At 66.3% G+C, this 56825-nt stretch carries 49 protein-coding genes and 5 tRNA genes (1 of these 54 running past the window's edge); 36 read left to right on the forward strand and 18 right to left on the reverse strand.

Features of this window, described 5'->3' with window-relative positions; genetic code table 11:
* A partial coding sequence (gene earP, locus ABY44_RS24115; RefSeq protein WP_431642453.1) for an elongation factor P maturation arginine rhamnosyltransferase EarP occupies positions 1 to 543 on the reverse strand: 543 nt, incomplete at its 3' end.
* Positions 544 to 619: 76 nt separating this feature from the next.
* Here earP and uvrC point away from each other — a divergent pair.
* The 7 genes from uvrC to ABY44_RS24150 all read left to right on the forward strand — a co-directional run bounded on the left by uvrC (position 620) and on the right by ABY44_RS24150 (position 5260).
* Positions 620 to 2665: an excinuclease ABC subunit UvrC gene (gene uvrC, locus ABY44_RS24120; RefSeq protein ID WP_060173761.1), complete on the forward strand. Its 2046-nt coding sequence runs from the start codon at positions 620 to 622 to the stop codon at positions 2663 to 2665.
* Between the two features lie 90 nt (positions 2666 to 2755).
* Positions 2756 to 3343, forward strand: a complete 588-nt coding sequence (pgsA, locus tag ABY44_RS24125; protein WP_021163085.1) for a CDP-diacylglycerol--glycerol-3-phosphate 3-phosphatidyltransferase — start codon at positions 2756 to 2758, stop codon at positions 3341 to 3343.
* A 145-nt stretch (positions 3344 to 3488) separates the two neighbouring features.
* A tRNA-Gly gene (locus tag ABY44_RS24130) sits at positions 3489 to 3564 on the forward strand.
* 53 nt (positions 3565 to 3617) lie between these two features.
* Positions 3618 to 3693 (forward strand) — tRNA-Gly (locus tag ABY44_RS24135).
* A gap of 51 nt (positions 3694 to 3744) precedes the next feature.
* Positions 3745 to 3820 (forward strand) — tRNA-Gly (locus ABY44_RS24140).
* 100 nt (positions 3821 to 3920) lie between these two features.
* Positions 3921 to 3994, forward strand: a tRNA-Cys gene (locus ABY44_RS24145).
* A 672-nt stretch (positions 3995 to 4666) separates the two neighbouring features.
* Complete coding sequence (locus ABY44_RS24150; RefSeq protein ID WP_081066128.1) at positions 4667 to 5260, forward strand: hypothetical protein; 594 nt, start codon at positions 4667 to 4669, stop codon at positions 5258 to 5260.
* Between the two features lie 239 nt (positions 5261 to 5499).
* Here the strand turns inward: ABY44_RS24150 and ABY44_RS24155 are convergent, their stop codons facing one another.
* Positions 5500 to 6657 carry a DUF4382 domain-containing protein gene (locus ABY44_RS24155; RefSeq protein WP_060086483.1) on the reverse strand — a complete coding sequence of 386 codons (1158 nt, stop codon included), beginning with the start codon at positions 6655 to 6657 and terminating at the stop codon, positions 5500 to 5502.
* Positions 6658 to 7295: 638 nt separating this feature from the next.
* On the reverse strand, positions 7296 to 8270 hold the full coding sequence (locus ABY44_RS24160; protein ID WP_431642456.1) for a hypothetical protein: 975 nt from the start codon (positions 8268 to 8270) through the stop codon (positions 7296 to 7298).
* A gap of 213 nt (positions 8271 to 8483) precedes the next feature.
* Between ABY44_RS24160 and ABY44_RS24165 the strand changes: the two genes are divergently transcribed.
* Both ABY44_RS24165 and ABY44_RS24170 read left to right on the forward strand, forming a co-directional pair.
* A tRNA-OTHER gene (locus ABY44_RS24165) sits at positions 8484 to 8600 on the forward strand.
* Between the two features lie 161 nt (positions 8601 to 8761).
* Positions 8762 to 9205: a GNAT family N-acetyltransferase gene (locus ABY44_RS24170; protein WP_060173762.1), complete on the forward strand. Its 444-nt coding sequence runs from the start codon at positions 8762 to 8764 to the stop codon at positions 9203 to 9205.
* Between the two features lie 115 nt (positions 9206 to 9320).
* Here the strand turns inward: ABY44_RS24170 and ABY44_RS24175 are convergent, their stop codons facing one another.
* A complete protein-coding gene (locus tag ABY44_RS24175) occupies positions 9321 to 9869 on the reverse strand; it encodes a GNAT family N-acetyltransferase (protein WP_060086485.1) in 549 nt (182 codons plus the stop codon).
* 58 nt (positions 9870 to 9927) lie between these two features.
* Entirely contained in the window at positions 9928 to 10548 is a 621-nt protein-coding gene (locus ABY44_RS24180) for a helix-turn-helix domain-containing protein (RefSeq protein ID WP_060173763.1), read from the reverse strand.
* 146 nt (positions 10549 to 10694) lie between these two features.
* On the opposite strand from ABY44_RS24180, the gene ABY44_RS24185 reads away from it, so the two are divergent.
* Positions 10695 to 10931 (forward strand): ParD-like family protein, encoded by a 237-nt coding sequence (locus ABY44_RS24185; protein WP_021163089.1) that lies wholly within the window; start codon positions 10695 to 10697, stop codon positions 10929 to 10931.
* A complete protein-coding gene (gene map / locus ABY44_RS24190) occupies positions 10931 to 11737 on the forward strand; it encodes a type I methionyl aminopeptidase (RefSeq protein WP_027787994.1) in 807 nt (268 codons plus the stop codon). The genes ABY44_RS24185 and map overlap by 1 nt, the downstream gene beginning before the upstream one ends.
* Before the next feature lie 147 nt (positions 11738 to 11884).
* Here map and ABY44_RS24195 read toward each other — a convergent pair whose 3' ends face one another.
* A complete protein-coding gene (locus tag ABY44_RS24195) occupies positions 11885 to 12388 on the reverse strand; it encodes a GAF domain-containing protein (protein WP_060173764.1) in 504 nt (167 codons plus the stop codon).
* Positions 12389 to 12490: 102 nt separating this feature from the next.
* Positions 12491 to 13408 carry a LysR family transcriptional regulator gene (locus tag ABY44_RS24200; RefSeq protein ID WP_021163092.1) on the reverse strand — a complete coding sequence of 306 codons (918 nt, stop codon included), beginning with the start codon at positions 13406 to 13408 and terminating at the stop codon, positions 12491 to 12493.
* 109 nt (positions 13409 to 13517) lie between these two features.
* On the opposite strand from ABY44_RS24200, the gene ABY44_RS24205 reads away from it, so the two are divergent.
* Positions 13518 to 14390 carry a pirin family protein gene (locus tag ABY44_RS24205; RefSeq protein WP_027787992.1) on the forward strand — a complete coding sequence of 291 codons (873 nt, stop codon included), beginning with the start codon at positions 13518 to 13520 and terminating at the stop codon, positions 14388 to 14390.
* Between the two features lie 127 nt (positions 14391 to 14517).
* Positions 14518 to 15003, forward strand: coding sequence for a GNAT family N-acetyltransferase (locus ABY44_RS24210; protein WP_027787991.1), 486 nt, complete (start codon positions 14518 to 14520; stop codon positions 15001 to 15003).
* A 22-nt stretch (positions 15004 to 15025) separates the two neighbouring features.
* Here ABY44_RS24210 and ABY44_RS24215 read toward each other — a convergent pair whose 3' ends face one another.
* Genes ABY44_RS24215 through ABY44_RS24225 form a run of 3 tightly spaced genes read right to left on the reverse strand, consistent with a single transcriptional unit; the run spans position 15026 to position 17002 of the window.
* The gene (locus ABY44_RS24215; RefSeq protein WP_021163095.1) at positions 15026 to 15895 is read right to left on the reverse strand and encodes a cytochrome c oxidase assembly protein; all 870 of its coding nucleotides are present in this window, start codon (positions 15893 to 15895) and stop codon (positions 15026 to 15028) included.
* A 10-nt stretch (positions 15896 to 15905) separates the two neighbouring features.
* A complete protein-coding gene (locus ABY44_RS24220) occupies positions 15906 to 16352 on the reverse strand; it encodes a copper chaperone PCu(A)C (protein ID WP_027787990.1) in 447 nt (148 codons plus the stop codon).
* Positions 16353 to 16366: 14 nt separating this feature from the next.
* The gene (locus ABY44_RS24225) at positions 16367 to 17002 is read right to left on the reverse strand and encodes an SCO family protein (RefSeq protein WP_027787989.1); all 636 of its coding nucleotides are present in this window, start codon (positions 17000 to 17002) and stop codon (positions 16367 to 16369) included.
* Between the two features lie 282 nt (positions 17003 to 17284).
* Between ABY44_RS24225 and otsB the strand changes: the two genes are divergently transcribed.
* Together otsB and otsA are read left to right on the forward strand one after the other, a co-directional pair.
* Positions 17285 to 18037, forward strand: coding sequence for a trehalose-phosphatase (otsB, locus tag ABY44_RS24230; protein WP_027787988.1), 753 nt, complete (start codon positions 17285 to 17287; stop codon positions 18035 to 18037).
* Positions 18034 to 19413: an alpha,alpha-trehalose-phosphate synthase (UDP-forming) gene (gene otsA / locus ABY44_RS24235; protein ID WP_021163099.1), complete on the forward strand. Its 1380-nt coding sequence runs from the start codon at positions 18034 to 18036 to the stop codon at positions 19411 to 19413. Before otsB ends, otsA begins: the two co-directional genes overlap by 4 nt.
* Positions 19414 to 19491: 78 nt before the next feature.
* On the opposite strand, the gene ABY44_RS24240 is transcribed toward otsA, so the two are convergent.
* Positions 19492 to 21324, reverse strand: a complete 1833-nt coding sequence (locus ABY44_RS24240) for an ABC transporter ATP-binding protein (protein ID WP_027787986.1) — start codon at positions 21322 to 21324, stop codon at positions 19492 to 19494.
* Positions 21325 to 21888: 564 nt separating this feature from the next.
* Here ABY44_RS24240 and ABY44_RS24245 point away from each other — a divergent pair.
* The gene (locus ABY44_RS24245; RefSeq protein WP_027787985.1) at positions 21889 to 22953 is read left to right on the forward strand and encodes a glycosyltransferase family 4 protein; all 1065 of its coding nucleotides are present in this window, start codon (positions 21889 to 21891) and stop codon (positions 22951 to 22953) included.
* Positions 22954 to 23187: 234 nt separating this feature from the next.
* Positions 23188 to 23994, forward strand: a complete 807-nt coding sequence (locus ABY44_RS24250) for a hypothetical protein (protein WP_060173765.1) — start codon at positions 23188 to 23190, stop codon at positions 23992 to 23994.
* 238 nt (positions 23995 to 24232) lie between these two features.
* Here the strand turns inward: ABY44_RS24250 and gudD are convergent, their stop codons facing one another.
* Positions 24233 to 25585: a glucarate dehydratase gene (gene gudD / locus ABY44_RS24255; protein WP_060173766.1), complete on the reverse strand. Its 1353-nt coding sequence runs from the start codon at positions 25583 to 25585 to the stop codon at positions 24233 to 24235.
* A 359-nt stretch (positions 25586 to 25944) separates the two neighbouring features.
* Here gudD and ABY44_RS24260 point away from each other — a divergent pair, with 359 nt between their 5' ends.
* Complete coding sequence (locus ABY44_RS24260) at positions 25945 to 26706, forward strand: FadR/GntR family transcriptional regulator (RefSeq protein ID WP_027787983.1); 762 nt, start codon at positions 25945 to 25947, stop codon at positions 26704 to 26706.
* 124 nt (positions 26707 to 26830) lie between these two features.
* Here the strand turns inward: ABY44_RS24260 and ABY44_RS24265 are convergent, their stop codons facing one another.
* From ABY44_RS24265 to pdxY, 3 genes are all read right to left on the reverse strand, one after another.
* Entirely contained in the window at positions 26831 to 27979 is a 1149-nt protein-coding gene (locus ABY44_RS24265) for a branched-chain amino acid ABC transporter substrate-binding protein (RefSeq protein WP_027787982.1), read from the reverse strand.
* Between the two features lie 366 nt (positions 27980 to 28345).
* Positions 28346 to 30490, reverse strand: a complete 2145-nt coding sequence (locus tag ABY44_RS24270) for a phosphocholine-specific phospholipase C (protein ID WP_027787981.1) — start codon at positions 30488 to 30490, stop codon at positions 28346 to 28348.
* A 367-nt stretch (positions 30491 to 30857) separates the two neighbouring features.
* Positions 30858 to 31718 carry a pyridoxal kinase PdxY gene (pdxY, locus tag ABY44_RS24275; RefSeq protein WP_027787980.1) on the reverse strand — a complete coding sequence of 287 codons (861 nt, stop codon included), beginning with the start codon at positions 31716 to 31718 and terminating at the stop codon, positions 30858 to 30860.
* A gap of 173 nt (positions 31719 to 31891) precedes the next feature.
* On the opposite strand from pdxY, the gene ABY44_RS24280 reads away from it, so the two are divergent.
* Positions 31892 to 32953 (forward strand): alpha/beta fold hydrolase, encoded by a 1062-nt coding sequence (locus tag ABY44_RS24280; protein ID WP_027787979.1) that lies wholly within the window; start codon positions 31892 to 31894, stop codon positions 32951 to 32953.
* Positions 32954 to 32980: 27 nt separating this feature from the next.
* Here ABY44_RS24280 and ABY44_RS24285 read toward each other — a convergent pair whose 3' ends face one another.
* Entirely contained in the window at positions 32981 to 33979 is a 999-nt protein-coding gene (locus ABY44_RS24285) for an LLM class flavin-dependent oxidoreductase (RefSeq protein ID WP_027787978.1), read from the reverse strand.
* A gap of 640 nt (positions 33980 to 34619) precedes the next feature.
* On the opposite strand from ABY44_RS24285, the gene hpnI reads away from it, so the two are divergent.
* The 16 genes from hpnI (at position 34620) to ABY44_RS24365 (ending at position 52929) form a co-directional block, all read left to right on the forward strand.
* Positions 34620 to 35795 (forward strand): bacteriohopanetetrol glucosamine biosynthesis glycosyltransferase HpnI, encoded by a 1176-nt coding sequence (gene hpnI, locus ABY44_RS24290; protein ID WP_060173767.1) that lies wholly within the window; start codon positions 34620 to 34622, stop codon positions 35793 to 35795.
* A gap of 136 nt (positions 35796 to 35931) precedes the next feature.
* The gene (gene hpnJ, locus ABY44_RS24295; RefSeq protein ID WP_311768753.1) at positions 35932 to 37374 is read left to right on the forward strand and encodes a hopanoid biosynthesis associated radical SAM protein HpnJ; all 1443 of its coding nucleotides are present in this window, start codon (positions 35932 to 35934) and stop codon (positions 37372 to 37374) included.
* A gap of 3 nt (positions 37375 to 37377) precedes the next feature.
* Positions 37378 to 38262, forward strand: coding sequence for a hopanoid biosynthesis-associated protein HpnK (gene hpnK, locus ABY44_RS24300; RefSeq protein ID WP_060173768.1), 885 nt, complete (start codon positions 37378 to 37380; stop codon positions 38260 to 38262).
* Positions 38259 to 39302: a lysylphosphatidylglycerol synthase domain-containing protein gene (locus ABY44_RS24305; RefSeq protein WP_060173769.1), complete on the forward strand. Its 1044-nt coding sequence runs from the start codon at positions 38259 to 38261 to the stop codon at positions 39300 to 39302. Before hpnK ends, ABY44_RS24305 begins: the two co-directional genes overlap by 4 nt.
* Positions 39303 to 39389: 87 nt before the next feature.
* Positions 39390 to 39947: a lipoprotein gene (locus tag ABY44_RS24310; RefSeq protein WP_021163189.1), complete on the forward strand. Its 558-nt coding sequence runs from the start codon at positions 39390 to 39392 to the stop codon at positions 39945 to 39947.
* Positions 39948 to 40220: 273 nt separating this feature from the next.
* Positions 40221 to 40910, forward strand: a complete 690-nt coding sequence (locus ABY44_RS24315; RefSeq protein WP_021163190.1) for an ABC transporter permease — start codon at positions 40221 to 40223, stop codon at positions 40908 to 40910.
* Positions 40907 to 41620 (forward strand): ABC transporter permease, encoded by a 714-nt coding sequence (locus ABY44_RS24320; RefSeq protein ID WP_059695473.1) that lies wholly within the window; start codon positions 40907 to 40909, stop codon positions 41618 to 41620. The genes ABY44_RS24315 and ABY44_RS24320 overlap by 4 nt, the downstream gene beginning before the upstream one ends.
* Positions 41621 to 41640: 20 nt before the next feature.
* Complete coding sequence (locus tag ABY44_RS24325; protein WP_021163192.1) at positions 41641 to 42441, forward strand: ABC transporter ATP-binding protein; 801 nt, start codon at positions 41641 to 41643, stop codon at positions 42439 to 42441.
* 22 nt (positions 42442 to 42463) lie between these two features.
* Positions 42464 to 43504 carry a GlxA family transcriptional regulator gene (locus tag ABY44_RS24330; protein WP_027787973.1) on the forward strand — a complete coding sequence of 347 codons (1041 nt, stop codon included), beginning with the start codon at positions 42464 to 42466 and terminating at the stop codon, positions 43502 to 43504.
* A 1039-nt stretch (positions 43505 to 44543) separates the two neighbouring features.
* Positions 44544 to 45776: an aspartate aminotransferase family protein gene (locus ABY44_RS24335; protein ID WP_027787970.1), complete on the forward strand. Its 1233-nt coding sequence runs from the start codon at positions 44544 to 44546 to the stop codon at positions 45774 to 45776.
* A gap of 30 nt (positions 45777 to 45806) precedes the next feature.
* Positions 45807 to 46859: an arginine/ornithine succinyltransferase subunit alpha gene (gene aruF, locus ABY44_RS24340; RefSeq protein WP_059498074.1), complete on the forward strand. Its 1053-nt coding sequence runs from the start codon at positions 45807 to 45809 to the stop codon at positions 46857 to 46859.
* Positions 46856 to 47890, forward strand: a complete 1035-nt coding sequence (astA, locus tag ABY44_RS24345; RefSeq protein WP_060173770.1) for an arginine N-succinyltransferase — start codon at positions 46856 to 46858, stop codon at positions 47888 to 47890. The genes aruF and astA overlap by 4 nt, the downstream gene beginning before the upstream one ends.
* A gap of 7 nt (positions 47891 to 47897) precedes the next feature.
* Entirely contained in the window at positions 47898 to 49361 is a 1464-nt protein-coding gene (gene astD, locus ABY44_RS24350; RefSeq protein WP_021163197.1) for a succinylglutamate-semialdehyde dehydrogenase, read from the forward strand.
* 14 nt (positions 49362 to 49375) lie between these two features.
* On the forward strand, positions 49376 to 50716 hold the full coding sequence (gene astB / locus ABY44_RS24355; protein WP_021163198.1) for an N-succinylarginine dihydrolase: 1341 nt from the start codon (positions 49376 to 49378) through the stop codon (positions 50714 to 50716).
* Positions 50717 to 50723: 7 nt separating this feature from the next.
* A complete protein-coding gene (gene astE / locus ABY44_RS24360) occupies positions 50724 to 51767 on the forward strand; it encodes a succinylglutamate desuccinylase (RefSeq protein WP_060173771.1) in 1044 nt (347 codons plus the stop codon).
* A gap of 367 nt (positions 51768 to 52134) precedes the next feature.
* Positions 52135 to 52929, forward strand: a complete 795-nt coding sequence (locus tag ABY44_RS24365) for an ABC transporter substrate-binding protein (RefSeq protein WP_048024404.1) — start codon at positions 52135 to 52137, stop codon at positions 52927 to 52929.
* A 140-nt stretch (positions 52930 to 53069) separates the two neighbouring features.
* Here ABY44_RS24365 and ABY44_RS24370 read toward each other — a convergent pair whose 3' ends face one another.
* Together ABY44_RS24370 and cdpA are read right to left on the reverse strand one after the other, a co-directional pair.
* The gene (locus ABY44_RS24370) at positions 53070 to 54569 is read right to left on the reverse strand and encodes an HDOD domain-containing protein (protein WP_027787963.1); all 1500 of its coding nucleotides are present in this window, start codon (positions 54567 to 54569) and stop codon (positions 53070 to 53072) included.
* 25 nt (positions 54570 to 54594) lie between these two features.
* The gene (gene cdpA / locus ABY44_RS24375) at positions 54595 to 56337 is read right to left on the reverse strand and encodes a cyclic di-GMP phosphodiesterase CdpA (protein ID WP_194290282.1); all 1743 of its coding nucleotides are present in this window, start codon (positions 56335 to 56337) and stop codon (positions 54595 to 54597) included.
* Positions 56338 to 56616: 279 nt separating this feature from the next.
* On the opposite strand from cdpA, the gene ABY44_RS24380 reads away from it, so the two are divergent.
* Positions 56617 to 56825, forward strand: the beginning of a protein-coding gene (locus tag ABY44_RS24380; protein ID WP_021161764.1) for a peroxiredoxin. The gene runs 343 nt beyond the window's last position; the window shows 209 of its 552 coding nt (coding positions 1–209); its start codon is at positions 56617 to 56619; its stop codon lies beyond the right edge, outside the window.

Raw genomic sequence — 56825 nt, forward strand, 5'->3', positions numbered from 1 at the left:
GGCTTCGAAGGCCGCGCGGCGCGAATCGAGGTCGTGCTCCTTCAGGACGCCGCCGGTGCCGGCCGACAGGCCGGGGAAGAAGAACGTCTTCAGCAGCGGGTAGCGCGGATGCGGCGACGGGCGCAGATGGAAGTCGGCGACCCAGTCCTCGGCGCTCAGGTATTCGAGGTTGATCCACACCGGGCGGCGCGTGCGGCGCGCCATCGCCGCGAGATACGCGCCGGGCAACTCGCACGCGAACGCTTCGATCACGACATCGGCGATCTCCAGCGCGTCGCCGACTTCCGCATGCCAGTGCTCGACCACGATCGTGTCGACCGTCTGCCGACCCGCGTCGGGATCGACCCCGGGCAGCAGGCGCGAGAACGTGCGCAGGTCGTCGATGAACAGGCGAACCTGCCAGCCGTGCTCGTGCGCGAGCTGGCGCGCGAGGCGCCAGCAGACGCCGATGTCGCCGAAATTGTCGATCACGGTACAGAAGAGGTCGCAGGCGATCGGTTCGCCCGGCGCGGCGGGCAGGGGGGCAGCGGTGGTGCGTGGCATCGAAGCGGGCCGGTGAATGCTCTAAACTGGCGATTCTAATAGACCCGTTCCGCGTTACAAGGCGCCCGGATCACGCATGACATCCCCTGAAGCTCCCGATACCCCGTTCGAACCGAAGAAGATCCTTGCGCAGTTGCCGCACATGCCGGGCGTCTATCGCTATTACGACACGACGGGCACCGTGCTCTATGTCGGCAAGGCACGCGACCTGAAGAAGCGCGTATCGAGCTATTTCACGAAGACGCAGCTGTCGCCGCGCATCGCGATGATGGTCACGCGCATCGCGCGCATCGAGACGACCGTCACGCGTTCGGAGGCCGAAGCGCTGCTGCTCGAGAACAACCTGATCAAGGCGCTCGCGCCGCGCTACAACATCCTGTTTCGCGACGACAAGTCGTATCCGTACCTGAAGCTCACCGCGCACCGCTTTCCGCGCATGGCCTATTACCGTGGCTCGGTCGACAAGCAGAACCAGTATTTCGGGCCGTTCCCGAGCGCCTGGGCCGTGCGCGAGAGCATCCAGATCCTGCAGCGCGTGTTCCAGTTGCGCACTTGCGAGGATTCGGTCTTCAACAACCGCACGCGGCCGTGCCTGCTGCATCAGATCGGGCGTTGCACGGCGCCGTGCGTCGGCGCGATCTCCGACGAGGATTACGCGATCGACGTGTCGAATGCCGCGCGTTTTCTGCTCGGCCGGCAGTCCGAAGTGATGAAGGAGCTCGAGCAGAAGATGCACGCGTTCGCGTCCGAGCTGAAATTCGAGCAGGCGGCGGCCGTGCGCAACCAGATGAGCTCGCTCGCGACGGTGCTGCACCAGCAGGCGATCGAGGTCGGCAGCGACAGCGACGTCGACATCCTGGCGGTGGTCGCGCAGGGCGGGCGCGTGTGCGTGAACCTTGCGATGGTGCGCGGCGGCCGGCATCTCGGCGACAAGGCGTATTTCCCGACGCACGTCGAAAGCGCGCTGACGCTCGCCGAAGGCGGTCTCGGCGACGAGTCTGAACTGGCGGAGGCGGCCACCGCGCCTGCCGACGCACCGGCCGACGCATTCCCCGACCTGCCCGCCGAAGAAACCGGCCGCGCGCGCGGCGACGCGGCGGCGTCGGTCGAGGCCGAGGTGCTCGACGCGTTCATCGCTCAGCACTATCTCGGCAATCGCGTGCCGCCCGTGCTGGTCGTGAGCCATGCGCCTGCGAGCCGCGACCTGCTCGAGTTGCTGTCCGAGCAGGCCGGCCACAAGGTGTCGCTGGTGCGGCAGCCGCAGGGGCAGCGGCGCGCGTGGCTGTCGATGGCCGAGCAGAATGCGCAGATCGCGCTCATGCGGCTGCTGTCCGAGCAGGGCTCGCAGCAGGCGCGCACGCGTGCGCTCGCGGAGACGCTCAGCTACGAATGCGACGATCTCGCGACGCTGCGGATCGAATGCTTCGACATCAGTCATACGATGGGCGAGGCGACGCAGGCGTCGTGCGTCGTCTACCACCATCACAAGATGCAGTCGGGCGAGTACCGCCGCTACAACATCACCGGGATTACGCCGGGCGACGACTACGCGGCGATGCGGCAGGTGCTCACGCGCCGCTACGAGAAGATGGTCGAGCAGGCGGCCCAGGCGGCGGCTGTCGACGAAGCGGCCGGCATCGACGGCGAGTCGACGCGCCAGGCCGAGGCGTCGAGCCTGCTGCCGAACATCGTGCTGATCGACGGCGGCAAGGGTCAGGTCGAAATCGCGCGCCAGGTGTTCACCGAGCTCGGCCTCGATACGTCGATGCTGGTCGGCGTCGCGAAGGGCGAGGGGCGCAAGGTCGGCCTCGAGACGCTCGTGTTCGCGGACGGCCGCACGCCGCTCGAGCTCGGCAAGGAGAGCGCCGCCCTGATGCTCGTCGCACAGATTCGCGACGAGGCGCACCGCTTCGCGATCACCGGCATGCGCGCGAAGCGGGCGAAAGCGCGCCAGACGTCGCGGCTCGAGGAGCTCGAGGGCGTGGGCGCGAAGCGCCGGCAGCGGCTGCTCGCGCGGTTCGGCGGGTTGCGCGGTGTCGTTGCCGCGAGCGTCGAGGAACTCGCGAGCGTCGAGGGCATCTCGCATGCGCTCGCCGAGCAGATCTACAAGCAGCTTCACTGACGCGGCCGTGCGGCCGGCTGCCTTGCCAGCGTTCTTGTGGCAGGCCGGTCGACACGGCACAATTGCGAATCCTTTACTGTCCCGCATGCCATGCCGTTCAATTTCCCGATTTTCCTGACGTGGGTACGGATCGTGCTGATTCCGCTCGTCGTCGGCGTGTTCTATCTGCCGGACACGGTGATGGGCGGCGCGCACCGCAATCTCGCGGCGGCGGCGATCTTCATTCTCGCTGCGCTGACCGACTGGTTCGACGGGTTTCTAGCCCGCAAGTGGAACCAGACGTCGTCGTTCGGCGCCTTTCTCGATCCGGTCGCGGACAAGCTGATGGTGACGGCGGCGCTGCTGATCCTCGTGCAGATTTCGCGCGTCGATGCGGCGATCGCGCTCGTGATCGTCGGCCGCGAGATCGCGATTTCGGCGCTGCGCGAATGGATGGCTCAGATCGGCGCGTCGAAGAGCGTGGCGGTGAACCAGCTCGGCAAGTTCAAGACCGCATGCCAGATGGTCGCGATTCCGATGCTGCTGTTCTACGGGCCGCTGCCGCTCGGCATCGCCACGATCGATACGCGCGTGTGGGGCGAGTGGCTGATGTATCTCGCGGCGGTGCTGACGATCTGGTCGATGCTGTACTACATGAAGCTCGCGTGGCCGCAAATTCGCGAGCGCGGCGGCGCGTGATGCGTGTCACGCGTTCGGTCGAGCAGGTTTTTTGGAAAAAGGGCTGGAAAAGCCCTTGACACACGAATGTGCCTTCGACATAATCTCGCTTCTCCGCTGCACGACGAAGTAAGTGTGTGACGGGGAAGCAGTAGCGCAGCAATATGCGGGAGTAGCTCAGTTGGTAGAGCGCAACCTTGCCAAGGTTGAGGTCGCGAGTTCGAGACTCGTCTCCCGCTCCAGATTTTTTCTGGCAGCGTGTAGTACGGCAAAGCGCTGCAGATGCAGGACACATGCGGGAGTAGCTCAGTTGGTAGAGCGCAACCTTGCCAAGGTTGAGGTCGCGAGTTCGAGACTCGTCTCCCGCTCCAGATTTTTCTGGCAGCGTGTGGTACGGCGAAGCGCTGCAGATGCAGGACAATGCGGGAGTAGCTCAGTTGGTAGAGCGCAACCTTGCCAAGGTTGAGGTCGCGAGTTCGAGACTCGTCTCCCGCTCCAAGTAATGGGGAAGCCACGCTTCCCTTTTTATTTGATGGACCTCCGGTCCTCGAATAAAAAATCTGTCTCTTGCCTCACGGCATCCGGACAGTCCGCTTTTGGCGCGATAGCAAAGCGGTTATGCAGCGGCCTGCAAAGCCGTTTAGGCCGGTTCGACTCCGGCTCGCGCCTCCAAGTAAGAAAAGAAAAAGCCCTGAGAAATCAGGGCTTTTTCTTTTGACTATCACGAACGGTTGCACAAGAAGAATGCGGAAGCTGCGCGCATGATGCTGCAGCTCTATCCGGCGGAACAGATGGCCGCAGAGCCAAAGTAACTTGAGCGGTGACATGCATGCAGCGCCGGTGTTGCATGTTCGAATCATTATTCGGTGACGTACTGGCACATTCGCCGAGTTCCAGTAAAGGCATTTGGCGAGCGCGGAACCGTTGTGAGGCGGCGCCTCTCACATCGTCCGTCTCGACACTTTTCGCCGATTTCGTCCCATTGACCACCCGCACGGTGTATCGACGCTGCAACGCATTTGCCAGGACTCGCCCGTACTTGATGCTCGGCATTGCCGAGCACTGTTCGGGCGGTGCAGTCGTGAGGCTGGCACGTTGTTCGCTTCATCAGTTGTGTTGGGAACGATAGTCGTTGCCCATTCACGATCGCCCGACGATTCAACTTGCATGCGTCTCGGGAGGGCGTCCGAAACGTGGTGCGTTCGCTCTCCACTGCCACGGAAAAGGGGGCGCGTCCGGACGAAATTGCGTCGTTGCGAGGCCAAACGCAGCATCGAAACTTGTGGTCTGGCAGGCGATCCCAATTAAAACATCAGACAAATAAGCGGCATCCAGGGGACGACCATGGCGAACATTCAACATACAATTCCTCGTCGTCTGAAAATGGCTGACCGTGCCCAGCAACTGCTGGATCTTCATTTTCCCGGCATACCTGAAATTTGGCTTTGGCACCCACATCGAAACGTTGGGTTCGTCACTATTCCTCGTACGCTACCGATTGCGATGCAAGCCGTCGACGCCCAGTCAAAGAGACAGCCAGCAGGTCAAACACTTTTCTGCCTGTGGGCAAGGGCGTGGAATTATCCAGTGCTGTCAATTGCCGATCCCTTGACCTTGGCGGCAGAGGTCGGATTCACCGGCGAGTGCGCTGTCGACACTTGGCGTCGCAGGATGAGTAGGCTACGCGACCTGAATTTCATCCGAACCAAGCCTGGGCCGTCTGGGCAGTTCCATCATGTCTTGCTACTGAACCCAAACGCAGCCATGGAATGGATGCGATCAAACGGCCTAGTACAGGACGAACTCTACGTCCGGTTCGTTGAGTGTCTTGCGGACATCGGTGCTCTTGACGAAACGGAGCCGATACGCCAGTTGGGGGCGCAGCAACCAGTTCCTATGGCCTGTAATTCGCAAACAAAGTCTGGACAGGCCCGCTGAATGCGGGCCCCTGTGCAATCAGCAATTGCCTTTCTTCGCCTGTCCCGGTGGGCAGAATCCGTTCCCCGGGCCACCCTGCGGTGCAACAACTACCGGTGCACCCGGAACGTATGCGACGCACCCACTGAGCGTGCCGACCATGCTCGCCGCTGCAAGCAACGCGATAACCCCTTTTTTCACTTCGTTCTCCCGTTATTGATGAAAGGGCCGAACGGCCCTTTCGGTGCGCTGCCGACGCGTCAGAAGCTGAAATTGACGTTCGACTGGCTGGTCGTTGCGTTGACGTTCGTCGATTGCGTTGCCCCCGACGCTGCGTCCGCTTCGATCGTATATTGTGCGGCGGCGGCCGGCGATGCGGCGAGCGCGACCGGTAGCGAACCCGAGTAAGTGCCGACGATCGGCGCGGCAGTGGGTACGTTGAGCGCATAGGCGCCCGTATCCAGGTTCGCGTTGATCGACGTGATCTCGTAGGCATTCGCGTCGATCGTCTGCAGCGCGCGCACGAATGCATTGGCGCTGGCAGTCACCGCACCGCTGACGGTGCTCATCGTCGACGCCGGCAGCGTGATCGGTGCGGTCGACGCCGACACCGCCGTGGTCGTGTTCACGACGACCGGGACGGAGCGCACGATACCCGACGCGAAGTTGTTCTGCACGATCACGACATCGTAATTGCCTTGCGTCGAGCTCTGGATCAGCGGCGACAGCACGAACTTGCCGGTGCTGTCGGCCACTGTGCCGCGGACGACCTTGCCGCCTTGCTCGGCATAGACCGTCGCGCCGGCTTCGGCCGAGGCAACGTAACCGGAGATCGCGCCGCTCACAACTGTCGGGACCGCAGTGACGACGGGTTTCAGCGCATACGAGCCGTTGCCGCGCTGGACGATCGACTTGCATGCGTTGAAGTCGAGCACGAGATCGACGAGCGTGTTGGGCTGGACCGTGAACGGGTGGATGATCTTGTAGCCACTTTGCGTCGCGCTCGGCGTGGCGAGCGCCTGTTCGGTGCCGCCGGTCGGGACGACCGAGTTCGCGAGGTTGTTACCTTGATTCTGTGCGAGAACCAGGCGGACTTGCTGATACTGGCCGGCGGGCAGGGCGGTCTGCCCGAGATCGGCGAGCACGCCGTTGGTCAGCGACAGCAGATCGATTTTCTGCGGTGTAGCGAGGGATACGGTCGACCAGCCGGCGTCGTTGTCTGCGGCGTTCGCGTTTGCGTTGACGCGGACTTGTGAGACGGTGATGTACACATGGTCGAAGCCACAGGATGGCGCATCCGTCATCGCGACGTGCAGCGTACCGGTTTGCGTGCCGCCACCGTCGTCGCCGCCGCCGCAACCGGCGAGGATGAATGGTACGAAGGCGGCGCAAAGGGCGCCTTTGATGATGTTGTTCATGTCACCCCCCAAGTTGGGATCGTTATTGTGGGTGACGGAAGAATAGCGGCACTCCAGCCTACTATTGGGGCATCTTTGAAACCAACAGTAACATTCTGTTTGATCGGTCAATTTTTACCGGGATTGGTGTCGCTTCGGATGGCAGCGTGCGAACCCAGGAGCGATTGCTTCTTCGTTGCTCGCGATATGCGCATCGCAGATAGGAGGCGACGACCTGATGCATATGCGCCGGCAAAGTCTCTTTTGTCATACGGTAGCGTCGCTTGCCGAAGTCTATTTGAATGCCCCACGCCAGTGGGCACGACTGCGTCGTTCGGCACTGCAAGTTGCTTTGCAACTCCGGTGGCGGGATCGGACGTCCAGAAATACGAAAAGCCCGCTGCGAGCGGGCTTTTTCACGTGCTACAAATTTGCTACAGCAAGCGCGAGAGCCTTGCTGGATAAGCCTTGAGCTTATCATTCCGTCCCCTGAACTACTGGGTGGTAACACGTTCAGGTTATGTCAGTTGATGAGGTGCGCGCCCGAGACGGTCGTCGGGCGCTGGTCAGCACGAGCGGCAAGCTGAACGCCCGTGCTGATTTGCTGTAAGGGGCGCTCCCACATGACGGTCAGCATTCGCGGCGTCGTGGATTCAGTTTCAATTTCTCCAGCTAACTGCAGCTTGGCAGTACACCCTTATCCCAATGACCTTACTCAATATGTCGTTCGCAGTGTTTAGTGCGCGACCAGCATCTTCCCATGTCACCGGCTTAAGACTGTGCGCGAAGCTGTTACGTGTCCGTCGAGCCTCGTCTAAGCGGAAAAGCATGTCGTCATCGATTATTTTGTGCAGTGAGAGTTGTTGAGTCACGATGGACGCCGTATAGTCACGGCCCGTGAGCAGGTCGCGACGATCTCGATTTATACTCGTATGGCCGCCATTTGCTGCATTTAGGTCATGTAGTAGTTTGGCCCACATCTTGTTAAGCGACTTTTCTATCACTGACCAGGCAATGAGGTGCGCCGATTCAAATTGATGCAGCGCATATTGATTGCCGGCGATTAAGCACAGCTCTAAAATTTTATGGCCATCGTCGAATAGTTCCTCGCATTGTGCAATCACGCGCACTGCATGATCCAGCACGTCTACCTGTAAATCTCGGGCCAAAAAATTCGATCCGTTCACAGGTTGCGCCAAACTATCGGTGATCAACCATTGACCATCATTCGCGACGGCTTTGCACCAGTTGAGCCCATTCAAGGGTGACTGCACTGGGGTTCCTGTGCTCATTGTCTCCGATAACCCAGAATGCACGCCCATCAAGAATGCGTTCACGTACTGATAGCGCAGACGATTCATCTGCTGTTGTTCATTGGCAGCCTGCACGTCAGCGCCGCCCGTTCTGTGCGAGAAGTCGGCACACTTGTCGAAATCGAATATGAGAAACCCGTCACGGCGAGCATAGATCGGTACGCTGCAATCCGCCTTGGACTGCCACACAATCTGCTCCAGTGCCCGCGTAACATCTTCTATTGACCGCATATCCCTAGGCGCACGGTCGAAGCAATACGCTATTCCGCCGTTAAAGTAGACAGCGACAGCGTAAGAAGAAGGCGGTCGAATTTGTTCCATGGGCGGAGTCAGGTTATGTCGCATGTTTTTCTGGCTGCTAGGATACGACGAATTGTGCAGTGCTAGCGTCGACGTCCAGATGGCTGGCCGCTTCCCGACCGCAAGGAATACTTGAATGTTGTGCGACAAGAGCCCGGAATGGGGCGGAATCGGCCGCTGAGGTCAAGGCGGCCTGGCCAACGGCACGATGTCGTTGTTGGACTGTAAAGTTGAGGCTCGAGCGGCAGAGCGGCTAATGCGGATGGTTGATTAACATAATGAATTGATTTGTTGTAAAAAATGACAGCCTGCAAAGCCATTAGGCCGGTTCGACTCCGGCTCGCGCCTCCAGACAAAGCCCCGCTTCGGCGGGGCTTTTCTTTTTTCCGCGTCCGTTGCGGAGGTGGCTCGTGAGAGGGGCGAGATGGATGCGGTAGCATGACGCGACCCGCAGGCGTTCGAGCCCTGCGCGAAACGTCGAGGCTATCGATGCAGAAACCTGGTGAGGCGGATTGAACACCCCGGAGCCCGAAACGAGGGAGGCGCGGCTTTCCGACTGCGCCGCAATCGCGAGGCTGTTGTGCCAGCTCGGATATGACGTCACGTCCGCGCTGATCCATGAAAAATTGCTGTCGCTGGCCGACAAGCCGAGTGACCGGGTCTGCGTGGCGATTCTGAATGGCGAGATTGTCGGCAGTATCAGCCTGCACATCCTTCCGCTCTTTCACGCAGTCGGGAATCTCGGGCGCATCACGAGCATGGTCGTCGACGAGCGTCACCGGGGATGCGGAATCGGCGCTGCGCTGATGGCGGACGCGCAACGTTGGTTCGAGCGCGGCCGATGTGTGAAGCTGGAGGTGACGAGCGGTGACCAACGTCCGGACGCCCACCGTTTTTATGCGCATCACGGTTTCGCGCGCGACGGGCAGCGTCTTTCCAGGAAAATGCGCACGTAGCGCATGTTTGAAAACAAAAGCCCGCTGCGAGCGGGCTTTTTGATTTCGGCAGATGCAGCGGGATTCTCGAGCAGGCTTCGGCCATGCGATGCCGCTCGTCCATCGCGACATCCGCTCAGCCGTCCACCGGTTGCGCAGGCGTGTCGAGCGTCAACTGATAGAACGCCGCATCGAGCCAGCGGCCGAACTTGAAGCCCGCTTCCTTGATCGTGCCCGAGTGCACGAATCCCAGCTTCGCATGCAGTGCGATGCTCCCCGCATTGGCCGCATCGATGCAGCCGACCAGTACGTGTACTTCCGCTTCCCGCGCGCGCCGGACGACTTCGCGCAGCAGCACTTCGCCAAGCCCGCGGCCACGCTGGTCGTGATGCACGTACACGCTGTGTTCGACCGTGTACTTGAACGCGGGAAACGCGCGGAACGTGCCCCAGCTCGCGAAGCCGAGCAGCGTGCCCGACGCGTCGACCGCGCCGATGACCGGGAAGCCGCCTGCGCGTTTCGCCGCGAACCACGCGACCATCGCTTCCGGCGGACGCGGCTTGTAGTCGTACAGCGCGGTCGAGTTCGCGATCGCGTCGTTCAGGATCTCGAGGATGGCCGGCGCATGCTCGGCCTCGCTGCAATCGATCAGGCGCACGTCGTCGCGCTGTTTCGGGGAATTCATACGGACTCCTGTGGGCAGTAAGTGGGTCGCGCGCACGGCTGCTGCGACGACGCGTTCATCAGAGGGTGCGCACGCCGGCGGCGGATGCGTCGCAGATTACGACGACATAACGCGCGGCGTGCGGCGACGGGTTGCTGAAAATCAGCGGCTGGTCGAGCCGCATGGCCAGGCAGTCGCCTTCGTGAAGTTCGTGAAGCGTTTCACCGAGCGTGACGTCGACGCGGCCGCTGATGATCCACACCTGCTGATGCAACGCGCTTTCGCGCCCGCCGCTGTCGTACGCGACGCGCGCACCGGGCGGGAAATCCACCTCGACGAGCTGGATCGGCGACGGCCAACCAGCCGGGGAAAGGTTGCGGCGCACATAACCGGACGCCGGATCCCGCCATTCGGCCTGCTGCGCGCGGCGTGCCAGCGGCTGCGCGGGCGCGTCGTCGTGGTCGCCGCCGAACAGCCCGGCCAGCGACACGCCGAGACCGGCTGCCAGCTTGTCGAGCACGACGGCCGTCGGGCTGGCCGATGCACGTTCGATGAGCGAGATCATCGAACGGCTGACGCCGGAGCGCGCAGCCAGTGCATCGAGCGTGTAGCCTCGTACGGTGCGCAGGTCGCGCACGCGCCGGGCGATGCGTTCGTTGATGCCGGTGTCGTCGGCAGCGGCGGTAACGGATTCTTTCATGGTGGATTTATTTTCCAGCAAACTGGAATTCAGTGTCAACGCTGGTGACGGGCTGGCGGACGTATCAACGGAATCCGCATGGCTTGCCCGCCAGCCGACCGCAGCGTAATATACGAACCGACTACGTTTCGTTTAATTGGGGATATATGGGCATCATCAAGATTTCCGAGCACATGCACGAGCGGTTGCGCTCGACCAGCACGGCGCTGAGCCGCTCGATCAACGCACAGGCCGAGCACTGGCTGCGCGTCGGGATGCTGGCGGAACTCAATCCGGCGCTGTCCTACGGCGACATCTGCCGGATGCTGATCGAGGCCGAAGCGCGGGGCGGCGACGCGGGGCCGGCGGAACCGGTCGAACACGGCATCGAGCAGGTGGCGTAATGGCGAAGCGAGACATCCCGATCCGCGGCATGGCGGAAATCGCCAAGTCGCGCGAAGCCGCGAAGCTGGCGTCGCAGGTGCTGACGATGATCACCGAGCACGTGAAGCCGGGCGTCACCACCGACGAACTGGACGCACGCTGCCGCGAATACATCGTCGACGTGCTCGGCGCGATCCCGGCGAACATCGGCTACCACGGTTATCCGAAGACGCTGTGCACGTCGGTCAACCACGTGGTGTGTCACGGTATCCCGACGTCGCGGCCGTTGCGCGACGGCGATATCGTGAACCTCGACATCGCGGTGATCAAGGACGGCTGGTTTGGCGATACGAGCCGCATGTATTTCGTCGGCGAACCGAACGAACTCGCGCGGCGCCTCGTCGCGACGACCTATGAGGCGATGCATGCGGGCATCCGCGCGGTACGCCCGGGCGCCACGCTCGGCGACGTCGGCTACGCGATCCAGCAGGTCGCGCATCGCGAAGGATTCAGCGTGGTTCGCGAGTACTGCGGGCACGGCATCGGCGACGTCTATCACGACGAGCCGCAGGTGCTTCACTACGGCCGCCCGGGCACCGGCGTACCGCTGCGGCCGGGGATGATCTTCACGATCGAGCCGATGCTCAACGCGGGCAAACGCGACACGCGCATGCTGGCGGACGGTTGGACGGTCGTCACGAAGGACCATTCGTTGTCGGCCCAATGGGAGCACATGGTCGTGGTGACGGAAACGGGCTTCGAGGTGCTGACCGAGGATGTGAAGCCGCAAGCGTTCCCGGCGCTGTCCGGTACGCATGCTGCCTGACGCGTAAAGTGCGCCGCGAAGGGCGGTGCGGCGGCACAGTGAAACGGGCTCCTTTGCGGAGCCCGTTTCGTTCGAGGTCATGCGGCGCGATTCATGCGTGAACGCGGCGACTTGCCGCGCGGTGGACGAACGCGGCTCAGCCACCGCTCAACCGCGCGCCTTCTGCCAGGCGGATTCGACGAATACGCGGCAGAGCGCCTCCATTCCCTTGCGGTCTTCTTCGTCGAAGCGCGCGGCTACCGGGCTGTCGACGTCCCACACGCCGATCAGCGTGCCGTCGCCGGCCACCAGCGGCACGACGATTTCCGATTCCGATGCGGCGTCGCACGCGATATGGCCGGGAAAGTCATGCACGTCGCGCACGACCTGCGTCTCGCGCGTCTGCGCAGCCGTGCCGCACACGCCCTTGCCGAGCGCGATCCGCACGCAGGCGGGCTTGCCCTGGAACGGCCCGACCACGAGCTCCGTCCCGTCGAAGAAGTAGAAGCCGGCCCAGTTGAGACGGTCGAGCGAGTGGTAGACCAGCGCGGCGAAGTTGGCCGCGTTCGCGGTCAGGTCGCGTTCGGATTCGACGAGCGCGCGTGCTTGCTCGACGAGCGTCGCGTATTGATCGGCCTTGGAGGCGTTGGGGTCGTTGGACAGCGTGAACATGGCGGAAAAGCGATCAGGGTTGTGGAATGCGCGATGCGCGTACCGCAGTCTACGGCACGCACGCACGGTTTGCAGCGCGCGGTTGCGCGTGACGCGGCAAGCTCAGTCGGGTTCGAGTTCGGCAAACCGCGCGGCCAGAAAATCGAGCAGCGCGCGCACGGCGGGCAGCAACCCCCGGCGCGACGCGAACACCGCATGCACGATCTCGCGGCGCGGTGCCCAGTCGGGCAGCACGGTTACCAGCGCGCCGCGCGCGACCTCGTCGCGCACCATCATCGTCGGCAACTGCACGATGCCGACACCCGCGACGGCCGCCGCGCGCAACGCGAGCATGCCGCCGGTCACAAAGCGCGGCAGGTGGTGGATTTCCGCATGCGCGCCGTCGGGCCCGCGCAGCCGCCACACGTGCGTGGACTGCGGGACGCCGTGATCGAGGCTCGGCAGGCGCGCGAGATCGGCGGGAACGGCCGGTGCGCCATGCTCGCGCAGCAGCGCGGGGCTCGCGACGAGGCACTGGCCGCGCTCGGCCAGCACGCGCAGCGCGAGATCGCTGTCCTCGAGCGGCGGCGGGCGTACGCGGATCGCGACGTCGATCCCTTCGCCGACCACATCGACGCGCCGGTTGGTCGCTTCCAGATGAATCTCGACGCGCGGACACGCGACCATGAACGCGGCGATCATCTCGCCGACGAGCGAATCGAGCAGCACGATCGGGCAACTGACGCGCACGATGCCGCGCGGCTCCTCGTGCAGCAGCGCGATCGCCTCGTCGGCGGCATCGGCCTCGACGAGCATCGCGCGGCAATGCGCGTAGTAGGTCTGGCCGACGTCGGTAACTGTGAAACGGCGCGTCGAGCGCTGGATCAGCCGCATCCCGAGCCGCGCCTCGAGCAGCGCGATGCGGCGGCTCAGCTTCGATTTCGGCATGTCCAGCGCACGCCCGGCCGGTGCGAAGCCGCCGTGTTCGACGACCTGCACGAAATAATAGAGATCGTTCAGATCCCGCGCTTTATCGTTCATGAAATGGAACGCTGAGTGCGATTTTGGCAGTCTACCGGATCGATCGTTCCACCTCTATATTCCTGTCCAGGATGCGAAACACGTGTTTCGCCGCAATTCGGAGAAGGCAATGAAGAAGATCCAGGGTGTGTACAGTGCGCCGCGCGGCCATTGGGTCGGCGACGGTTTCCCGGTGCGTTCGATGTTCAGCTACCAGTCTCACGGCGCGCATCTGAGCCCGTTCCTGCTGCTCGACTATGCCGGCCCGGCCACGTTCGAGCCGGGCTCGGCCTCGGCGCCGCGCGGGGTCGGCCAGCATCCGCACCGCGGGTTCGAGACGGTGACGATCGTCTATGACGGCGAGGTCGCGCACCGCGACTCGACCGGCGCGGGCGGCGTGATCGGCCCGGGTGACGTGCAGTGGATGACGGCCGCGAGCGGGATCCTGCACGAGGAATTCCACTCGGAAGGGTTCACGAAGCGTGGCGGCCCGCTCGAGATGGTCCAGCTGTGGGTGAACCTGCCCGCCAGGGACAAGATGGGGGCGCCCGGCTACCAGACGCTGCTGGACGCGGACATCCCCGTGGTCGAGCTGCCGGACGGCGCGGGTCGTGCGCGGATCATCGCGGGCGAGCTCGACGGGCGGCGCGGCCCGGCCCGCACGCATACGCCGATCGACGTATGGGACGTGCGGCTCGTGGCCGGCGGCCATGCGCGGTTCCCGGTCGCCGAAGGGCGCACGCTCGCGGTGGTCGTGCTGAGCGGTACCGTGCAGGTGAACGGCGAGACGGTCGCCCGCGAAGCGCAGTTCGTGCAGCTCGGCCGCGACGGCAGCGACGTCGAGATCGAAGCGAACGGCGACGCGAAGCTGCTGATCCTGAGCGGCGAACCGATCGACGAGCCCGTCGTCGGATACGGGCCGTTCGTGATGAACTCGCAAGCGGAGATCCGCACCGCGATCGAGGACTTCAACAACGGCCGGTTCGGCCAGATGCCGGCATGACGGACAGGCCCTGCGCAATGCGGGGCCTTTTTTTCGGGGGCGGGCAGCCGGTCGCGCGGCGCGTGCGCTTCGGGGCATAATCGACGATTGCCGCGCGCCGGCCGGCGCGCCCGAATCAGGACCGACCATGAACGCATCCGCCGCATCCCCGAGCGCCGCCGATCTCGACTGGCGCTGGAAATCCTTCGACGCGCTGACGGCGCGCGAAGTCTATTCGATCCTCGAAGCCCGCAGCGCCGTGTTCGTCGTCGAGCAGAATTGCGTGTATCGCGACATCGACGACGCGGACCAGGCCGCGTGGCACCTGGCTGCATTCGATCCGGCCGGGCGCCTCGCCGGCTATCTGCGCGTGCTGTTGCCGGATGCGCAGAACACCGATGTCCGCATCGGCCGCGTGCTGACGACCGCCGCGTTTCGCGGCGCCGGCCTGGGCAACGGGCTGCTGTCGCGCGCGCTCGAGCATATTCGCGCGCAGTGGCCGGATACGCCGGTGAGCCTGCATGCGCAGGCTCACTTGCAGCGTTTTTACGGGGCATTCGGCTTCGCGCCGAGCTCGGACGTGCACGACGAGGACGGCATCCCGCACGTGTGGATGAGCAGCGCACGCGCGTAATGCGCGCCGCGCCCCGCGGCAGTCAGTGCGCGGCGCGCGCGACCGACGGCGCGTCCGCGCGTTGCGCGGCCCGTTCGCCGATCAGGCGGCCGCGGGCGGACAGCCGCAGCCAGTGCCGCAGCGCGATCAGCGCGCCGATCACGCTCATCATCGAGCCGGGAATCCACAGCAGCAGGCCGCCGATCTGCTGGTCGCGCAGCGGGCTCAGCCACGTGAACGCGCGGCCGCAGATCGAGTAGATCGGATACAGCTCGTGCGGCGTGAAGAAGATCAGCGCGCCGAGTGCGATCTGCGGCGGGATCGCCGCGACGACGATCAGGATCCGGCGGCCCGGCGACAGCCGCGCAGGCGGCGCGGGGCGCGGATCGACGACGAGCCACCAGAACAGCAGCCCGTCGATCACCATGCTCCAGTTCATCACGCGATAGAGACGCCAGTCGAGCATCGCGATGAAGTGGATCGGCGACAGCAGCCAGAAATAGATCAGCCCGACGAACAGCACGACCGCGACGACGGGATGGAACACCACGTCGAGTGTCGCGCGCACGGGCGCCCACGCGAGGGCGGGGCGCACGAAGCGCTGCCGCCAGCGAAACGGGATGCCCGCGCGAATCGCCGCGCCCGGATAGGACAGCGCGATGAAGAACGGCCCGAGGTGGTGCAGCACGAGGTGCTGCGCGCGGTGCAGGAAGAACTCGTGCTCGAAGAAATAGTCGAGCCGTGTATGCAGCGCGATGTAGAGCGCCGTCAGCCCGAACCAGAACGAGAACTGCCGCAGCGGCGACACCTTCGCCTTCTTCACGCCGCGCGCGAACAGCACGGCAGCGGTGAGCACCGCGATCACCACGGTCGGCGACGGTTCCCACGGATCGAGCCAGTACAGGAGGTTCATCGCGCGCGCATCACTTCGCCTGGGCCGGCGATTTCACGGCGAACGGCGCGTCGACCGTTTCGCCGTCGGAGAATTTCAGGCGCAGGTGCACGGTGTCGCCCGGCTTGATCGCGTGCTTCGGCTCCTCGAGCATGAAGTGGTAGCCGCCCGGTGCGATGTCGACCTTGCCGCGTGCGGGGACCGTCAGCTTGTCGACCATTTCCATCTTCTGCGTCGAGCCGTTCGAGACGGTCTGGTGCAGCATCGCCATCCCGTAGTCGGGGCTGTCGACGTCGACGAGATCGACCGGCTTGTCGCCCGTGTTCACGATCGTCACGTAGCCGCCGGCCGGCAGCTTGTTCGGCAGCCAGCGCACCCATGCGTTCTGCGCGGTGATCGCGCCGGCGGCATAGGCGTGGGTGCCGGCGCACAGCGCGGCGAGGAGGGCGAGCGTCTTGAGTGTCGTCTTCGTCTTCATGTCGTGAGAGGAATTCAGGTGGTGGAGGCGGTGTCGATGATCCGGCGCACATCGGCGGCGATGGCGTCGGGCGAGTCGCGGTCGGTCGCAAGCAGGCGGGCGCGGCCGGTTGCGTCGAAGATGTAGACGGCCGAGCTGTGCGTGACTTCGTAGCCGCCGGACGGATCGCGCTGTTCCATCTGGTACGCGACGCGATAGCGCTTCGCGAGCGATTCTATCTGGCGGTCGGTGCCGGTCAGGCCGCGCGCATGCGCGGCGTCGAACGCGGCGACATACGATTGCATCGCCTGCGGCGTGTCGCGCGCAGGATCGACCGAGACGAACAGGATGCGCACGTCGTTGGCCTGCGGGCCGAGCTTCGCCAGCACTTCCATCAGCCGTGCCATCGTTTCGGGGCAGACGTCGGGGCAGTGCGTGTAGCCGAAGTAGACGAGCGCGACCTGGCCGTGGAACGCATCGGCGTCGACGGGATGGCCGTCGCCGCCCGTCAGCGTGAACGACAGGTCGGGCAGGTGGCCGGTGACGTTGGTCAGGTTCCAGCGCGGCTCGTCGTGCGTGCACGCGGCGAGCGCCACGGCGGCGGCGAGGGCCGCGGTCGTGCGGATGAGGCGGGAGAAGCGCCGGTGCGGCGCTGGGCGGGCAGACGACATCCTGGGGCTCGATCGGACGGAAAGGTGACCGGCCGGCGCGATGCCATGCGTCGCGCGGCAGGCGGTTGCGACTGTAGCGCAATTCGCGCGCCCGCGTCCTTTCGAAACCCGTACGGGGCGGGCGAGCGGGGCAATATGTCGCAGTTGACGCAATCGGCGGCGCACGGCCGGCGATGCGCCGGTTTCGCCCATCTCGGTGCGCAGGCGCGGTAAGATGCGCACAATTCCATCGCGCAGCGGCGGTGCGGCGTTTGCCGGGCCGCCTCTCAGACTATCGAATCGATGCAATCCGTTCCGGCTTCCCTGTCCCTGACCGATACCGCGTTCTTCTTCGACTTCGACGGCACGCTCGTCGAACTGGCGCCGACGCCCGACAGCATTCACGTTCCGCCGTCGCTGCTGACGCTGCTCGACGAGCTGCGGCGCCGCTCGCACGGTGCGGTCGCGATTGTGTCCGGGCGCGGTATCGACAACCTCGACACGTTCCTCAAGATGCCCGGCCTGCCGATCGCCGGCCTGCACGGCGCGGAGCGCCGCGATGCGAACGGCGACACGCAGCGCATCGGCTTCAACGACGAACGCCTGCTGCGCATCGAGCGCGAGCTGGCGGCCGTCGTCGACCGTCATCCGGGCATGCTGCTCGAAATCAAGGGCGCGGCCGTTGCGCTGCACTACCGCAACGCGCCCGAGCGCGAGGCGGCTGCGCGGGCGGCCGCCGAGCGCCTCGTCGCCGACTATGCCGATGCGTATGTGCTGCAGCCCGGCAAGATGGTGTTCGAGATCAAGCCGAAGGGGGTCGACAAGGGGCGCGCGCTGGCCGCGTTCCTCGACGAGCCGCCGTTCGCGGGCCGCGTGCCGCTGTTCGCGGGCGACGACCTGACCGACGAGAAGGGCTTCGCGGTGGTCAACGCGCGCGGCGGCCTGTCGATCAAGGTCGGCGCGGGCGAGACGTCCGCCCGCACGCGGCTCGATTCGGTCGACGCGCTGCATGAGCAGATCGCGCACTGGCTCGGTGCGGGGCAGCCGCACGCATGAGTCGCCTCATCATCGTTTCAAACCGCGTCGCACCGATTTCGGAAGGCGAACCGGCGGCAGGCGGCCTCGCGATCGGTGTCTACGATGCGTTGAAGGAGACGGGCGGCATGTGGTTCGGCTGGAGCGGCGAGGTCGTCGCGTCCGGCGCGCCGCAGATTCGCGTCGAGGAGCACGGGCCGGTCACGTTCGCGACCATCGGCCTGTCGCGGCGCGACTACGACCAGTATTACCGCGGCTTCTCGAACGCGACGCTGTGGCCCGCGTTTCACTACCGCACCGACCTGATCCAGTACGACCGTCACGAGTTCGAAGGCTACAGCCGCGTGAACGTGTGGCTCGCGCAGCAGCTCGTGCCGCTGCTGCAGGACGACGACGTGATCTGGGTGCACGACTATCACCTGATCCCGTTCGCGCGCGCGCTGCGCGCGGCCGGCGTGAAGAACCGTATCGGTTTCTTCCTGCACATCCCGTTTCCCGCCGCGCAGGTGCTCGTCAACGTGCCGCCGCATCGCGACCTGGTCGAGTCGCTGTGCGCGTTCGACCTGCTCGGCTTTCAGACCGAACCCGACCTGCGCGCATTCTGCGATTACGTCGAATCCGAAGCGGACGGCGTGATCGAGCGCGACGGCCGCCTGGTGACGGTGCGCGCATTCGGCCGGACGCTGCGCGCGGCCGCGTATCCGATCGGCGTGCATCCGGACGAGATCGCGGCGCTCGCGCAGGCCGGCGAGCACGGCAAGGCGGTGCGCACGCTCGCGGCGTCGCTGCGGGGCCGCAAGCTGATCATGAGCGTCGACCGGCTCGATTACTCGAAGGGACTCGTCGAGCGCTTCCGCGCGTTCGAGAAGTTGCTCGAGCACGAGCCGTCGCATCGCAATCGCGTGTCGTTCCTGCAGATCGCGCCGTCGACCCGTGCGGAGCTGCGTGCGTACCAGGACATCCGCCTGCAGCTCGAAGGAGAGTCGGGGCGTATCAACGGACGCTTCGCCGAGCTCGACTGGGCACCGATCCTCTATATCCATCGCCAGTACGACCGCCAGCTGCTCGCGGCGTTGTACCGGCTCGCGCGGGTCGGCTACGTGACACCGTTGCGCGACGGGATGAACCTCGTCGCGAAGGAGTACGTATCCGCGCAGGATCCGGACGATCCGGGCGTGCTCGTGCTGTCGCGCTTCGCGGGCGCCGCGCGCGAGCTGACGGGAGCGCTGATCGTCAATCCGATCGATATCGACGGGATGGCCGATGCGTTGTCGCAGGCGCTGACGATGCCGCTCGCCGAGCGGCGCGCGCGTTATACGGACATGATCGCGCAGCTTCGCGAGAACAACGTGTCGGTGTGGCGCGACAACTTCCTGCGCGATCTGCAGCACGCGTAACCGACGCCCCTCGCCGGAAATGAAAAAGCCGCAGTGCGAGCAGCGCTGCGGCTTTTTTGCTGGCTGCGGGCCGCTGCGTCAGGCCACGCGTTCGCCGGTCGGCGTGCTGCCGTCGGGGGCCGCGTGATGGCGGCCGTGCTGCTTCGCGAGCAGGTCGCGGTAGAGGCCGGGGCGGTTGCGCAGCACGTCGGGCGGCCCGTCGTCGATGACCTTGCCGTTGTTCATCACGATGATCCGGTCGAAGTTGCGCAGCGTCGACAGGCGGTGCGCGATCGCGATCACCGTGCGACCGACCATCAGGCGGTCGAGCGCGCTCTGGATCGCTTCCTCGGATGCGCTGTCGAGCGCGGACGTCGCTTCGTCGAGCAGCAGGATCGGCGCGTTCTTCAGGATCGCGCGCGCGATCGCGATGCGCTGGCGCTGGCCGCCCGACAGCTTGACGCCGCGGTCGCCGACGATCGTGTCATAGCCTTCCGGCATCGCTTCGATGAACTCCGCGCAGCGCGCGTCGCGCGCGGCCGCGAGCACTTCGTCGCGGGTCGCATCGGGGCGGCCGTATGCGATGTTGTCGTAGATCGTCCGGTGCAGCAGCGAGATGTCCTGCGGCACGAGCGCGATCGCGTGGCGCAGGCTGTCCTGCGTGATCGTCTTCACGTCCTGGCCGTCCACCTGCACGACGCCGTCCTGCGTGTCGTAGAAGCGCTGCAGCAGCGCGAGCACGGTCGACTTGCCGGCGCCCGACTTGCCGATCAGGCCGACGCGCTGGCCCGGCTCGATATGGAGATCGAAGTGGTCGAGGATCGCGCGGCGGTGCGGATACGCGAACGTCACGCGCTCGAAGTCGACGCGGCCGCCCTTGGCCGACAGCGGCTGGGCGTCCGAGCGATCGGGCATCCCGTGCGGCTCGAGCAGCGTCTTGACGGCTTCGGACAGGCGCGCGACGTGCTGGGTGACGTCGACGAGCGCGACCGCGAGGTCGCGCGTGCCGTGCAGGATCGTGAAGCCGAGCGAGCTGACGAGCACGATGTCGCCGGACGTCGCGCGGCCCTGGTCCCACAGCCACAGCGCCCAGCCGAGCAGGCCGGCGGACAGCATCGCGGTGATCACCGCGTGCAGCAGGCGCAGCTTTTCGAGATAGAGCAGGCTTTGCTGGCGCGCATCCATCTCGGCCTTGACCGTTGCGCCGAAGCGCTTCTGTTCGCGCAGCGTCATCCCGAACGCACGCACGAGGCCCATGTTGCCGATCACGTCGACGAGTTCGCCGTCGACCGCGGCGGCCTTCGCCGCGAACGCATGGTGGCGGGCCGAGCCGCGCCCGGCGAGCTTGAACAGGATCACGGACAGCACGGCCGAACAGCCGAGCAGGCCGGCGGCCATCATCGGATTGACGACGATGATCATCAGGATCGCGCCCATCACCGCGATGCACGGCGGCAGCACGTTCCACGCCATCGTGTTCTCCGACGTGTAGACGGCGTTCGACGTGGCCGTGATGCGGCTCGCGAGCGTGCCCGGCTGCTTTTCGGAGTAGTAGGTCGGCGAATGACCGATCAGGTACTGGAACAGGTCACGCCGCAGGTCGCCGGTGACCGCGACGAACGTATGCGCGGCGACCCAGCCGCCGACGCGCCACAGCAGGTTGTCGGCCGCGATCAGCCCGACGAGCAGCGCGAATGCGCTCCACAGCGGGCCGGGGTGATGACGCCCGGTCGCCAGCACGTCGATCAGGTGCTTGATCGCGTATTGCGAGCCGAGCGCGCAGCCGACGGCGGCCAGCACGCTGCAGAGCACGATCAGGTGGGCAACGGGATGCAGGCGGATGTAGCGGAACAGGAACGCGATCGGCCGGTGCGCGTAGCTCGACAGCTTCGCGTTGTGGGCGTTGCGCTGGGCAGGGGTGAGAGATTCCAAAATATGCGTGCGGTGATTCGGTGATTGAGCGTGGCGGCGGGATCGCTTGCCGGCGTTCGCCCGGACTGAATAATCCGGCATTGTAAACAAGGCCGTGCGCTGCGCTGCGCGAATCTTGCCTCGGCCAGGGGTGCGCGATCGATTTTGAGATAAAATCCGGCATCCCGTCCTGTCTCGTGTGCCGGAATCACGCTGCCGGCAGTCACGGGGGCAAGGAATGCCAAAAGGGCCTTCCACTCTAGAACGGACACCCAAGTCCGCGGGTTGCAAAGTGTTGCACCTTTGTAACAAAGTAAAGTGTTTGAAATGTTGTGCGCCGTATCGGGATTAACCCTAGATAATCGGCTCCGGGTTCGATTCCAGGTTTTTTACGAACCCCTGTCAACGGGTCTTCGTTTCAAACGTTCTATGCCTGTCGCGTCGCCGACGCTCCTTGAGCAGCGCGGGTTTGACGCCCCCGGCAGGCTGATTCGTCCGACTTTTCGGACGAAATGCATCCAGCCCGGACCGCCGGCAGGTTGCCGACCCATACCTGGTTTTTAGCCGATTTTTTAGGAGTTACGCATGCGAATCGCCCAAATCGCTCCGTTGCACGAAGCGGTGCCCCCGAAACTGTACGGTGGTACCGAGCGAGTGGTGTCCTACCTGACCGAAGCACTTGTCGAGATGGGGCATGACGTTACGCTCTTCGCGAGCGGCGATTCGCAAACCTCCGCGAAGCTCGAAGCGTGCTGGCCGCAGGCGCTGCGCCTCGACCCGACGATCCGCGACGTGATGGCCCCGCACATGCTGCTCCTCGAGCAGGTGCGCCGCCGCGCGGAAGAGTTCGACGTCCTGCACTGCCACATCGACTACTACCCGTTCTCGCTGTTCTCGCGCCAGCCGGTCCCGCATCTGACGACGATGCACGGCCGTCTCGACCTGCCGGAACTGCAGCCGATCTTCAACGCGTTCAGCGACGTGCCGGTCGTGTCGATCTCCGACAACCAGCGCATCCCGCTGCCGCAGGCGAACTGGCTGTCGACCGTTTACCACGGCCTGCCGGAAAACCTGCTGACGCCGATCCCGAACGTGAAGCCGAGCTACCTCGCGTTCCTCGGCCGCATCTCGCCGGAAAAGCGCGTCGACACGGCGATCCGCATCGCCGAGCAGGCCGGCCTGCCGATCAAGATCGCCGCGAAGCTCGACAAGGCTGACCGCGCGTACTACGAAGAGAAGATCAAGCCGCTGTTCGCGCTGCCGCACGTCGAGTACATCGGCGAAATCAGCGAAGCCGAGAAGACGGAATTCCTGGGCAACGCGCACGCGCTGCTGTTCCCGATCGACTGGCCGGAGCCCTTCGGCCTGGTGATGATCGAGGCGATGGCCTGCGGCACGCCGGTGATCGCGTTCAAGCGCGGCTCGGTGCCGGAAGTGATCGACAACGGCGTGTCGGGCTTCGTCGTCGAAGACGAACTGTCGGCCGTCGCGGCGCTCAAGCGCCTCGATACGCTGCCGCGCGAGAAGGTCCGCGCCGCGTTCGAAGCGCGCTTCTCGTCGAAGGTGATGGCGCAGAACTATGTGAAGGGCTACGAGGAACTGCTGCGCCAGAAGCGTCGCACGGTGCTCCGCGAAGTCAACGCAGGCTGATTGCGGGCCGCCGCCTGGCGGCGCGCGGCTCGCCAACGACGCCCCGTCCGGGTTTCCGGCGGGGCGTTGTCACATCCGCGGCGCGGATCTGTTGTATTCTCGCCGCGCCCGACGCCGCGAACGGCCCTCGAAGCGGCCCGGCATGGCATCCAGCCATCTGTCCAGACGGTAATGTCCCTATAATGGCCGTGCCGTGAAATCCGGCCCCGCACGAATATCCAGAGGAGAGCAGTCTTGGCGAGAACGAAATCCACGCGCGCAGCGCCGGCCCCCGGCGCCGGTGTGATCTTCGCGTTGCGTGCGATCGGTCTCGTGCTGCTCGCGCGCTGGCTGTTCTCGATGTCCCAGATGGGTTATCGCTCGTCGCTGTCCGCGATGGTGTCGTCGCCCTGGGCGTTCATCTACCTCCTGCTGATCTTCCTGCTGCTCGCGCTGCCGGGTGCCGTCGCGCGCGCCGAGCGGCCGTTCCATCCGCTGCCGCAGTGGCTGCGCCAGGCGCTGCGCGTCTTCGCGCTGATCGGTTTCCTGTTCGCGGTCTGGTCGATCGGCATGTTCGTCTGGGTGGATGGCTGGCGCCTCGCGCTGCATGCCGTGACGGCGACCAACGGCTGGCTCGTTGCCGCACCGGCGCTTTATGCGGCGATCGTCTGGATTTGCCGCCCGCGGCCGCTGTGGCGGACCAACGTGGCGGCCCGCCGCTTCGCGGTCGGCCGTTATGCGATTTCGCTCGACGTGCTGACGCGCACCGCGATCGTCTGGATGGAAAGCCGCAAGGTCGGCCAGTACGACGCGCGCGAACTGTCGGTGCGCTGGCCCGGCCGTACGGCGCCTGCCGCCGGCGAAGGGGCGACGGGCGGACAGCCCTCGGTCGTGCCGCCGCGCCGCGGCGGCCTGTTCAATCGACCGAAGGTCGAACTGCTGTGGGATTCGCCGGCGGCCGTCGGCCATAACCGGCAGATCGTCATGCGCGCGCCGCTCGCGACCGAAGGCGACCGCGTCGCGGTGCTCGCGCTCGACGCCGCGCTCAAGCAGATCGTCTGACAAGTCCCGCGCACAGCGGGCAGGTGGGGGGATTGGGGCGGCCGGCTAGGTGCGGGCGGCCAAGACCGGCCAGGCCCGGCCGAGTTTCGATATGGCCGGCCCGGTTCGCATCGCCATCCCGATCCGGATCCTGTTCGACTCGAGCGGCGTTTTCCGCCAGACACCCGCCAGCCGGGCCTCGCCGCTCCTATCGAGCCCGTCTCGGCCGGGCGATTCAGCCGCCCGGTCCGTTCCGCGCTCAGCGCACGAGGCAGGGGCGCTTGTTGTTGAAAGTCCACCCCGGAATCAGGTACTGCATCGCCGCCGCGTCGTCGCGGGCACCGAGCCCGTGCTGCTTGTACAGCTCGTGCGCGACCGCGACGGCATTCATGTCGATATCGATGCCGAGACCCGGCCGCTTCGGCACCTCCACCAGCCCGTTCTCGATCTTCAGCGGCTCGCGCGTCAGCCGCTCGCCGTCCTGCCAGATCCAGTGCGTGTCGATCGCGGTGACCTGGCCCGGTGCGGCGGCCGCGACATGCGTGAACATCGCGAGCGACACGTCGAAGTGGTTGTTCGAGTGCGAACCCCACGTGAGGCCCCAGTCGCGACACATCTGCGCGACGCGTACCGAACCCTGCATCGTCCAGAAGTGCGGATCGGCGAGCGGGATGTCGACGGCCTGCAACTGCACCGCGTGGCCCATCTGCCGCCAGTCGGTCGCAATCATGTTGGTTGCCGTCGGCAGCCCCGTCGCGCGGCGGAATTCGGCCATCACCTCGCGGCCCGAGTAGCCGTTCTCGGCGCCGCACGGATCTTCCGCGTAGGCGAGCACGTGATGCTGGTCGCGACACAGCCGCACGGCCTCGTCGAGCGACCACGCGCCGTTCGGGTCGAGCGTCACGCGCGCGTCGGGGAAGCGCTCGGCGAGCGCCGTCACGGCCTCGATCTCGCTCGCACCTTCGAATACGCCGCCCTTCAGCTTGAAGTCGTTGAAGCCGTAGCGCGCATGCGCGGCCTCGGCGAGCCGCACGACGGCCTCGGGCGTCAGCGCGGCTGCGTCGCGCACACGCGTCCAGTCGTCGGTCGCGCCGCTGCCGTCGCGGTAGGGCAGCGCGGTCTTCGTGCGATCGCCGACGTAGAACAGGTAGCCGAGCATTTCGACACGCTCGCGTTGCTGGCCCTCGCCGAGCAGCGCGGCGACCGGCACGCCGAGATGCTGGCCCAGCAGGTCGAGCAGCGCGGCCTCGAGCGCGGTGACCGCGTGGATCGTCGTGCGCAGGTCGAAGGTCTGCAGGCCGCGGCCGCTCGCGTCGCGGTCGGCGAAGGTGCGCCGCACGTCGTTGAGCACCGCATGGTAATTGCCGACCGGCTGGCCAACGACGAGCGCACGCGCATCGTCGAGCGTGCGGCGGATGCTTTCGCCGCCGGGCACTTCGCCGACGCCGGTCCGGCCCGCGCTGTCCTTCAGGATCACGAGGTTGCGGGTGAAGAACGGGCCGTGTGCGCCGCTCAGGTTGAGCAGCATGCTGTCGTGGCCGGCGACCGGGATCGCTTGCAGGTCGACGATGCGCGGCGTGTCGTGGGAGGGCGAGGCAGTGACGGCGTTCATGGGCGGCGATGGCAGAAGGGTGGGCAATGCCGTGCGGCAAAAGCTTTGCCGCGCGCGGCAGGAGGTGCGATCATTCGACAACCGACGTGCGCGGCGCGCAAGCCCCCGCAGGTCGATGCAACCCGGAACGGGGTGGGAGCGATAACCTGACCAGCGGAGCGCAGAACGCGAAAGCTGGCTGATCGTAAGGCATGGGACCAGGCAGTGCCGGCGTGCGCGCTTGAGTCGACAGGAGATCCGTGTTTTGATCATCAGTCGTCGGATGACTTGTGACGCAGTATAATGAATCATCGGCTTTCGCTCAAACCCCGCGTAAACCCTCGGCTCACATTACGATCATTCAAAAAGGAACCGGCCTCATGTCCGTGCCTACGCTTCCCGCAGCGCCGCGCCGTCGCGCACGCAGCCTCGCACAAGATGTCGTCGACGCGCTGACCGCGCAGATCGAAAACGGCACGCTGCGTCCCGGCGACAAGCTGCCGACCGAAACCGAAGTCATGGCGGCGCAGGGCGTGAGCCGTACGGTCGTGCGCGAGGCCATTTCGCGGATGCAGGCGAGCGGCCTCATCGAGACGCGCCACGGTATCGGCAGCTTCGTGCTGGAGCCGTCGCGCCGTCAGACGCTCGGAATCGACCCGGCGACGATCACGACGCTGCGCGACGTGCTCGCGGTGCTGGAGCTGCGCATCAGCCTCGAGAGCGAATGCGCGAGCCTCGCCGCGCAGCGCGCGAACGAAACCGACCTGGTCGCGCTGCGGCGCGCGCTCGACGCGATCGCAACGGGAGCGGGCGGCGGCCGCGACACGGCGCAGCTCGACTTTCAGTTCCACCTGCAGATCGCGCAATCCACCGGCAACCGCTATTTCGTCGACATCATGACGCAGCTCGGCACGTCGATCATCCCGCGCACGCGCGTGAATTCGGCCCGCTTCGCCGGTGACGATCTGGAGCGGTACGTCGGCCGGCTGAACCACGAGCACGAGGACATCTACGAGGCGATCGCGCGCCACGACCCGGAGGCCGCACGCGCCGCGATGCGCACGCACCTCACCAACAGCCGCGAGCGGCTGCGCCGCGCGCACGAGGCGGCCGAGGCCGAGCGCGACACGCAGGCCGGCTGATGCGTCGGGCGGTGCGTCCGCCCGGTCGAATCGCGTCAACATCAGTCGTCATACGAGATCGGTGTCCGGTCATCGATCACCGGGGCCGGGCGGCGTGTCCGCCGCCGGCCGCCGGCACCGCCGATCAGCCTCCCTTCGTCGTGATCGTCTTCCACGCGCCGCTCTTCACCTGGTACAGCGTCGACATCCCGCTCTTCAGCGAGCCGTCGTTCGCGAACGAGATGCGGCCGGTGACGCCTTCGAAGTCGATCTTCTTCAGCGCCGGACGATAGACCTTCGGGTCGGTCGAGCTGGCCGCCTGCATCGCCTTGATCGCCGCCCACGCGGCGTCGTAGCCGAACTGCGCGTACGACAGCACGTCGACCCCGAAGCGCTTCCTGAAGCGCTGTTCGAAATCCTTCCCTTGCGGCAGCTCGTCGAGCGGCCGGCCGTATTCCCATGCCATCGCGCCTTCGGCGGCCGGGCCCGCGATCTTGATGAACTCGTTGTCCTTCACGCCGCCGCCGCCGACGAACTGCGCGTTCAGCCCGAGCTGGCGCATCTGCTTGATGAAGTTCGCGGCGAGCGAATCGAGCCCGCCGAAGAAGATCAGGTCGGGATTCTTGGCCTTCAGGCTCGTGATCTGCGCGCGAAAGTCGACCGCCTGGTTGCTGGTGAATTCGCGGCCGATGAGGTTCCCGCCGGCGGCCTTCACGGCCTTCTCGAACTCGTCGGCCTCGCCCTGGCCGAACGCGGTGCGGTCGTCGATGATCGCGATGCGCTTCGCCTTCGTCACGTCGACCGCGTACTTGCCCGCGTTGCCGGCGTTCTGGCCGTCGGTCGCGATCACCATGAACATGTTCGCCAGCCCGCGCGAGGTGAGCGTCGGGTTGGTCGCCGCTGGATCGATCACCGGGATGCCGGCCTTGTCGTAGACGACCGAGGCCGGAATCGTCGTCCCCGAGTTGAAATGGCCGACCACGACCGACACGTTCTGGTCGACGAGCGCCTGCGCGGCCTGCACGCCAATGCGCGGGTCGGCCTGGTCGTCCTGCACGACGAGGTTGAAGTGCGCGGGCTTGCCGGCGATCTGCACCTTCTGCGCTGCGGCATCGTCGAGCGCGAGCTGCACGCCGTTCTGCAGGTCCTTGCCGTAGCCGGCGTTCACGCCCGTGAGCGGCGCGGCGAAACCGACCTTCACGTCGGTCGTGTCGGCAGCCCGGGCGGCCTGTTGCGAGAGGAGGGCAAGCGCGGATGCAATCGACACCGACAGCAGGGAATGACGGAATTTCATGTTGTTCCTCTTGTTCGATACCTGCGAGTAAGTACCGCACACGCTCGGGATGGCTGAACGCGTGCGACGGGCGGGCGGTTCGACCGCTTCTCGGAATCGGGCGGGGAGGTCGGCATCGTGATCCTCGGAAGAATCTCCCGTCAGGCTCGGCGAAGAGCCCCGATCGTTTCGATATATAGGTCGCCGATATGCGTGGGTCTTGGCAATTTGCCGCGCATTCGATGCGGATTTGCGCATAGCTTCCGCGCGTGCGGAGGCAGCCGGTATCGGGAGTTTCCCGTCGCGAACGGAGCGGGCGGAGAGGAGGAGCGGAAGCGTGGGGAGGCGGCCCGGCCCGCCGGGGCCGTGCCGCCTCACGTGAGGCCGTCAGTCGGACAGCGCGTCCGATGCGGCTTCGGCATCGTCGTGCGATGCGTGCGTGCGGATCAGCGGATCGCTGGTGCTCGGGCGGCCCGTCTCGACGTGGCCCGCGAAGCGGCGCAGGAAGCCGAGCAGCCGGCCGTCGCTGACGGTCAGGTCGTACCAGCCGTGGCTGCCGCGCAGATCCCAGTAGTCGTCGATCTGCTGGCCCGGCGCGAGATCGAACGTGCGCGCGCGGCCGTGGCCGTATGCGTTCGTGACCTTGAGCCGCACCGCCTTGTGGCCGCGGTTCATCAGGCGCAGCGTGATGTTGCCGTTCGCGACGTCATAGCCGTAGATCACCTCGGGGTTCACGTTCGCGCTGCCGACGCCGGTCGCGAACGGGCCGCGGAAATGGCAGTAGAAGCCGTTCGGGCCGTACACGTCGAGGTCGTACAGGCCGAGCGACGCCGCGGCGCTCCACGTGTCGGCGATCCGCTTGCCGGCTTCGACCGTGTACGCCCACGGGCCGTCGAGGCGGTTGCGCGACTGCACCTGGAACGCGGCGCCCGCCCGGCCCGTGTTCGCGAAGGTCAGCCGGAACAGGCCGTTGACCGATTCGACGCGGCCGTGCACGAACAGCTCGTAAGGCAGCGCGCGCGCCGGCCGCAGCCCGGCCTCCTGCTTCGGCAGCTTCTGCAGCACCGGCGGCACGGGGATGTAGTCGGGGTGGCGCAGGCGGTCGGGCGGCGCGTAGCCGCTCGTATCCGGCAGCGTCGGCCAGCCGGCGTCGGCCGTCGCGAAATCGAACGCGGCGGTCAGGTCGCCGCACACCGCGCGACGCCACGGCGACACGTTGCCCGCCTTGACCGGGTATTGCGCGCCGAAACGCGCCTCGATGAATTGCAGCAGCGACGTGTGGTCGAAGGTCTGCGAGCAGACCCAGCCGCCTTTCGTCCACGGCGACACGACGAGCATCGGCACGCGCGGCCCGAGCCCGTACGGGCCGGCCATGTGTGATGCGTCGCCGGGGAACACCTCGTTGGTCGTCGCGACCGTCGACAGCCCGTTGTCGCGCGACTGCGGCGCGAACGGCGGCTGCACGTGGTCGAAGAAGCCGTCGTTTTCGTCGTACGTGATGAAGAGCGCGGTCTTGCTCCACACGTCCGGATTCGACACGAGCGCCTTCAGCACCTGCTCGATGTACCACGCACCGTAGTTCGCCGGCCAGTTCGGGTGCTCGGAATACGCTTCCGGCGCGCAGATCCATGACACCTGCGGCAGCGTGCCGTTCTTCACGTCCTGCTGCAGGATGTCGAACAGCGTGCCGCCGGCGCTGATGTTGGTGCCGGTGCGCGCCTTGTCGTACAGCGGCGTGCCGGGCAGCGCGGTGCGGTACTGGTTGAAGTAGAGCAGCGAGTTGTCGCCGTAGTTGCCGATGTACGGGTTCTGCGTCCAGCCCCACGAGCCGTTCGCGTCGAGCCCGGTGCCGATGTCCTGGTAGATCTTCCACGACACGCCGGCCTGTTCGAGCACTTCCGGATAGGTCGTCCAGCCGTAGCCCTTTTCCTCGTTGCCGAGCACCGGGCCGCCGCCCGTGCCGTCGTTGCCGACGTAGCCCGTCCACATGTAGTAGCGGTTCGGGTCGGTCGAGCTCGGGATCGCGCAGTGGTACGCGTCGCAGATCGTGAACGCGTCGGCGAGCTGGTAGTGGAACGGGATGTCGTCGCGCTTCAGGTACGCCATCGTCGTGGTGCCCTTGTTCGGCACCCACTGGTCGTAGCGGCCCTTGTTCCATGCCGCGTGCATGTCCTGCCAGCCGTGCGGCAGGTCCTGCAGGAACTGCAGGCCGAGCTTGTCCGCGCCCGGATGGAACGGCAGCAGCTCGGCCGGGCCGACCGGCTGGTGGAACACCGACTTGCCGTTCGCGAGGCGCAGCGGGCGCGGGTCACCGAAGCCGCGGACACCGCGCATCGTGCCGAAGTAGTGGTCGAACGAGCGGTTCTCCTGCATCAGGATCACGATGTGTTCGATATCGCGGATGGTGCCGGTGCGGCGGTTCGCGGGAATCGCGAGCGCATCGCGGATCACGGGCGGGAACAGGTTCAGCGCGGCGGCGCCGGCGGTGCCGGCAGCGACGCGCAGGAAGTCACGACGGTTCGATCGGGTCATGGTCGTTATCGTGGGGTAAAAGGGAGAGCCGATTGGCGGGACCTGCTGAAAGGGCGCACTCGGGTCGCAGGATGCGGCTGCGCCGGGTGGTGCCGCCGCGAGCATAGCGAGGAATCAGTGTCATTCATGTGAAGTCCGGAAACGTTTGCATCCGCGTCGAAGCGATATCAACGCAGCGTCGGGGCATATCGCGAACGGTCGTGGTGATGCAGGGGGTAGCGCGGGAAAGCAGGACAGCAGGAAAGCAGGAAAGCAGGAAAGCAGGAAAGCAGGAAAGCAGGAAAGCAGGAAAGCAGGACAACGGGACAACGGGACAACGGGAAAGCGCGGGACGCGCGCCGCTGAAGCGGCGGGCGATGCCGGTACGTCAGGCGTCCGTCACCCACGCGCCGAACCATTCGCTCGGGCGTGCGATCTCGTCCTGCGCGGCGACGAGTTCGAGCTCGTAGCGGCGTGCATCGTAGGTCGCCTTCACGACCGCATGCACGGCTGCGAGCGTGTGCTCGAACGCGGCGCGCACGGAGTCGCCGCGCAGCCGGCATGCGACGAAGATCGCGCTGGTCAGGTCGCCGACGCCGACCGGATGGCGCGGAAACGCGTACAGCGGGCGCTGGCCGATCCATGCCTCGGTTTCGGTGACGGCGAGCATGTTGAAGCGATCAGCCGGGCTGTTGCGGTCGTGCAGATGCTTGACGAGGATGATTTGCGGGCCGCGCCGGATCAGCGCGCGGCATGCTTCGACGGCTTCGGCGACGGTTTCGATGCGCCGCCCGACCAGCTTCTGCAGTTCGGTGTGGTTCGGCGACATGCCGTCGGCGAGCGCCGGCATTTCCTGGACCATGAATTCCTCGACGCCGGGTTCGGGCCGGATGCCGCCCGTCTGGCCCATCGCCGGATCGCAGAAGTACCACGCGTTCGGGTTCATCGCCTTCACCGAGCGGACGATCTCGACGGCCGCGCGGGCCTGCGGCGGCGAGCCGAGGAAGCCGGACAGCACGGCGTCGCAGCGCTTGAGCGCGCCGATCGCGGCGATGCCGTCGACGAGCTGCTCCATCTTCGCGGCATCGATCGCGCTGCCCGCCCAATGGCCGTACTGCATGTGATTCGACAACTGGACGGTATTGAGCGGCCAGACGTTGACGCCGAGGCGCTGCATCGGGAACACGGCCGCACTGTTGCCGGCATGGCCGTAGATGACGTGCGACTGAATGCTGAGGACGTTTTTCATGGGAATCGCCTGCACGCGTTTCAGGGTCACGTCACACGATACCCGAGTTCGTCGCGCGCGCGGAAGTCGCGCGGCCCCGGAGTGTTGCGCGCCGTCGTCAGCGCGACCGCGTAGAATCGCGGGGCGCGAGGCGGCCCGGCTGCCCGCGTGCGTCTCCAATCACCGTGATCGCCATGCTTTCGATTCGCAAGATGTTGTATGCCGTGCGCGCCGTCGTGCTCGGCGCGGGTGTCGCCGCCGCGTGCGCCATGCCTGTCGCGGCGGCCGCCGCATCGCCCGCCGGCAACGACGGGCCCGTGTACGGCCCGCGCCTGGAAGGGTTCACCTATCCGGCACCCGTGCGGGTGTATACGTTCGTGTCGCAACGCGAAACGCTCGAGATGGCCTATCTCGACGTGCCGCCGGCGCACCCGAACGGCCGCACCGTCGTGCTGCTGCACGGGAAGAACTTCTGCGCGGCGACCTGGGAGGACACGATCGGCGTGCTGAGCCGTGCCGGCTATCGCGTGATCGCACCGGACCAGATCGGCTTCTGCAAGTCGTCGAAGCCCGATCGCTACCAGTACAGCTTCCAGCAACTGGCGCGCAACACGCACGCGCTGCTCGAATCGGTAGGGGTGAAGTCGGCGACGATCGTCGGCCACTCGACGGGCGGGATGCTCGCGATGCGCTACGCGCTGATGTATCCGAAGGCGACCGAGCAGCTCGTGCTCGTGAACCCGATCGGCCTCGAGGACTGGAAGGCGCTCGGCGTGCCGCCGCTGCCGGTCGACTACTGGTATGCGCGCGAGCAGAAGACCACGGCCGACAGCATTCGCCGCTATGAGCAGGGCACGTACTACGCGGGCAAATGGTCGCCGTCGTACGAGCGCTGGGTGCAGATGCTGGCCGGGATGTACCGTGGCGCCGGCCGCGATGCAGTCGCCTGGAACTCCGCGCTGATCTACGACATGATCCTCACGCAGCCGGTGGTCTACGAACTCGGCGCGATCCGCGTGCCGACGCTGCTGATGATCGGCGACAAGGACACGACCGCGATCGGCAAGGACGTGTCGCCGCCCGACGTGCATGCGAAGCTCGGCCGCTACCCGGAACTCGCGAAGCGGACGCAGGCCGCGATCCCCGGCGCCCAGCTCGTCGAATTCCCGGCGCTCGGGCACGCGCCGCAGATCCAGGACCCGGACGCGTTTCACAAGGCGCTGCTCGACGGGCTGGAGGCCGTGCACCCGCAGTGACGCGGGGGCGGCCGCGGGTGTGTGCCGTCAGCGCACCTCGCTCGCGAGCTCGTCGCGGATCTGCGCGGTCAGTTCGAACGAACGCAGCCGTGCCGCGTGATCGTAGATCTGCGCGGTGACGATCAGCTCGTCGGCTCCCGTCTGCGCGATGCGGTCGCGCAGCTTGTCGCGCACGGTGTCGCGCGAGCCGACCGCCGCGAACGACAGCGAATGCGCCACGGTCGCGAGCTCGAGCTCGTTAGCCTCGAGCACGTCGACGGGCGGCGGCAGCTTGCCCGGCGTGCCGCGCCGCAGATTGATGAACTGCTGCTGCAGCGACGTGAACAGGCGCCGCGCCTCGTCGTCGGTATCGGCGACGAACACGTTGACGCCGACCATCGCATGCGGTTTCGGCCACGCGGCCGACGGCCGGTACTGCGCACGATAGATCTCGAGCGCGCGCATCAGATAATCCGGCGCGAAGTGCGACGCGAACGCGAACGGCAGCCCGAGCATCGCGGCCAGCTGCGCGCTGAACAAACTCGATCCGAGCAGCCACACGGGCACGTCGAGCCCCGCGCCGGGCACTGCGCGCACGCGCTGGCCGGGCACCGGCTCCGCGAAGTAGCGCTGCAGCTCGGCGACATCGTCCGGAAACGAATCGGCGCTGCCGATCAGGTCGCGGCGCAGCGCGCGCGATGTGGTCTGGTCGGTGCCGGGCGCGCGGCCGAGGCCGAGGTCGATGCGCCCCGGATACAGCGACGCGAGTGTGCCGAACTGCTCGGCGATCACGAGCGGCGCGTGGTTCGGCAGCATGATGCCGCCCGACCCGACGCGGATCGTCTGCGTGGCGCCCGCGACATGGCCGATCACGACGGCCGTTGCCGCGCTCGCGATGCCGGGCATGTTGTGATGCTCGGCGAGCCAGTAGCGCAGGTAACCCCAGCGTTCCGCGTGCTGCGCGAGATCGACGGTATTGCGGAAAGCCTGGGAGGCGTCGGCGCCGGCTGGAATGGGGGCGAGATCGAGTACGGAAAACGGAGTCATCGGTTGGCCTTCGAACAGGGGGGGCGGGGTGATGCGCTTACGCAACAAATGCCAGGGATTTTGCCAAAGGGTTCCGGAACCTGCTGAGGGCGGCGCGATACCCATGCGCCTTTCAGGGGTGCAAGGCTGAATCCGGTGATCGTTGCAAAAATCAATCCAATCGACGATTAATTACCAATCTTTACGGCGATTGGATGTGAATCCGCATCGACGTACAAATTTGCACGAAACGATTGATTTTCAAGACTGCAATACGCCTGCAAACCGCTTACGCTAACGTGAACGCGGGTGCGCTCAAATGGTTCGCCGACTGCGCAGCTTTGCCGGAATTGCACAAGTCCGTTTCTCGGAGCGCCGAGCGCGGGGTGCCGCAGACTGCTAAAATCCGGCGCCTGCCCATGTTGTGCCGAAGGTAGCCATACGAGTCTTCCCGCATCTCGTCCGGGTTTCGCGCGGAGGTGCCCCACGCGAAGCCGGGCATGGCCACACCCGAAGGATGGGTCGAGCCTCCCTCATATACAGACGCTGCTGGAACAAGGAGTCGGGTCGTGCCCGCGTTCGTCGTTGTCGGAATACCGAATCACGCTCAATCGCGCTCAAGCGTTTTCCATGGCGTTCAGGTCGCCGGGAGGCGTCGCGCATGACGGCAACCACAACGATGCTCGACTGGCTCCTGATCGTCTTTACGCTGGCCGCGGCCGGCTATGCGCTCGTCGCGGCGTTCGCGCCGCGGCCGCGTACGCCGCGCACGGCCGCGCGCGACGGCTTCGAGCCGGTCAGCGTGCTCAAGCCGCTGTGCGGCGCGGAGCCGCACCTGTACGAAAACCTCGCGACGTTCTGCGAGCAGCGTCATCCGCGTTACGAAGTGCTGTTTGGCGTCGCGTCGGCGGCCGATCCGGCCGTCGCCGTGGTCGAACGGCTGCGCGCCGATTACCCCGAGTGCGACATCACGCTCGTGATCGATGCGCGCGTGCACGGCAAGAACCTGAAGGTCAGCAACCTGATCAACCTCGCCGAACGCGCGAAATACGGCCGCATCGTGATCGCGGACAGCGACATCGCGGTGACGCGCGATTATCTGGAGCGCGTGACGGCACCGCTCGCCGACGTGTCGGTCGGCGTCGTCACGTGCCTGTATCATGCGCGCAGCGTCGGCGGGTTCTGGACGCGAATCGGCGCGCAGTTCGTCGACGCCTGGTTCGCGCCGTCGGTCCGGATCACGCATCTCGGCCGCTCGAGCCGCTTCGGCTTCGGCGCGACGCTCGCGCTGACGCGCGACACGCTCGACCGGATCGGCGGCTTTCCCGTGCTGAAGGACGAACTGGCCGACGATTTCTGGCTGGCCGAGCTGCCGCGCCGCCTCGGGCGCCGCACCGTGCTGTCGGAGGTCGAGGTCGCGACCGACGTGATCGAGCCGTCGTTCGGGCCGCTTTGGCACCGCGAGACGCGCTGGCTGCGCACGATCCGTTCGCTGAATCCGGCCGGTTTCGCGTTCCTGTTCATTACGTTCACCGTGCCGTGGCTCGCGATCGGCGCGGCGCTCGCGCTGCGCCTCGACGGCACCTTCGCCGGCTCGCTGGCGGGCTGGGCGGCCGTGGTGGGCGCGTTCGGGCGGCTCGTGCTGCACGCGCGCGGCGAGGACGGCTGGCGCGCATTCTGGCGCGACTTGCCGCTCGTCGCGGTGCGCGACACGCTGCTCGCGCTCGAGTGGCTCGCGGCCGTGTTCGGCACGCATGTCGTGTGGCGCGGCGCGAGGATGACGGTCGTCGGCGGCGAGCGCGCGGCGGCGGCCGTGGAAGCAGTGGACGGCCGCTAGGGCCGTTCCGGTCGAACCCGGCCCGAGGGCCGAGACGCGCTGCGCGGCGAGGCCGCGCGGCGCGACATGACAGAGAGGCGGGCGCCGGCAGGGCGGCCCGCGGTTTTTTGACTGAATCGTTGTAACGAAACGAACTATGCAGGCTACCGGAGCATTCATGAAAACGCTGTTCTTGCAGGCCCCTTCGTATGACGGCTTCGACGGCGGAGCCGGCTCGCGCTATCAGGCGAAGCGCGAAATCCGTTCCTTCTGGTATCCGACGTGGCTCGCGCAGCCGGCCGCGCTCGTGCCGGGCAGCCGCGTCGTCGACGCGCCGGCCGACGGCCTGTCGGTCGAGGAAACGCTGAAGATCGCCAACGACTACGACCTCGTGATCATCCACACGAGCACGCCGTCGTTCCCGACCGACGCGATGTTCGCGCAGGATCTCAAGAAGATGAAGCCGTCGATGCTGGTCGGCATGGTCGGCGCGAAGGTGATGGTCGATCCGCACAACTCGCTCACGGCGAGCGAGGCGATCGACTTCGTGTGCCGCGAGGAATTCGACTACACCTGCAAGGAAATCGCCGAAGGCAAGCCGTTCGCCGAGATCAAGGGCTTGAGCTGGCGCGCGAAGGACGGCTCGATCGAGCACAACGAAGCGCGTCCGATCCTCGAGAACATGGACGAACTGCCGTTCGTCGCGCCCGTCTACAAGCGCGACCTGAAGATCGACAACTACTTCATCGGCTACCTGAACTACCCGTACGTGTCGATCTACACGGGCCGCGGCTGCAAGTCGCGCTGCACGTTCTGCCTGTGGCCGCAGACGGTCAGCGGCCATCGCTACCGCACGCGCTCGGTCGAGAACGTCCTCGCGGAAGCGAAGTGGATCCGCGACAACATGCCGGAAGTGAAGGAACTGATGTTCGACGACGACACCTTCACCGACGACCTGCCGCGCGCCGAAGCGATCGCCATCGGTCTGGGCAAGCTCGGCATGACGTGGTCGTGCAACGCGAAGGCCAACGTGCCGTACAAGTCGCTCAAGATCATGAAGGAAAACGGCCTGCGCCTGCTGCTGGTCGGCTTCGAATCCGGCGACGACCAGATCCTCGTGAACATCAAGAAGGGCGTGCGCACCGATTTCGCGCGCCGCTTCAGCGCGGACTGCAAGAAGCTCGGCATCAAGATCCACGGCACCTTCATCCTCGGCCTGCCGGGCGAGACGCAGGAGACCATCAAGAAGACGATCGAGTACGCGAAGGAAATCAATCCGCACACGATCCAGGTCTCGCTCGCCGCGCCGTATCCGGGCACGACGCTCTACAAGCAGGCCGTGGAGAACGGCTGGATGGAAGAGAACAAGACCATCAACCTGGTGAGCAAGGAAGGTGTGCAGCTCGCGGCGATCGGCTACGCGCACCTGTCGCGCGACGAGATCTATCACCACCTCGAGCAGTTCTATCGCCAGTTCTACTTCCGTCCGTCGAAGATCTGGGAGATCGTGCGCGAGATGCTGACGAGCTGGGACATGATGAAGCGCCGCCTGCGCGAAGGCGTCGAGTTCTTCCGCTTCCTGCGCGCGCACGAGGCGTAATCCGTGGCGACGCAGCGGGCGGCGCGGGCGCTGATCTTCACCGCGGACGACTTCGGGCTGCACCCGCGCGTCAACGCGGCAGTCGAACGCGCGCACCGCGACGGCGTGCTGAACGCCGCGAGCCTGATGGTCGGCGCGAGCGCCGCACCGGATGCGATCGAGCGCGCGCGGCGGCTGCCGTCGCTCGCGGTCGGTCTGCATCTCGTGCTCGCGGACGGGCCGGCCACGCTGCCCGCGCATGAGATTCCCGCGCTCGTCGGCCCCGACGGGCGGTTCGGCGACGCGATGGCGAAGGACGGCTGCCGCTTCTTCTTCCTGCCGCACGTGCGGGCGCAGCTGCGCCGCGAGATTCGCGCGCAGTTCGACGCGTTCGCGGCGAGCGGCCTGCCGCTCGATCACGTGAACGCGCACAAGCATTTCCACCTGCATCCGACCGTGCTGTCGCTGATCATCGAGATCGGCCGCGACTACGGGCTGCGCGCGGTGCGGCTGCCGTACGAGACGAGCGCGCCCGCGCTGCTCAAGCCGTGGATCGCGCTCGTGCGCGCGCGGCTCGACCGGGCGGGGCTCGCGCACAACGACTACGTGGTCGGCATCGAGCATACGGGCGCGATGGACGAGGCCGTGCTGCTCGACGCGCTGGCCAAGCTGCCGCCGGGCGTCGGCGAGATCTACTGCCATCCGGCCGAGGCCGGCGACGGCCCGATCACGCCGACGATGGCCGGCTACCGTCCGGTGGACGAACTCGATGCGCTGCTGTCGCCGCGCGTCGCGGCCGCGCTGAAGGCCGCGGGCGTCGCGACCGGCGGTTTTGCCGACGTGTTCGGCCAGCCTGCGTCGCGGCGCGGCGGGCAGGCGTCGCGCGCACCGGGAGCGCAGCCGTCATGATCAAGTGGATCAAATGGCTCGGCTGGCCGCTCGGCATCGGCATCCTGCTGGCGCTGGGGCTGCACGAAGGCATCGGCGACGTGTCGCAGATGCTCGCGCGCGCCGGTTACGCGCTGCTGTGGCTCGTACCGTTCCACGCGCTGCCGCTGCTGCTCGACGCCTACGCGTGGCACCTGCTGCTCGACAGGCGCTCGTCGCTGCCGTTCCTCTGGTGGATCGCGACCGTGCGCGAAGCCGTGAACCGGCTGCTGCCGGTGGTCGGGATCGGCGGCGAGCTGGTCGGCATCCGGCTCGCGCGCTGGCAGGTGCCCGACGCGAGCCGCGTGACGGCGTCGGTGATCGTCGAGGTGCTCGTGACGATCGTCGTCCAGTATGCGTTTGCCGCGCTCGGCCTCGTGCTGCTGCTCGCGACGACGGACAACATGGGCGGCGGCACGATCGGCCTCGCGCTGCTGCTGACGCTGCCGCTGCCGGTGCTCGGCGTCGTGCTGATGCGCCGCGGCGGGATCTTCCACGCGATCGAGCGTTTCGCGGGCCGCCTGCTCGGCGATTCGCACCGGCTGCTGCAGGGCGTCGACGGCAAGCGCCTCGATGCCGACATCGATGCGCTGATGTCGCGCACGGGCCTGTTGTTCAGCGCGTTCTTCTGGCAGCTGGCCGGCTACGTGCTCGGCGCGCTCGAGATCTACTGGGCGCTCGCGCTGCTCGGCCATCCGGTGTCGATCGGCGGCGCGATCGCGATCGAGGCGATGACGCAGGCCGTGCGCCATGCGGCGTTCATGGTGCCGGGCGGCCTCGGCGTGCAGGAGGCGACCGTCGTGCTGCTCGCGCAGATGTTCGGCGTCGACCGCGAGACGGCGCTGTCGCTCGCGCTGGTCAAGCGTGGCCGCGAGGTGCTGTTCGGCTGCCTCGCGCTCGGTTCGTGGCAGCTTGCCGAACTCGTGCGCACGCGCCGCAGCATCGGTGCGCCGCCGGCCGTGCCGCGCGCGCCGCACGCGACGGGCCGCGTGGCCGAAACCGAATCCGAAACGATGCATTGACCACGAGACGGGCCGCGCGCCCGTCTCGCGCTTTTGGCGTCGCGCGGGTATCCTTGCCGCGTGTTTTCTCGACGCGCATTTCTTCCGATGAATTTCCGTTTCCGGCTGCTCCCCGTGACGATGCTGGCCGCCGCGCTGGCGCTGACCGGCTGCGACGACAAGCAAGGCAACCTCGACGTGCAACGTATCAGGGACTTCTTCAACGCGATCAAGCCCGCGCCGCTGCTGCTGAAGGGGCTGAAGGCCGGCGAATCGACCGAGGCCGACGTGCGCGGCACGATGGGCAAGCCCGAGACCGAGCGCGACTTCACCGACGGCTCGAAGCGTCTCGAATACCCGCGCGGCCCGATGGGCAACCAGACGTGGTTCGTCGACCTCGATGCGAACGGCCGCTACACGGGCGCGACGCAGGTGCTGACCGCCGAGAATTTCGCGAAAGTGCGCCCGGGGATGAACGAGGACGAGGTGCGGCGCCTGCTCGGCAAGCCCGGCGACATCGCGCAGTATCCGCTCAAGCCCGAGACGGTCTGGAGCTGGCGCTGGCTCGAGGACGGCGTCAACACCGACGCGTTCTTCAACGTCCATTTCGGCCCGGACGGGCTCGTCTACACGACTTCGCGCTCCGACATCCTGAAGGGGCGGTAAGCCCGACCGTCTTCTTCGGCGCTATATCGAAAAAGCGACCGGAAAATTGCAAAAAGTCCGCTTCCCTGGCCGTTATCCGGTTGTCAGGGAGCGGCTTTTTTCCTTTTGAAACAGCGGTGTAGGTCGCGGTTGAAAATGATGGGACGGATTGTTGCGACGCAGCAATCGCGTGCCGGGTGATTTGAGGCAATCAATTTCGCTTGCGACTATCCGCGTCAGCCCGGCGCGGGACAGGCAGACGCGTCGGCATCCATTCCAACTCTGGAGACGCGCGTGTTCCTTTACGGCTTTGGTCCTGTCCTCTGGGCCGGCACCGTGCAGACCATCGAGCTGTCGGTGCTGTCGCTCGCCACTGCGGTGGCGCTGGGGCTGATCGGCGCGGTGGCGAAGCTGTCGCACAACCGGGTGCTGCGAGCGATCGCGACCGGTTATACGACGCTGATCCGCTCGGTGCCCGATCTCGTCCTGATGCTGCTGCTGTTCTACAGCATCCAGATCTGGCTGAACCAGTTCACCGACTTCGTCGGCTGGGACCAGATCGACATCGACCCGTTCGTGGCCGGCGTGCTCACGCTCGGCTTCATCTATGGCGCGTACTTCACCGAGACGTTCCGCGGCGCGTTCCTGTCGGTGCCGCGCGGCCAGCTCGAAGCCGGTGCGGCTTACGGGATGAGCGGGATGCGCGTGTTCGTGCGGATCATGTTTCCGCAGATGATGCGTTTTGCGCTGCCGGGCATCGGCAACAACTGGCAGGTGCTCGTGAAGGCCACCGCGCTGGTGTCGATCATCGGTCTCGCGGACGTCGTGAAGGCCGCGCAGGACGCCGGCAAGAGCACGTTCAACATGTTCTTCTTCATCCTCGTCGCGGCGCTGATCTATCTCGCGATCACGACCGTTTCCAACCTCGTGCTGATCCAGCTCGAGAAGCGTTATTCCATGGGCGTGCGGCACGCAGAACTATGATCGAGATCCTCCAGGAATTCGGCCAGGCGTTCCTTTACTGGGACGGCCAGCGCCTCTCCGGCCTCGCGGTGACGCTGTGGCTGCTCGTCGCGTCGATTTCGCTCGGCTTCGTGTGCGCGGTGCCGCTCGCGGTCGCGCGCGTGTCGAAGAAGAAGTGGGTGTCGACGCCGGTGCGGTTCTACACGTACGTGTTCCGCGGCACGCCGCTCTACGTGCAGTTGCTGCTGCTGTACACGGGCATGTACAGCCTCGAGTTCGTGCGGTCGCACTCGCTGCTCGACGCGTTCTTCCGCAGCGGCTTCAACTGCGCGATTCTCGCGTTCGCGCTGAACACCTGCGCATACACGACCGAGATCTTCGCGGGTGCGATCCGCGCGATTCCGCACGGCGAGGTCGAGGCGGCGCGGGCATACGGAATGTCGCCGTTCACGATGTACCGCCGCGTGATCCTGCCGTCGGCGCTGCGCCGCGCGCTGCCGCTGTACAGCAACGAGGTGATCCTGATGCTGCACGCGACCACCGTCGCGTTCACGGCGACCGTGCCGGACATCCTGAAGGTCGCACGCGATGCGAATTCCGCGACCTACATGGCGTTCCAGTCGTTCGGAATCGCCGCGCTGATCTATCTTGCGGTATCGTTCGCACTCGTCGCGGCGTTTCGCCGCGCGGAGCGCCACTGGCTCGCGTATCTCGCGGCCGCCCGTCATTGATTCACTTCGAGGAGAGCCAGTTGGCCGAGATCACTCAAACGAGCGCGTCCGCTTCCACCAAGCTTGCCGCGGTCGACATTCACAAGCGCTACGGCGACAACGAGGTGCTCAAGGGCGTATCGCTGAACGCGAAGGCCGGCGACGTCATCAGCATCATCGGCGCGAGCGGCTCGGGCAAGAGCACGTTCCTGCGCTGCATCAATTTTCTCGAGCGGCCGAATGCGGGGCAGATCGTCGTCGACGGCGAGACCGTGCGCACGAAGACCGACCGCGCCGGTGCGCTCGAAGTCGCCGATCACAAGCAGCTTCAGCGCATCCGCACGAAGCTCGCGATGGTGTTCCAGCACTTCAACCTCTGGGCGCACATGAACGTGCTCGAGAACGTGATGGAAGCGCCGGTGCACGTGCTCGGCATTTCGAAGAAGGAAGCCGAGGAGCGTGCGCGCGAGTACCTGGAGAAGGTCGGCTTGCCGCCGCGCGTCGAGAAGCAGTATCCGTCGCATCTTTCCGGTGGCCAGCAGCAGCGCGTGGCGATTGCGCGCGCGCTGGCGATGCATCCTGACGTGATGCTGTTCGACGAGCCGACGTCGGCGCTCGACCCGGAACTGGTGGGCGAAGTGCTGAAGGTGATGCAGAAGCTCGCCGAGGAAGGCCGCACGATGATCGTCGTCACGCACGAGATGGGTTTCGCGCGCAACGTGTCGAATCACGTGATGTTCCTGCATCAGGGGCGGACCGAGGAAGAGGGCGATCCGAAGGAAGTGCTGGTACGCCCGCAGAGCGAGCGGCTGAAGCAGTTCCTGTCGGGCAGTCTCAAGTAACGCGACAGGGCGGGTTTCATACGTGGTACCGGTGTCTCGTCCCGCAGGCGCCACCCGCACGATGCAGGTGGCGATCGTTGCATTGCCGCCCGTGTCGATGTCGGGCGTGGGTCCGATCGTCGATGCGCTGAACCTCGCGAACGAGATCGACGGGCGGCTGCTGTATCGCTGGCAGGTGTGTTCGTGGGACGGGCGGCCCGTGCCGCTTGCCGGCGGTGCGCAGTGGCATGCCGATGCGGCGTTCAACGATGCGATCGCGTGCGACTGGGTCATCGTCGTGTCGGAGCGGTTTCAGCAGTTTGCCGACTATCGGTTGTTTCTCGCGAGTCTCGCGCGGGTCGGGCAGCGCACGCCGCTCGTGACCGGAATTCATCACGGCGTGTGGTGGCTGGCGATGGCCGGGCAGCTTTCCGGGTACCGGGTGAGCGTGAACTGGGAGACGTATCAGCAGTTCGCCGAACAGTTCGAGCGGTCGATCGTCACGCAGCAGATCTTCGAGATCGATCGGGACCGCGCGACGTGCGCGGGTGGGCAGGCTACCGTGGATTTCATGCTGGCCATGATTGGCCGGGAACATGGGGCGGACCTCGCGGAGCGGATTGCCGATGCACTCGGGGTCGGGACTTTGCGGAGCGGCGAAGAGCGGCAGCGGATTCCCTTTGTGACTGCGCCGGGCGAGCGGCATCCTCGGTTGAACGATGCGTTGCTGCTCATGGAAGCCAATGTCGAGGATCCGTTGACGACCGACGAGATCGCCGAACTCGTCGGCGTTTCACGCCGGCAGCTCGAGCGGCTCTTTCGACAGTATCTCGGGGCGATGCCCTCGAAGTATTACCTCAACCTCCGGTTGCTCAAGGCCCGGACTCAGTTGCAGCGGACCAGCAAGTCGGTTGTGCAGGTTAGCCTCGCCTGTGGGTTTTCTTCTGCTGCGCATTTTTCCAACGCGTACCGCGAGAGGTTCGGGGTCACGCCTCGGGAGGATAGGCGAGCGTGGCTCGAGAAGCAGACCGGCGGGGGCAGTGAACCGCGGGGTGGGGCGCTCGTCGAGCGTGGGAAGGATTGATTTCAGGTTTTTTTGCAGTGCGCTTGCTTTTGTCGTGAAGCACTTGTGAGCTTGTCGGTCTATTAGCGTCGCCCCTGCGCGGGGCGGCGGTTACTTTTCTTTGTCTTGCCAAAGAAAAGTAACCAAAAGAAAGGCGCTGGGAAAACGCATGACTTCCCGGTGCCATGGTCGTCAGAGTGGTTCACACCTAAGTGTCCGCGCCAGTCAGGAACGCGGAGTGGTTCGAGCAATGGTTCTGACGCCACTCCCTACCCAACAGAGCGGTATACCGCCCGCTAGCTCCATCCTCGCTTCGCTCGGCTGCAAGGTACCTCCCGTCGCGTTTCATGCCCTCGCTGCTTCTGCCCGCGCTGATCAGCAGATCGGACACTCTCTTTGCTCACACCATTCGTACCTGTCGGACTGCTTGTCATCGGTACGTGTTTGATACCGTCGGTGGCGTGTGTTTTCGTGATGGGTCGCTGCGTCCCTTTTTCCTTGTGAATGAGGGTGTGCCCTTGATTTGCTGAGTTCGGGGTACTTGCGCGTGCGATTGCCGGGAGGATTGACCTTATGCGCCACTGGAGGGGGTGTACCTGTCGGCCGAGCGAAGCGAGGGCGGAGCTTGCGGGTGGTATACCGCTCTGTTGGGTAGGGAGTGGAGTCAGAACCATTGCTCGAACCACTCCGCGTTCCTGACTGGCGCGGACACTTAGGTGCGAACCACTCTGACGACCATGGCACCGGGAAGTCATGCGTTCTCCCAGCGCCTTTCTTTTGGTTACTTTTCTTTGGCAAGACAAAGAAAAGTAACCGCCGCCCCGCGCAGGGGCGACGCTAATAGACCGACAAGCTCACAGGTGCTTCACGACAAAGGCAAGCACACGACCCACAAGCCCCAAAACCAGACAAGCTTCCACGCCCTCCGCCCGGAGAGAGGGCAAAATAAAGCGCACTATCCGCTTCCGATAGAACCCGTCGCAATTCCGCAAGACGCTTGCGTCACCCTTACCTAAACTTGATCCTGTTGAACCCTCTTACGAAACCGAAAGGAACGACCATGACGACCTCGACCGTGACCCGCCAGACATTCGATGAAGTGATGGTGCCGGTATTTTCTCCCGCGCCGTTCGTGCCGGATCGCGCAGAGGGCTCCCGCGTGTGGGACACGGCCGGCCGCGAGTACATCGATTTCGCGTGCGGCATCGCGGTGACGTCGCTCGGCCACGGCCACCCGGAACTGCTGAAAGTCCTGGACGAGCAAAGCCGCAAGCTCTGGCACATCGGCAACGGCTACACGAACGAGCCGGTGCTGCGCCTTGCAAAGCGCCTCGAATCGCTGACCTTCGCCGACCGCGCGTTCTTCGCGAACTCGGGCGCGGAAGCGAACGAAGCCGCCCTGAAACTCGCGCGCCGCGTCGCGTTCGACCGCCACGGCGCCGACAAGGTGGAAATCATCTCGTTCGTGCAGTCGTTCCACGGCCGCACGTTCTTCACGGTCAGCGTCGGCGGCCAGCCGAAGTACTCGGAAGGCTTCGGCCCCGTGCCGGCCGGCATCACGCATCTGCCGTACAACGACATCGAAGCCGCGAAGGCCGCGATCGGCCCGCAAACCTGCGCAGTGATCGTCGAGCCCGTGCAAGGCGAAGGCGGCGTGATCCCGGCCGATCCGGCATTCCTGAAGGCACTGCGCGAAGCCTGTGACGCGAACGACGCGCTGCTGATCTTCGACGAAGTGCAAACGGGCGTCGGCCGCACGGGCCAGTTCTACGCGTACATGGACACGGGCGTCACGCCGGACATCCTCACGACCGCCAAGGCGCTCGGCAACGGCTTCCCGATCGGCGCGATGCTGACGACCAACGAACTGGCCGCGCACTTCAAGGTCGGCGTGCACGGCACGACGTACGGCGGCAACCCGCTCGCATCGGCGATCGCCGACAAGGTCGTCGAACTGATCGGCGACCCGGCACTGCTCGAAGGCGTGCGCGAACGCAGCGTGCGCCTGAAGGGCGCGCTCGAGCGCATCAACGCACGCTTCGGCATCTTCAAGGACGTGCGCGGCAAGGGCCTGCTCGTCGGCGCGGAACTCACTGCCGCATTCGATGGCCGCGCGAAGGACTTCGTCACCGCGGCAGCAGAAAACGGCCTGATCATGCTGATCGCCGGCCCGAACGTGCTGCGCTTCGTCCCGTCGCTGGTGATCCCGTTCGACCTGCTCGACGAAGGCGTCAAGCGCTTCGAGAAGGCCGTCGAACAAGTGCTCGCCGCCCAGGAAGCCACCGCGCGCTGATCGGCGCACCCATCGCAGACAGGAACGACGATGCTATTTGTTCGCCCCGGCAAACTCACGGATCTCGATGCGCTCGCGCACATGGCGCGCACCGCGCAACCGGTCCTGCACTCGCTGCCGCACGACCGCGCGGCGCTCGAAGCGCGCGTGGCGCTCTCGGAGGATTCGTTTCGCGCGGACGTCGACTTCGCCGGCGAGGAGTTCTATCTCTTCGTGCTCGAGGATTCGTCGACGGGCAAGCTGCTCGGCACGGCGAGCATCGTGGCCGCGGCCGGTTACTCGGAACCGTTCTACGCGTTCCGCAACGACGCCTTGATCCACGCGTCGCGCGAGCTGCACGTGAACCGCAAGATCCACGCGCTCACGATGTCGCACGAGCTGACCGGCAAGAGCCGGCTCGCGGGCTTCTACGTCGATCCGTCGCTGCGCGGCGACGCGGCCGCGCACCTGATCTCGCGCGCCCGGATGATGTACATCGCCGCGAACCGCCGCCGCTTCACGCCGGAAGTGTTCACGCTGCTGCTCGGCGTGAGCGACGACACGGGCGCGTCGCCGTTCTGGGAAGCGGTGGGCCGCAAGTTCTTCGGCCGCAACTTCACCGACGTCGACATCGCGTCGGGCGGCCGCAGCCGCACCTTCATCGCGGAAGTGATGCCGGCGTATCCGCTCTACGTGCCGCTGCTGCCGGAAGCCGCGCAGCGCGTGCTCGGCGAGCCGAACGAATCGGCATTGCTCGCCTACGACATCCATCTCGAGGAAGGCTTCGAGCCCGACCGCTTCGTCGACATCTTCGACGCGGGCCCGGTGCTCACCGCGCAGGTCGACCGCACCGCGTGCGTGAAGCACGGCACGGAGCGCGTCGTGCGCGAAGCCGCGCACCAGCAGGGCGACGTTGCGTACATGGTGTCGACGGGCAGCGGCGAATCGTTCCGCTGCGTGCTGGCCGACCTGCCGGGCGATGCGGCTGACGCACCGCTCGCCGGCGACGTGCGCGCGGCACTCGATGTGAAGGATGGCGATGTCGTGCGCTGCGTGCCACTGCACCGCCGCGACGATGAAGATTTGAAGGGAGACGCAGCATGATCGTCGTTCGGGTCGTACAAACGGGCGACGTCGACGCGCTCGTGTCGCTCGCGAAGGAAACCGGGCCGGGCCTGACCACGTTCAAGCCCGACCGCGACGCGCTCGCCGCGCGCATCGAGCGCACGCGCCGCACGCTCGAGGGCGAGGCAGCGGCCGGCGAAGCCGGCTACTTCTTCGTGATGGAGGATTCGGCGACGGGCGACATCGCGGGCGTATGCGGGATCGAGTCGCAGGTCGGCCTCGAACAGCCGTTCTACAACTACCGCGTGAGCACGGTCGTGCATGCGAGCCAGGAGCTCGGCGTGTGGACGCGCATGCACGCGCTGAACATCTCGCACGACCTGACCGGCTACGCGGAAGTGTGCTCGCTGTTCCTGAGCCCGCGTTATCGCACGGGCGGCGTGGGCGGCCTGCTGTCGCGCTCGCGCTTCATGTTCATCGCGCAGTTCCGCGAACGCTTCCCGGAACGCATCTGCGCGGAACTGCGCGGCCACTTCGACGACGACGGCACGTCGCCGTTCTGGCGCGCCGTCGGTTCGCACTTCTACCAGATCGATTTCAACGCGGCCGACTATCTCAGCTCGCACGGCCGCAAGTCGTTCCTCGCGGAACTGATGCCGCGCTATCCGGTGTACGTCGACCTGCTGCCGCAGGACGCGCAGGACGCGGTCGGCCTCACGCACCGCGACACGCTGCCGGCCCGCAAGATGCTCGAGGCGGAAGGGCTGCGCTACCAGAACCACGTCGACATCTTCGACGCGGGCCCGGTGCTCGAATGCCACGTGAACGACCTGCGCACGGTGCGCGAGAGCGTCGTCGTGCCGGTAGCGATCGGCGTGCCCGACGCGCAGGGCGACCATCCGCCGACGTCACTCGTGTCGAACACGTCGCTCACCGATTTCCGCGTCGGCGTCGCGCCGGGCGTGGTCGCGAACGGCTCGTTCGTGCTGTCGGCCGACGATGCCGCCGCGCTCGACGTGAAGGCCGGCGATCCGGTCCGCGTGCTGCCGCTCAAAGTCAAACAGGGATAAACGAATCATGACGGAACTCTTCATCGACGGCGCCTGGGTCGCAGGCTCGGGCCCCGTGTTCGCTTCGCGCAACCCGGGCACCGACGAGATCGCATGGCAGGGCGAAAGCGCGTCGGCGGCCGACGTCGACCGTGCGGTCGCGAGCGCGCGTCGCGCATTCGCCGGCTGGTCGGCGCTCGACTTCGAATCGCGCTGCGCGATCGTCAAGCGTTTCGCTGCATTGCTCAATGAACGCAAGGAAGCGATCGCGACCGCGATCGGCCGCGAGACGGGCAAGCCGCTGTGGGAAGCGCGCACCGAAGTCGCGTCGATGGCCGCGAAGGTCGGCATTTCGATCCAGGCCTACCAGGAACGCACCGGCGAGAAGCGCCAGGATATGGCCGACGGCGTCGCGGTGCTGCGCCACCGCCCGCACGGTGTCGTCGCGGTGTTCGGCCCGTACAACTTCCCCGGCCACTTGCCGAACGGCCATATCGTGCCCGCGCTGATCGCCGGCAATGCGGTCGTGTTCAAGCCGTCGGAGCTCGCGCCGGGCGTCGCGCGCGCGACGGTCGAGGTGTGGCAGGAAGCCGGGCTGCCGGCCGGCGTGCTGAACCTCGTGCAGGGCGAGAAGGACACGGGCATCGCGCTCGCGAATCACCGGCAGATCGACGGGCTGTTCTTCACCGGCAGCTCGGATACCGGCACGCTGCTGCACCGCCAGTTCGGCGGCCGTCCGGAAATCGTGCTTGCGCTCGAGATGGGCGGCAACAATCCGCTCGTGATCGGCGAAGTCGAGGACATCGACGCGGCCGTCCATCACACGATCCAGTCGGCGTTCCTGTCGGCCGGCCAGCGCTGCACGTGCGCGCGCCGCATCTTCGTGCCGCAGGGCGCGTTCGGCGACCGCTTCCTCGCACGCTTCGCCGACGTCACGTCGAAGATCACGGCCGACGTGTTCGACGCCGATCCGCAGCCGTTCATGGGCGCGGTGATCTCGGCGCGCGCGGCCGCGAAGCTCGTTGACGCGCAGTCGCGCCTGATCGAGCAGGGCGCGAAGCCGATCATCGCGATGACGCAGCGCGATCCGCGCCTGGGCTTCGTGAACGCGGCGATCGTCGACGTGACGGGCGTGGCGAACCTGCCCGACGAAGAACACTTCGGCCCGCTCGCGCAGATCGTCCGCTACGCGACGTTCGACGAAGCGATCGAGCGCGCGAACGACACGGCGTTCGGCCTGTCCGCCGGCCTGCTGGCCGACGACGCGAACGCATGGGACCACTTCCGCCGCACGATCCGTGCGGGGATCGTCAACTGGAACCGTCCGACCAACGGCGCATCGTCCGCCGCGCCGTTCGGCGGCACCGGCCGCTCGGGCAACCATCGCCCGAGCGCGTACTACGCGGCCGACTATTGCGCGTATCCGATGGCGTCGGTGGAAAGCACGCAACTGACTTTGCCCGCGAGCCTGTCGCCGGGCCTGCACTTCTGATCGAGGGAACGACGATGAACGCACAAGAAGCCAATTTCGACGGGCTCGTCGGCCCGACCCACAACTACGCCGGCCTGTCGTTCGGCAACGTGGCGTCGCTCAACAACGAGAAGTCGGCCGCGAATCCGAAGGCCGCCGCGAAGCAGGGGCTGCGCAAGATGAAGCAGCTCGCGGATCTCGGCTTCGCGCAAGGCGTGCTGCCGCCGCAGGAGCGGCCGTCGCTGCGCCTGTTGCGCGAGCTCGGCTTCTCGGGCAAGGACGCGGACGTGATCGCGAAGGCCGCGAAGCAGGCGCCCGAACTGCTCGCCGCCGCGAGCTCGGCATCGGCGATGTGGACCGCGAACGCGGCCACCGTCAGCCCGTCGGCCGACACGAGCGACGGCCGCGTGCACTTCACGCCGGCGAACCTGTGCAGCAAGCTGCATCGCGCGATCGAACACGAAGCGACGCGCCGCACGCTGTCGACGCTGTTCGCCGATCCCGCGCACTTCGCGGTGCACGAAGCGCTGACCGGCACGCCGGCACTCGGCGACGAAGGCGCGGCGAACCACACGCGCTTCTGTGCCGAATACGGCAAGCCGGGCATCGAGTTCTTCGTGTACGGCCGCGCGGAATATCGCCGCGGCCCCGAGCCGAAGCGCTTCCCGGCACGCCAGACGTTCGAGGCGAGCCGCGCGGTCGCGCATCGCCACGGGCTCGCCGAAGAGGCGACGGTGTATGCGCAGCAGGACCCGGACGTGATCGACGCGGGCGTGTTCCACAACGACGTGATCTCGGTCGGCAACCGCGACACGCTGTTCACGCACGAGCGCGCGTTCGTCAACAAGCAGGCGATCTACGATACGCTGACCGCCGCGCTCGACGCACGCGGCGCGCGCCTGAACGTGATCGAGGTGCCCGAGGCGGCCGTGAGCGTGAACGACGCGGTCACGTCGTATCTGTTCAACAGCCAGCTGCTGTCGCGCGCGGACGGCTCGCAAGTGCTCGTCGTGCCGCAGGAATGCCGCGAGAACGGGAACGTCGCGGCTTATCTCGACGAACTCGCGGCCGGCAACGGCCCGATTCACGACGTGCTCGTGTTCGACCTGCGCGAAAGCATGAAGAACGGCGGCGGCCCCGCCTGCCTGCGCCTGCGTGTCGTGCTGAACGACGCGGAACGCGCGGCCGTCACGTCGAACGTGTGGATCAACGACACGCTGTTCACGTCGCTCGACACGTGGATCGACCGGCACTATCGCGATCGCCTCGCACCGGAAGACCTCGCCGATCCGGCGCTGCTCGACGAATCGCGCACGGCGCTCGACGAGCTCACGCAGATCCTGCGCGTCGGTTCGCTGTATGACTTCCAGCGCTGAGGCACGGATGCCGGCCAACGCGCTGCTCGACGACTTCCTCGCGTTCACGCTGGCCGGTAGCGCGCCGTCCGTGACGGACGGCACCTGCGCGGCCGGCGCCGTGCGCTGGTCATGGCGCGGCGACGGTCTGCTCGCGCTCGAACCGGCCGCGGCCGCCGGCGCGGCGTGCCCGAGCGTGCTCGTGTCGGCCGGCGTGCACGGCGACGAAACGGCGCCGATCGAGCTGCTGTCGATGCTCGTGCGCGATCTCGCATCGGGCGCGCTGCCGCTCGCGTGCCGGCTGCTCGTCGTGCTCGGCAACGTGCCGGCGATGCGTGCGGGCGAGCGTTATCTCGACGACGACCTGAACCGCCTGTTCAGCGGCCGTCATGCGCAGGTGCCCGCCAGCCGTGAAGCACCGCGCGCCGCGCAGCTGGAAGCGGCCGCCGCCGCGTTCTTCGCGGACGCGCCGGCCGGCGCCGCGCGCTGGCACATCGACATGCACACGGCGATCCGCGCGTCGGTGTTCGAGCAGTTCGCACTGCTGCCGCACACGGGCACGCCGCCGACGCGCACGATGTTCGAATGGCTCGGCGACGCGCGGATCGCGGCCGTGCTGCTGCATACCGCGAAGGGCAATACGTATTCGCATTTCACGGCCGAGCACTGCGGCGCGCTCGCGTGCACGCTGGAACTCGGCAAGGTGCGCCCGTTCGGCCAGAACGACCTGACGCGCTTCGCACCGGCCGATCGTGCGGTGCGCCAGCTCGTGTCGGGCGCGGGGGGAGATGCGGTCGCGCAGGGCGATCATCCGCCGCTGCCGCGCGTGTTCACGGTGATCGACCAGATCACGAAGCAGAGCGATGCGCTCGAGCTGTTCGTCGCGGCCGACGTCGCGAACTTCACCGCGTTTGCACGCGGCACGGTGCTCGCGCAGGACGGCGACTACCGCTACACGGTGACGCACGACGAGGAACGGATCGTGTTTCCGAACCCGACCGTGAAGCCGGGCCTGCGCGCGGGCCTGCTCGTCGTCGACACGACCCGCGAGACGCTCGCGGCGCTCGTTTGAGCGCATGTCCCGACCGGCTGCTGATTGCGCTGCCGTGACGGCACGCGGCGCGCGCCTGACCCGCAACCTGTCGGTATCCCGTCGTCGCCCGCATGCCGGGGCCGACGGCACGCGCCCCCCCGGCTTGCGTATTTGCGACACCGTTTTGCAAGTTCGGCGGATCGCCTGACCGGCGCCGCGCACGCAGCGCAGCATCGCGCGACGTCGCCCGCTTTGCCATATCGGGCCGCGCGGATTGGTACAATCGCGGCCTTGCGGCTGTTGCGCCGCATCACGGCGTGGCATCGCGATTGTCGTGGTCATCCGACCCTGCAATGATGCAAGCGCCCGTAGTTCCGGAACATTCGAGTATCGAGGAGAGCACCTGATGAAGTTGGATTGGCGTAAAGTGGCCGCGCATGCGGTGGTGGCGGCATCGGCGGTGGCGGCAGGCAGTGCGGTTGCCGCGGATCTGAAGGAGATCCGGTTCGGCGTCGAGGCCTCGTACGCACCGTTCGAATACAAGACGCCCGACGGCAAGCTGACCGGCTTCGACATCGACATCGGCAACGCGGTGTGCGCGAAGCTGAAGACGAAGTGCGTGTGGGTCGAGAACGACTTCGACGGCCTGATCCCGGCGCTGCAGGCGCGCAAGTTCGATGCGATCAACTCGGACATGACGATCACCGACCAGCGCAAGCATGCGATCGCGTTCACTGATCCGATCTACACGATTCCGAACCAGCTGATCGCGAAGCAGGGCAGCGGCCTGCTGCCGACCCCGCAATCGCTGAAGGGCAAGCGCGTCGGCGTGCTGCAGGGCACGATCCAGGAAGCGTACGCGAAGAAGAAGTGGGCGCCGGCAGGTGTCGAGGTCGTGCCGTACCAGACGCAGGATCTGGCCTACGCCGACCTGAAGTCCGGCCGTCTCGACGCGACGTTCCAGGACGCGGAAGCCGGTTCGAAGGGCTTCCTGGCGAAGCCGCAAGGCCAGGGCTTCGCGTTCGCGGGCGGTACCGTGAGCGACGCCGAGATCCTCGGCTCGGGCGTTGGTTTCGGCCTGCGCAAGAACGACGCGGCGCTGAAGACCGCGCTCGATCAGGCGCTGAAGGACCTGAAGGCCGACGGCACGATCGACAACCTCGCGAAGAAGTACTTCAGCGTGCCCGTGACGCTCAAGTAAGCGTTGCGTTCGATCGCACGATGCAAGCAAACCGGCCGCTCATGCGGCCGGTTTGCTTTTGCAGGCGGGGAACGGTGTGAAACAGGATGCGCAACAGGGTGTGAAACCGCCGAAAACGGCGGGGAGCGGCCGGCGCCGCGTCACGCCGGAAAGAACCGGCCCAGTTCGCGCGCGAGCTCGTTGAGCACGCCCATCTCCTGCTGCGTGATCTTGCGCGCGGGCTGCGCGCCGGCCCAGTCGCCGTACAGCAGCGCGACGGTCGTCGTGCCGACGCGCACGGGCAGCAGCACGAACGCGCGCGTGTCGTCGAACGCGTCGAGATACCACGCGGGCAGGCGCTTGAGCATCTTCGGCTCCCGTGCCTGCTCGATGAAGATGCCGACCGAGTTCGAGATCGCGAGATGAAACACGTCCGGCTCGAAGCGCTCGTCGAAGCGCAGCCGGTCGAGCATCGTATCGACGCCGGGGCCGAAGCCGAGGCGCGCGGCGAACATGCCGTCGTCGTGACGCACGAACATCACGGTGCGCGTGAACGCGAGGCCGGCCAGCAGGCTTTCCGACGCGAGCGCGAGTACCGGCGTCAGCACGTGCTCGGACGGCAGCGCGCGCAGGTCCGCGAGGCCGGCTTCGAGGCATGCCTCGGGCTCGGCCTGCGCGCGCGCGATCGCATCGGCGTTCGCGCGCAGCTCGACGATCTCGCGCATCATGGTGTCGCTCGCTTCCTCGCGCGCGAGCCGCTCGGCGATCTCGACGAGCGCGTCGGGTTCCATGCCGAGTTCCGCGCCGTAGTGCTGCGCGAGCGCCGCGATGCGCGCGTCGCGCTGCGGGCTCGCGGGCATCACGAGCGCGCCCGCGACGTCGGTCGAGCAGCGGCTGATCTCACGCAGCCAGCGGACGCGTTCGGTCGGGCCGTCGTCGGACACCTCGCCCGCGTCGAGGTCGTCCTCGTCGTTGCCGAACGCGTCGGTGCGGACCACGTGGTCGTGGTCGGCCATCCCCGCGCGGATCACGTCGGGCAGCCGCCAGCGCGCGGCCGCCTCGAGCCCGATCTCGTCGAAGCCGACGCCGAGCACGTCGATGCAGGCGGCCGCTTCGTCGCCGTTCAGTTCGGCCGCGCGGCGGCGGATCCGGTCCCATTCGCTGTCGAGATAGCAGACCACGAGCAGCTTGCCGACCTGGCGCATCAGCGTGCAGACGACGGCTTCCTCGCCCGCGCGCAGCTCGACGCGTTCGGTGAGCTTGCGTGCGACGCAGCCGGACAGCAGCGCGCGGTTCAGTTCGAGCTTCGCGTCGATGCGCCGCGGCGTGCTGTGGTGGAAATGGTCGACGAGCTTGAGCCCGACGACCAAATGGCCGACGGCATCCATGCCGAGCACCATCAGTGCGCGGGTCACGGTCGTGATGTTGCCGCCGAACGCCATGTACATCGCGGAATTCGCGAGCCGCAGCACTTTCTGCGTGAGTGCGAAGTCCGACAGCACGACGCGCACGAGCGCGGTGAAGTCGAGGTCGTCGTTCTTCATCGCGGCCATCGTCGCGCGCAGCGATTCCGACAGCAACGGGAAATCGCCCCGTTCGTTCATCCGGGCCCACAGCTTGTCGAGCAACGCGGTGCGGGGCAGGTGTTCGGTGATTGACATACGGATCTGTCCGGTTCGCCGCGCGTCAGGCGGCGGCGTGCAGGTGCAGCTGATGGGCCTCGAAGCGCCGCGCAAGCTCCTCGGACGGCAGCGCCTGGCAGACGAGCCAGCCCTGGATATGGTTGCAGCCCATTTCCGTCAGCAATTCGCGCTGCGCCTCGGTCTCGACGCCTTCCGCGACGAGCTCGAGATCGAGCGTCTGCGCGAGGCCGACCACGGCCGACACGATCGCGCGGTCGTTGCGCGAGGTCAGCAGGTTCTCGACGAAACTGCGATCGATCTTCAGCTTCGCGAGCGGGAAGCGCTGCAGATACGCGAGGCTCGAATAACCGGTACCGAAATCGTCGATCGCGAAGCGGATGCCGAGATCGGTCAGCTCCTCGAGCAGCCCCTTCGCCTGCGCGGGATCGTGCATCAGCAGGCTTTCGGTGATCTCGAGCACAATGCGGCGCGGGTCGATGCCCGTCAGCGCGATCGCCTCGCGCACGCTTTGCGTGAAGCGCGGGTCGCGGAACTGCTGCGGCGACACGTTGACCGCCACGTACTGCAGCGCGAGCCCCTGGCGGTCCCAGGCGACGAGCTGCATACACGCGGCCTTGAGCACCCAGTTGCCGAGATAGTTGATCAGGCCGATCGATTCGGCGAGCGGAATGAAGGTCGCCGGCGGCACGAGGCCGTGCACCGGATGGCGCCAGCGGATCAGCGCCTCGACGCCGACCACCGCGCCCGACTGGCTGCGCGTGATCGGCTGGAAATGGAGCGAAAACTCGCCGTTGCGCACGCCGTCGTACAGGTCGGCTTCGAGCTTCAGCCGTTCGGCGTCCGCCGGGTCGTCGACGGGCGCGTGGAACGCGAGCGCGTTGCCGCCCGACGCCTTCGCCTGCGCGAGCGCGTGATCGGCACGGCGCAGCAGCGGGCTGTGGTGCTGCGCGCGATGCGGGGCGGCGCGCTCGTCAGGGTAGAGCGCGATGCCGATGCTCGCGGACAGGTGTACGGTCTGCCCCTGGTACACGTAAGGCTGGCGCACCGCGGCCTGCAGCCGGCGTGCGAGTGCATCGGCGGCATTGCTCGCCTGCGTGCGGTCCGGCGCACTGAGCACGACCGCGAACTTGTCACTCGCGACGCGCGCGAGCTGTTCGTTCTGCGTGACGAGCGCCTTCAGCCGCTGCGCGGTTTCGCGCAGCAGCGTGTCGCCCGCGTCGTAGCCGAGCGCGCGGTTGATCCGCTGGTAGTCGTCGAGGTCGAGCAGCAGCAGCGCCGCGCAGGTGCCGCCCTCGTCGGCGGCCTGCTGCGCGCGCATCAGCGCGGGCACGAGCGCGGACAGGTTGTCGAGGCCCGTCATCGGGTCGTGGTGCATCTCGTAGGTCAGGCGCGCCTCGAGCGCGCGCCACGACGACACGTCGAACGCCGCGATCGCGAACCCGTCCACCCCATGGTGGCGGCTCTTGAACGCGCGGATCTCGACGTCGAGCGGGTAGGTCAGCGATTTCACGATGCACATCGTCGCCTTCTCGACCTGGCCGGAACGCGCGGCGCGCGCAAGCAGGCCTTCGAGCGCCGCGGTATCCTGTTCGGCGATCAGGTCGCGCAGCGTCAGCGTGTGCAGGTAGTCGCGGTGGTAGCCGATGAAGCGCAGGCTTGCGTCCGATACGTAAAGAAAACGCAGTTCGCGGTCGACATGGGCGAGGAAATCCACCGTGCCAACCGTCTGTTCCAGCCAGTTGCGTACGGAGTCGTCGCGGCGCGGGGCGCCGGCGCGCGCGGGCATCAGCGCGCCGCCCGACCAGGCGAAGCGGCGCAGCGTATGCAAGGCGCTGCGCCAGGAGCCCTTGCGTGACGTCTGTTTCCTGTTGGCTTCCATGTTTCTCGCTGACGTGAAGGGCTGGAACCGGTTGTCCGGAAGGAATAACGGCAGACTGTGCGGAATCTTTAACGGGCCGGGCGCGGATGGCGCTGCCGCAGGTCCGAATCGGTCACGCAAGTGTTCGACAGGCGAACGCCTGCGTGGCCCACATCGAGGCTGACTTTATAAGAAATGAGGATGCAGATGAAGCGAAAACTGTTGCTGGGCGCCGCCGTGGCGGCGCTGGTGGCCGGTCATGCACTGATGGCGCAGGCGGAACTGAAGCCGGGCGCCGCGGCGCCCGATTTCACGACGCAGGCGTCGCTGGGCGGCAAGACCTACACCTACGCGCTCGCGGACGCGCTGAAGCAGGGGCCGGTCGTGCTCTATTTCTACCCGGCTGCGTTCACGAA

The organism is Burkholderia sp. ZZQ-2 (genome assembly GCF_050768715.1).
GTDB lineage: Bacteria > Pseudomonadota > Gammaproteobacteria > Burkholderiales > Burkholderiaceae > Burkholderia > Burkholderia cepacia.

What these genes read in the sequence shown, in the direction of transcription:
- pgsA (WP_021163085.1), top strand. Translation starts at nt 2,756, where the DNA reads ATGCCGTTCAATTTCCCGATTTTCCTGACGTGGGTACGGATCGTGCTG.
- cdpA (WP_194290282.1), bottom strand. Translation starts at nt 56,337, where the DNA reads ATGCCCGCGCGCGCCGGCGCCCCGCGCCGCGACGACTCCGTACGCAAC.
- ABY44_RS24305 (WP_060173769.1), top strand. Translation starts at nt 38,259, where the DNA reads ATGATCAAGTGGATCAAATGGCTCGGCTGGCCGCTCGGCATCGGCATC.
- ABY44_RS24245 (WP_027787985.1), top strand. Translation starts at nt 21,889, where the DNA reads ATGCGAATCGCCCAAATCGCTCCGTTGCACGAAGCGGTGCCCCCGAAA.
- aruF (WP_059498074.1), top strand. Translation starts at nt 45,807, where the DNA reads ATGCTATTTGTTCGCCCCGGCAAACTCACGGATCTCGATGCGCTCGCG.
- ABY44_RS24370 (WP_027787963.1), bottom strand. Translation starts at nt 54,569, where the DNA reads ATGTCAATCACCGAACACCTGCCCCGCACCGCGTTGCTCGACAAGCTG.
- ABY44_RS24280 (WP_027787979.1), top strand. Translation starts at nt 31,892, where the DNA reads ATGCTTTCGATTCGCAAGATGTTGTATGCCGTGCGCGCCGTCGTGCTC.
- pdxY (WP_027787980.1), bottom strand. Translation starts at nt 31,718, where the DNA reads ATGAAAAACGTCCTCAGCATTCAGTCGCACGTCATCTACGGCCATGCC.
- ABY44_RS24195 (WP_060173764.1), bottom strand. Translation starts at nt 12,388, where the DNA reads ATGTTCACGCTGTCCAACGACCCCAACGCCTCCAAGGCCGATCAATAC.
- ABY44_RS24215 (WP_021163095.1), bottom strand. Translation starts at nt 15,895, where the DNA reads ATGAACCTCCTGTACTGGCTCGATCCGTGGGAACCGTCGCCGACCGTG.
- astE (WP_060173771.1), top strand. Translation starts at nt 50,724, where the DNA reads ATGCCGGCCAACGCGCTGCTCGACGACTTCCTCGCGTTCACGCTGGCC.
- ABY44_RS24265 (WP_027787982.1), bottom strand. Translation starts at nt 27,979, where the DNA reads ATGAAATTCCGTCATTCCCTGCTGTCGGTGTCGATTGCATCCGCGCTT.
- ABY44_RS24210 (WP_027787991.1), top strand. Translation starts at nt 14,518, where the DNA reads ATGAACGCATCCGCCGCATCCCCGAGCGCCGCCGATCTCGACTGGCGC.
- ABY44_RS24150 (WP_081066128.1), top strand. Translation starts at nt 4,667, where the DNA reads ATGGCGAACATTCAACATACAATTCCTCGTCGTCTGAAAATGGCTGAC.
- astB (WP_021163198.1), top strand. Translation starts at nt 49,376, where the DNA reads ATGAACGCACAAGAAGCCAATTTCGACGGGCTCGTCGGCCCGACCCAC.
- ABY44_RS24320 (WP_059695473.1), top strand. Translation starts at nt 40,907, where the DNA reads ATGATCGAGATCCTCCAGGAATTCGGCCAGGCGTTCCTTTACTGGGAC.
- astA (WP_060173770.1), top strand. Translation starts at nt 46,856, where the DNA reads ATGATCGTCGTTCGGGTCGTACAAACGGGCGACGTCGACGCGCTCGTG.
- ABY44_RS24205 (WP_027787992.1), top strand. Translation starts at nt 13,518, where the DNA reads ATGAAGAAGATCCAGGGTGTGTACAGTGCGCCGCGCGGCCATTGGGTC.
- map (WP_027787994.1), top strand. Translation starts at nt 10,931, where the DNA reads ATGGCGAAGCGAGACATCCCGATCCGCGGCATGGCGGAAATCGCCAAG.
- ABY44_RS24160 (WP_431642456.1), bottom strand. Translation starts at nt 8,270, where the DNA reads ATGGAACAAATTCGACCGCCTTCTTCTTACGCTGTCGCTGTCTACTTT.
- ABY44_RS24285 (WP_027787978.1), bottom strand. Translation starts at nt 33,979, where the DNA reads ATGACTCCGTTTTCCGTACTCGATCTCGCCCCCATTCCAGCCGGCGCC.
- ABY44_RS24310 (WP_021163189.1), top strand. Translation starts at nt 39,390, where the DNA reads ATGAATTTCCGTTTCCGGCTGCTCCCCGTGACGATGCTGGCCGCCGCG.
- otsB (WP_027787988.1), top strand. Translation starts at nt 17,285, where the DNA reads ATGCAATCCGTTCCGGCTTCCCTGTCCCTGACCGATACCGCGTTCTTC.
- ABY44_RS24155 (WP_060086483.1), bottom strand. Translation starts at nt 6,657, where the DNA reads ATGAACAACATCATCAAAGGCGCCCTTTGCGCCGCCTTCGTACCATTC.
- ABY44_RS24365 (WP_048024404.1), top strand. Translation starts at nt 52,135, where the DNA reads ATGAAGTTGGATTGGCGTAAAGTGGCCGCGCATGCGGTGGTGGCGGCA.
- otsA (WP_021163099.1), top strand. Translation starts at nt 18,034, where the DNA reads ATGAGTCGCCTCATCATCGTTTCAAACCGCGTCGCACCGATTTCGGAA.
- ABY44_RS24220 (WP_027787990.1), bottom strand. Translation starts at nt 16,352, where the DNA reads ATGAAGACGAAGACGACACTCAAGACGCTCGCCCTCCTCGCCGCGCTG.
- ABY44_RS24200 (WP_021163092.1), bottom strand. Translation starts at nt 13,408, where the DNA reads ATGAACGATAAAGCGCGGGATCTGAACGATCTCTATTATTTCGTGCAG.
- ABY44_RS24180 (WP_060173763.1), bottom strand. Translation starts at nt 10,548, where the DNA reads ATGAAAGAATCCGTTACCGCCGCTGCCGACGACACCGGCATCAACGAA.
- ABY44_RS24225 (WP_027787989.1), bottom strand. Translation starts at nt 17,002, where the DNA reads ATGTCGTCTGCCCGCCCAGCGCCGCACCGGCGCTTCTCCCGCCTCATC.
- astD (WP_021163197.1), top strand. Translation starts at nt 47,898, where the DNA reads ATGACGGAACTCTTCATCGACGGCGCCTGGGTCGCAGGCTCGGGCCCC.
- uvrC (WP_060173761.1), top strand. Translation starts at nt 620, where the DNA reads ATGACATCCCCTGAAGCTCCCGATACCCCGTTCGAACCGAAGAAGATC.
- ABY44_RS24175 (WP_060086485.1), bottom strand. Translation starts at nt 9,869, where the DNA reads ATGAATTCCCCGAAACAGCGCGACGACGTGCGCCTGATCGATTGCAGC.
- hpnJ (WP_311768753.1), top strand. Translation starts at nt 35,932, where the DNA reads ATGCAGGCTACCGGAGCATTCATGAAAACGCTGTTCTTGCAGGCCCCT.
- ABY44_RS24270 (WP_027787981.1), bottom strand. Translation starts at nt 30,490, where the DNA reads ATGACCCGATCGAACCGTCGTGACTTCCTGCGCGTCGCTGCCGGCACC.
- ABY44_RS24260 (WP_027787983.1), top strand. Translation starts at nt 25,945, where the DNA reads ATGTCCGTGCCTACGCTTCCCGCAGCGCCGCGCCGTCGCGCACGCAGC.
- ABY44_RS24185 (WP_021163089.1), top strand. Translation starts at nt 10,695, where the DNA reads ATGGGCATCATCAAGATTTCCGAGCACATGCACGAGCGGTTGCGCTCG.
- hpnI (WP_060173767.1), top strand. Translation starts at nt 34,620, where the DNA reads ATGACGGCAACCACAACGATGCTCGACTGGCTCCTGATCGTCTTTACG.
- gudD (WP_060173766.1), bottom strand. Translation starts at nt 25,585, where the DNA reads ATGAACGCCGTCACTGCCTCGCCCTCCCACGACACGCCGCGCATCGTC.
- ABY44_RS24335 (WP_027787970.1), top strand. Translation starts at nt 44,544, where the DNA reads ATGACGACCTCGACCGTGACCCGCCAGACATTCGATGAAGTGATGGTG.